Raw genomic sequence first — 51,941 nt, forward strand, 5'->3', positions numbered from 1 at the left:
CCGGGCCAATGCGCCATGGCACATGCCAACTATTTGGGGAGCGCACGCGCCATGGCGCTTAGTGCCCCGCCACTGGCCTACTTTTGCGCCGCCACGTGGCCGGTTTTGTCTCCGCCGTTGACACAGCACCATGTTCGCAGCGCTGAACAGCGTCCTGCGGGATGGAGAGGTGGACGCCAAGGTGATCAACCGCATGTCACAGCAGACAGGCGTTGACCCCGAGACGCTGCTTGAACAGGTGACGACCGTTCAGGCTGGCATGTATGACGCCGTGACAGCCAAGCTGGCCACGCTGGGGGTCCACGATGAAGACGTATTCTCAGACTTCGTCAACTCCTCCAGCGAGAACCAGCAGCGTGTGACCGAGGCCATCCGGTCCCTAATGACCAGCAACAGCACCAAGGGCTTCGAGGACTTGGCCGCAGACTATCGCGCCTCCCTCTACCGCCTCGACCCTGACGCCGTGCTGGACGCATTGGACGCTTCCGGCCTGACCTACTACCGCGCAGCCTCGGGGGTCTTGCTGGTTGACGTGCCTCGGCTTGGCCAAATGTCCTATGAGCAGGCTGTCAAAGGCGGCTTCCTCAAGGTCTCCCGCGCCTGACCCTTCCTCCCCCTGTTCAGTGGCAACCTAACGTCACCGGACAGGGGGGCATCAGGCGTCCTCGGAGGGCAGGCCCAGCGCCTTCTTCAAGGCCTTCGTGGTCACCACCAGCTTAGCCCTATCGCCCCCGTAAGCCGTGTTTCCCTCGCCCCCGAGGGTGTGCCCAAGGAGGAGGTTCTGGACCAGTTCGGGCACATCTGCGGTCACCAGCCAATCCTTCATATTGTGGCGCAAGGAATGGTTCGTGTGGCGGGGGTTCGTGGTGATCGTGCGGAGGTGCTTCATCAGGATTTGGGAGGCACCATCGCCCCCGCGCTTACCGCTGTATCGGGGAAACAAAGCCCTGCCCTCTCGGGGCAACTCAAGGGCCTCCTTGGCAGCGGCCAGAGCATCGCCCACAAGTGGCACAGAGCGGATGGACACTTGGGTCTTCAAGCGCCTGTCTTCGTTCCACTGGATGCGGAGGTGCGGCAGTTCTCCTGTCACGTCCACATCGTCAACAAGGAGGCCAGTCACCTCGGACATGCGGCATCCCGTGCCTTCCAGCATCCGCCATATCAACCCGATCTCGGGCAACCTGACAGCGCCACTGGACAGCCTCTCCCGCATGGCCTTGATCACGTCAGCAGGCAACGGGTCGCGCTTGTCGCTTTCGTTCTGCAATGCCTCTTTGCCAGTGGACCCCACGGACAGCTTCTCGAATGGGTTGGCTACCGACCCGGCAAGATCGAACTCCCGCAGCGCCAAGGAGACAACAGCTGTAACGAGGTTCAACTCCCTCTCGACCGTGGCGGGGGACAATTTGCCGCCGCCCTTCTTCTCGGACTGCAACATAAGATCACGAACCTTGCGGGCATGTTCCCGTTTGAGACCCGACAACGGCAGCTTGGTCAGATCGCCCAGCGCCTCCTCGACCCGCTTGAAAACCCTGTCCAACCGCTTCCGCCCGTCTTCATCATCCCCCAGCCGCTCCCTCAGGTAGATGTTCCGGGCATCCTGCAAGGTGTGTGCGGGGGCTGGCCTCTCTGGGTCCATGAGGGCCGCGATGGTCAATGCCTTGCCCTTCACTCCCCGCAGGCTTTCAGCGACCACCTCACGTCTGTCATAGTCGTCTTCATCATTCTCAAGACCGACGACAGCAGCAGTCATGGCATCTGCTTCCACCTTGGCAGCGAACCACGCCTCACGGGGGGATTGGGTCTCGACAGCGGACAGGCTGGCCTCGCCCTCTCTTTCCATCTTAGCGAACGCCGCCTGTGCTTTCGGGTATTCCGCAACCAGCGCCGCTTCCGTTTTGGCCTTGAAGTAGTAACGGAACCAGCCCCGCCCTACCACGTCAACGAGTCGCTTAGGGACGCGACGACGATACCGCCAGCCACCCGAGTCTGTCTTATCAACGTGTTCTAGCTTCACCGTCATGACCATCCTTGTGCCCTTTCTGTGCCCCGAAATGTGTCCTTCGGGAAGAGCCAACGGCCTTGTATCGTTGAAAAAAAGGATGATCAGCGAGTGATCTGGTGCCCCCACACGGACTCGAACCGCGGACCCACTGATTACAAATCAGTTGCTCTACCAGCTGAGCTATAGGGGCACTGGAGAGTGCGTTTAAGCAATCACGGCGCGGGTGGCAAGAGGATTTCCACCTCAGCGATTGGCGCGCGCCAGCAGTCCCACGGCGGCCAGACCTACAAGGATCACCAGAATCGCGGCGGGGGCGGCGTTGCCCAGATTCTCGAGGCTGGCCTGATCATGCACCCGCGTGGCCAGTGTGTTGTAGTTGAACGGGCGCAGCAACAGCGTCGCGGGCAACTCCTTGACGCAATCGACAAAGACCAGCAGCAGGGCCGAGGCGACAGAGCCCCGGATCAGCGGATAGTAGATCTGGCCCAACACCTGTCCCTGACTGCGCCCCAGCGACCGTGCGGCCATCGGCAGGCTGGGTGAGACACGGCCCATCGCGGCATCGGCCGCCCCTTGGGCGATGGCGAAAAAGCGCACGGTATAAGCCAGCACAAGCGCCGTGGCCGATCCGGTCAGCATCAGCCCGATGTCCACGCCCGTCACCGCCTGAACCATATCCGCGATGCGGTGATCCAGCGCCGCCAGCGGGATCAGCAAACCCACGCCCAGCACAGCCCCCGGTGCTGCATAACCGATGGTGGTCAACGGCAGCAGAAGACGCGGCAGACGGCGGCCGGACAGGCGCACGCCATAGACCATGAACACCCCTGCCAGCACTGTCAGAAGCGCCGCAGCCCCGCCCACAGTCAGCGTATTGAACAAGGCGCGTCCCAGTGCCGGATCGGCCCAACGGTCCGCATTATCCAGGGCATGGGACAAGATCACCCCCCCCGGCAACAGAAAGCCCAGCGCGAAGGGAATCAGACACAGCAGCGTCGCCACCCAAGCGACCGGCCCCCTCAACGCGGCCGGCTCGACCGGACGGTGGCGGGTCGACAGGTTGAAGAACCTGATCCGACGCCGACTGGATTTCTCCAGCCCCACCAGCAGGATCACCAACACCAGCACGACGCTCGCAATCTGCGCGGCACCTGCGGCATTGCCACTTTCCAGCCAGACGCTGAAGATACCCGTCGTCAGGGTCTGCACAGCGAAATAGTCGACGGCGCCAAAGTCGTTGACCGTTTCCATCATCACGATCGCCATCCCCGCCGCGATGGCAGGGCGTGCCAGAGGCAGACCGACACGGGCAAACCGGCCCCATGGCCCTGCACCAAGGGACCGCGCCACTTCTTCAGAGGCGCCCGATTGCTCGCGGAACGCGGCGCGGGCCAGCAGGTAGACATACGGATAAAGCGCGGCTGTCAGCACCACCACGGCAGAGCCGATCGACCTGATCTGCGGAAACCAATAGTCGCGCGACGAGCTCCACCCCATCATGCCCCGCAACCAGGTCTGCACCGGGCCGGCATATTCGAACATATCGACCAGCGCATAGGCCCCCACATAGGCCGGGATCGCCAAGGGCAACAGCAGCAGCCACTCCAGCCAGCGTGACAACGGAAAGCGGTAGCGCGTGATAAGCCAGGCCGCCCCCGTGCCGATGAACCCGGACAACAAGCCCACGCTCAGCATCAGGATCAGCGTGTTGCGCATATAGCGCGGCAATGTCGTCGAAATCAGATGCGGCCATATGTTCTCGCCAGGTGTCAGCGCGATCCAGACGACCGACAGGATCGGCAGAACCACGATAGCCGCAATCAGCAAGGCACCGAACGACCAAGGGCTGAGAAGCGATCCGCGTCGTCTGCGCCATCTCGGGCGCGGCCTGTCTGCTGCGGTGATGTCACTCATGCGGATCAGGCGTCTCCCGGTTGTGTCGCTGCCGCAGGTTCATTGCCTGAATACGGTTCAACTGTCCAGAAAAGAGCTTATAGTCGTCCCGGTACAGTACCAGCAAGACAAGAGCAGTTTACCAGATGCATATCGTTCTTCACGCCGGCGTCCATGCCACCGACGAGGACCGGCTTATCAAGTGTATTCTCAAGAACACCGAGGCATTCTCGGCGCTTGGCATCGCAGTGCCCGGACCCTCGCGCTATCGCCGACTGCTCCGGGACACGCTGAACGCAATGGCTGATGGCGAACCTGCCCTGGATGCGCGTGCCGTACTGCTGGACGCGATCCTCGAAGGTGACATGCCCGACAGGATGATCCTGTCCAATGACAGTTTCTTCGGCACACCGAAAATGGCCATCGGCAAGGGCGTGTTCTATCCGGGGGCCGAGCTTAAACTGGCACGACTGCGCAAGCTGTTTCCGAACGACAGTATCGAGTTGTGTATGGGTCTGAGAAACCCCGCGACCTTCGTGCCGGCCGTCTTTGCGCTTGCGCCCGATACAGATCTGCCGGGCTTTCTCAACGGGGCCGATCCGCTTCACCTGCGCTGGTCCGAACTGGTGACGCGGATCAGAAGCACGGTCCCCGATATCGAGATGACCGTCTGGTGCAATGAAGATACGCCGCTGATCTGGGCCTTCCTCGTGCGCGAGATGGCGGGCCTTGCCCCGAATACCAAGATCATCGGTGGTTTCGATCTTATTTCGGAAATCATGTCCGCAAAGGGGATGCAGCGTTTTCGGGCCTATCTGAAAAGCCACCCTTCGATGACAGAAATCCAGAAACGCCGCGTGATCGCTGCCTTTCTGGACAAATACGCCCTGGATGACGCGATCGAGGAAGAAGTGGACCTGCCCGGCTGGTCGCAGGACCTGATGCGGCAGATGACCGAGACCTATGAAGAGGATATCTTCAGGATCAACCGCATTTCAGGCGTGGATCTGGTGTCGCCCTGATCCGATCAATCCGCAGGCCCGGCAAGACCGGAACCGGACGGACAACGCGTCAGATCATGCCTAGCGCGGCCTTGTACATCTCAAGCACGGCTTCCTCTTCGGCAATGTCGTCCTTGTCGCGCTTGCGCAACGAGATGACCTTGCGCAGGACCTTGGTATCGTAGCCGCGTCCCTTGGCTTCGGCCATCACCTCTTTCTGCGCGTCGACGATGTCTTTCTTCTCGGCCTCCAGACGCTCGTACCGTTCGATGAAGGCGCGCAGTTCTTCTGCGGCAACGCTGTAGGTGGCGTCGGAAATGGTGTCGCTCATCGTCTCTCAAGCCTCCGTTGGGTTGCCCTTCCCTACCGCCGCCCCCCGCGCCCTGCAAGACCGATGATGCGAAAAGCCGTCGCGTTGCGGCGCGCGCGGCAATGCGCTAAGGCAGGGGCGCGCAACAGGAGCAGACGATATGCAAGGATTGATCTGGAGTGGTGCAGCCGTGTCGGTCGCGGGTCTGGCAGGGCTGATCTGGTGTATCTTCAAGGTGGCGGCCGCCAAGCGGGCGAACCTGCCGGATGAAGAGATGCGCGCCACGATCAAGCGGGTGGTGCCGATCAATCTGGGGGCCCTTTTCATGTCCGTCATCGGCCTGATGATGGTCATCATGGGCGTGTTTCTGACCTGAGAATTTCGAGGCCCGCCGCCGCGTGTCCCACGGTGGGACACTTTGTGGATCATGCCTTTTCAAAGACTTGCCAGACGCAGTTAAGAATTTCTTAACGATCCTGAACCTTTTTCAAGGAATTGAGGTCCTCGAATCCCTGTCCCTCGCGCACCAGTGCCGCGACTTGCGGATCGGGCGTGTAGAGAGCAGGGTTTTCAGGCGTGAACCGCTTGAGCGCTTGCAGGATGTCGAAAAGCCCCACCAGATCGGCAGCTTTCATTGGCCCCCCATGCCAGCGTGGAAATCCGTGGCCCTGGATCATCACTGCGTCTATATCCGATGGCCTGAGCGCGATACCCGCCCGCAGCGCGCGCGCGCCCGCATTGGCCATCGCTGCCACGGCCCGCAGGATGATCGACTCGGGAGAAAGGGGCCCTTGGGGCGGGGCCTGGGCATCCGTGGGAAGGTCCAGAATCGCTGCGACCGCAAGATCGGATTGCGCCTGCCCTTCCTGCCACAGGTAATACCCGCGTCCGGAGCCTTGTCCGGTGCGCCCCGCCATGATCAGCCTGTCCAGATCGCCCAGATGCTGCTGACCGACATCAAGTCGCGCCGTCGCAATGCGGCCTTGTGTCATGCAGGCTTCAAGTCCCACAAGGTCCATCTGCCGGAAAACGCCATGCGGGAAACCATATCCCTGCAAGGCTTTGTCGATGGCCACAGGGCTGACACCCAGACGCAGCATTCCGGCCGCGGCCTCGCGCAGGGCGGCGAGGATCACTTCGCCCATGCCGCCCCCGCCTGTTCCCGTGCGCACCGGAATCCGGCGCAACTGATCACGCAACAGGACCACAGTCCGCGCGATGGCCGCGTCGGAGGTGGATGGACCGGGGATCACCTCGGCCAGCAGGGTCAGATGAGCCGGGTGGGCCAGCCGCACCCCCAGCACTGATCCGGGTCGCGCCGTGGCCGCCGCGATTTGTGCGATCTCGTGCTGCGCGGTCGTCGTCACCAGAACGGACCCCTCCGACGCCAGCCGGTCAAGGGCCGCCATCACCTGCTGTTTGGTGGGCAATGTATCGGCCACGGCCTCGATCAACAGATCGGCGCGGGCAAGATCCGCCAACTGGGTCGTGCCGTGCCACAGCGTCATCTGTGCTGCTGCTGCGTCGGCCGTCATCTGGCCTGCGCGGACCAGACCGGCCTGCGCCCCGGCAATCCGTTCCGCAAGCGCCTTCACGGCCTCGTCGCTGCGCTCGAACTGCACCACGGGCAAACCTGCCGCCAGACAGGTCACCGCAATGTTGGCCGCGGCAACGCCACCGCCAACCACGGCCACAGAGGTGACCGCCGGTGCCTTGGCGCGCGCCAACTCGGGCATATGACCCGCGCGACGTTCGGCGACTGTCGCATGGCGCAACGCTTTCGACACATCCGAGGCCAGCAAATCCTCGAAGGCGACGGCCTCGAAATCCAGTCCGGCGTCGAACGGCAAAAGGCAGGCGGCCTCGACGCAATCCACGATCTTCGCACCTGCAATATTGGGGCTGCGCGCCACCTGATCACGCCGCGCCGCTATGGCGGTCGCATTCGCGGCGAAATCGGCCAGACCATCGCGCATGTCGCAGGTCCGTCGCAGCGCGCCGCCTGCCGCCAGATCAGCCGCAAGACCCTGCGCCACTGCAATGGCCGCCGCCTCGGCATCGTCATCCTCGGGCACCAGCCGGTCCACCAGCGGGCGCAGGAGTCGTGCCCGCAGCAAGCGATGATGTTGCGACAGCAGCATATCAAGCGCGCCCTGCGCGCCCAGAAAACGCGGGAGACGCTGGGTGGCGCCAGCCTGCGGACACAGACCCAGCATCACATCGGGAAAGCCGATACTCGCCTCGCCGGTCGCGACGCGGGCATGGGCGGCCAGTGCCAGTTCGGCCCCCGCCCCCTGCGTCATGCCATGCAGAAGAACGACGACCGGGGTCGCGCTATCCTCGATCCTGCGGCAAATATCCGCCATGAGCGGCGCAGCGAAGCCCCGATCCGCTTCACGCAGATCAAGTCCCATGGACAGGCCGCGCGTTTGCGGCGCAGCGGTTCCTGCCATTCCGGTCACGACAATCGCGGTCACTTCGGGGTCAGAGATGGCCTTGGACAGCGCCTCATCCAGATCCCGGCGCATTTCGTGCGTCAGTGTGTTCAGCGGCGGCTGCGCCAGCCTGATGATCGCCACCCCGTCCCGCTGATCCTGCCGGATTGTCCCGACCACGCCACCGCCCCCCTTGCCATCCATCCCGCACCGCCAGCCGCTCTCGGCGACAGAAGCTTGACTGACTGTGCAAAATCAAAGCGGTATCTGGCAAGCCCCGTTACACGGGCAGATTGTCGAACTGCGCCTCGGTGGCGGCATCGGTCAGGAGCGCATCCAGCGCGCGCAGGCGTTCCGGCACCTGGTATCCCTCGTGCCCAAGCCGGACACACAGGCGATGCAGATCGCCCTGCAGCTCGACACGCGCTTCGGGCGGGGTCGCCCGGATCTCGGCCTCTAGGGCCTTCATCATGAGGATCAGATCGCGTGGCAGTTGGTCAGTCATCGTTTCCTCCTGCCCGGCGCAGCACCGGGCCAGTTGTTCGGTCACGCTGCCCTGTTCAATGCGCCGCAGCGCAGGACTTGCAGAAGGGCGTGGCCGGCAGCACATCCAGTCGCTCTTCCGAAATGCGCGCCCCGCAGGTCACGCAGATCCCGTATTCACCCGCCTTGATGCGGCCCAGTGCCGCCATGATGCGCCGGATCTCGTCCAGCCCGGACTGGCCCAGACGCTCCAGCACCTGATCGCCTTCCGTCTCGATGGCCATGTCGTCCCAATCCTTGGTGTGGGGCTGTTCAAGCTCGGCCTCGATGCTGTGCAGGCGGCTGTCCAGTTCGGACAGGCGTTTCAAAAGCGTTGCGCGGCGGGTTTCAGTGGTTTTCATTATGGCGTCTCCCTAGATTGTGTTGATCCTGTCAGATCAGGGTCTGTCTGACCTTGATACAGGTCAAACCCTCTCCTGCCGTGCGGGGTTCCGTCGCGGGAGATGTGGTTGACCCTTGATACACATGCGGATGATCATATATGTTGGCCAAACGGAGGATAGACCATGACACCTGACGTCACCGCCTTTTTCGACGAGGCCACGAACACCGTTTCCTATGTGGTGAAAGACCCCGAAGGCAGCGCCTGCGCGATCATCGATTCCGTTCTGGATTTCGACTATGCCTCGGGCCGCACCGATACCAAATCGGCGGATGCGATCATCGCGCATGTCCGTGCCGCGGGGCTGGACGTGCAATGGCTGCTGGAAACCCATGTGCATGCCGACCACCTGTCCGCCGCCCCCTACATTCAGGAACGCGTCGGCGGCAAGATCGGGATCGGCGACCGGATCAAGATCGTGCAGGACACCTTCGGCAAGGTCTTCAACGAAGGGACCGAGTTCCAGCGCGATGGCAGCCAGTTCGACCGGTTGTTCGAAGAGGGCGACAGTTTCATGATCGGGCAGTTGCGCGGCGATGTCCTGCATACGCCGGGGCATACACCTGCCTGCCTGACCTATGTGATCGGCGATGCGGCCTTCGTGGGCGATACGCTGTTCATGCCCGATTTCGGCACCGCGCGCTGCGATTTTCCGGGCGGGTCGTCCGAGGTCCTGTTCAACTCGATCCAGAAGATCCTTGCCCTGCCCGACGCGACACGAATTTTCGTGTGCCATGACTACAAGGCGCCCGGTCGCGATGACTATGCCTGGGAGACCACGGTGGCCGCACAGAAAGCCGGCAACATCCATGTGGGCGCAGGCAAGAACCGCGAAGATTTCGTCAAGATGCGCGATGCCCGCGATGCGCAGCTGGCCATGCCCAAGCTGATCATCCCGTCCTTGCAGGTGAACATGCGCGCGGGTCAGATGCCGCCCGCCGATGAAAAGGGCGATGTGTTTCTGAAAGTGCCAGTCAACAAACTTTGACCTTCTCATCCGGGCGCGGCGCAAGATCGCGAGCGGAGCGTTTCCACGCAAACCAACAGGACAAGACACTATGGAACAGGACTGGATCTGGGGTCTGGTGGGCGGGTTGCTCATCGGGACCGGCAGTGCGGTGTATCTGCTGGCCAATGGCCGTATCATGGGGGCCAGTGGCATCATCGGCGGGCTGGTGGACGGCACGGGACGCAGCACGGCGGTCGAGCGCGTGGTGTTTCTGGCGGGTGTGATCCTGCTGCCGATCCTGCTCTATCCGCTTTATGGACATGTCGACACCCATGTCTCGACCAATCCGCTGGTGATCGTCGCGGCCGGATTGCTGGTTGGTGCGGGCACGCGTCTGGCGAATGGCTGCACCTCGGGTCACGGCGTTTGCGGCATCTCGCGGTTCAGCCTGCGGGGGATCGTCGCGACCGTCTTCTACATTCTGGCGGGCGGTCTGACGGTCGTGTTCTTCCGTCATCTTCTGGGGGTCATCTGATGCGGCTGCTTTTTGCATTCATCGCAGGCGGATTGTTCGGCGCGGGGTTGTTCGTGTCAGGCATGACCGACACATCCAAGGTGCAGGGCTGGCTTGACGTTTTTGGCGACTGGGACCCGACACTGGCCTTCGTGATGGGGGGGGCGATCATCCCGATGGCCATCGCGTGGCGCTTGGTGCCGGGGCGCAAACCCTTGGTGGGCGGCGACTTTCCAGAACCGCAGGAACCGCGCGTCAGCCGGAACCTTGTGCTTGGATCGACCATGTTCGGCGCAGGCTGGGGACTGGCGGGGCTTTGCCCCGGCCCGGCCATCGCATCCCTGTCCTATGGCGGGGTCTGGCACTGGGTCTTTGCCGCCGCCATGCTGGCGGGCATGGCACTGACGCCCATGCTGCGCGTCAGGCTGGACAGGATGGTTCCAGCGGAATAAGCAGAGCCATGGATATTCGTCAGATCACGCCCCGCTACGCCGTCTCGCCGCAGATCGACCCCGAGGATATCGTGGCGATCAAGGCGGCAGGCTTTACCACCGTCATCTGCAACCGCCCGGATGAGGAAGTCCCCCCGTCGCACCGCGCCGATCAGGTCGCCGAGGTTGCACGCGCGGCCGGTCTGACCTTTCACGTCCTGCCCCTGACCCATCAGACAATGACGCCCGAGAATGTCGCGCGTCAGCGCAGTCTTATCGAGGGTTCGGAGGGGCCGGTGCTGGCCTATTGCGCTTCGGGCACGCGCTGCTCGGTGGTGTGGTCGCTGGGTCAGGCCGGTCATCTGCCGGTGGATCAGATCATGCAGGCCACGGCCAATGCAGGCTATGATCTGGCAGGTCTGCGCCCGCAACTGACCGCGCTGGAATCGCAAGGCGGGGTCTGACGCCGCGCGCCTGTCGGCGCTTGGCGCGGGTCACGCCGCATCCGGCCCGATATCCAGCCCAAAGCGCGACAGATCGTCAAGATCATCCGTGATCCGCATCTCGCCCAGCGCAGCAAATGACCCGGCACTGACTTCGTCCGGCGCCGGACCATCGGTGCCGTGCCCGAAAACAGTCAAGGGATCGTCCTGCGTTGCGGGTTGAACTTTAGGGCGCAGCCGTTCGGGCATGATGGCCGCCCCCCCGGCCCGCCCATCGGCAGGCGCGCTGTCCGCTGCGGATTGTGTTTCGGTGGACTGCGGCGCCTGCATCCCCCCCGGCATGTTCAGGCAAATGGCCCGCAACCCGTCTATCTTGCCAAGCCGCCCTGTCGCCACCCGCCGCCGACCGACACCTTCCAGCGCAATCTCGCGCAGCGCCTCGGCCGGAAGTGGCAAGACATCGCCCACAACGAGCTTCCCGATTTCTGACAGTGGCAAAGAGACCCGGCACAGCACCGCGTCCAGTCGCACGGGTGCATCCATGACCCGCGTTTGCAGTTGCCTGCCGGACACCTCGCGATCTGCGGCGCGGCGATGCTGTTCCGGATCCTCCCGCCACGGCAGGACAAGGATCACTTCGCCCTGACGCGCGCCACCTGCGATGTCCAGATCCACCCGGAAGACATGATAGTCCGGCGCGTCCAGCGTCAGACCCAGACTGCGCCGATCATCAATCATCGCGCCAAAGCGAAAGCCACAGGCCCAGTAGCGGTCTGCATGATCGGACAGATCCTGCGTCATGCGTTGCAGGATACCGTCCACCAGCGGTGCCGCCAGCGCGGCATCCGTGCGGGTCAAGGGCCTGTCGCGTGGCGGCCGTGGAAGCACCTGCCCCACGGTCTGCATTTCGATCAACGCCGAAAGCGTGGCCGAATCCAGTGTCATGACGCCCACCGCCCCGTCCGGCCCGTCCAGCAACAGCAGCAGCAACCCATCCGGAATCAGCGCCAAAAGCCCCGGATGATCAACCCGAGAGCGCGCCACAGCCTGCACCGAGAGGACCAGCGAAAAGACGTCATTCGCGGTCTTTTCCGTCGCAAGACGCAAGGCGCGCGCAGGCGACATGGCCCGCGCCTCCTGCTCGTCGCGCGCCATGCGCGCCTTGCGGCGCAAAACTGCGTTTGATGCTGTTCCGACCATGTTCTCCGCCACCGCTTCTGCGGGTTCCGTGGTCCTTTTCTACCTGCGGGAAGGTTACGATTGTCTGAACTCCGGCGGGCAAGTTGCGCCTTATCGCGCGGCCATGCGTTGAGCAGCAGGCAGGCTGACGCGGAATGCGGCACCGCCCTGTCCGGGCAGGTAGCCCAGCGTGCCGCCCAACCGGCCCATGATCTCGCGGCAGATGGCCAGACCCAGCCCGGCCCCGCCTGCCTGCCGATCGGCCACGCGATAGAATTTTTCGAACACCATGCCCTGCGCCTGCGGTGGGATGCCCGATCCGTTGTCAATGAAATCCACGATCACGCGTCCACCCCGACGGCTGACGTCAATCGTCAGTTCCGGCCGGTCGGCATCGCAGTATTTCTGTGCATTGGCGATCAGGTTGATGAAGACCTGCGCCAGCCGGTCGTGATCTGTGGTCAGCATGATCTCGGCCGCCGGGCCTGACCGCCGCACCCGCATCGCGTGCATGTCGGTTCCGGACGCCGCGATGGCGTGGCTGATCACATCCGACAACAGACCGTCGCGAATGTTCAGATTGACCTGACCATTCTCCAGCACGCTCAGATCCAGCAGATCGTCGAGAAGCCGCGTCAGGCGGATCGCCTCGGCATGGATGATCGACGCGTAGCGGGTCAGGTCCTTGGGTTCCAACCCCTCGGCATCGCGCAAGATCTCGGAAAACGCCCGGATCGAGGTCATCGGCGTGCGCAACTCGTGGCTGATCTGGCTGAGGAAGGCGTCCTTCTGCACCGAAAGCTGGGTCAGCTTGTCATTGGCGGCGCGCAATTGGCGTGCCGTGCGGGTCAGCTCATTGGACTTCGCCTCCAACTGGCTGGAATATTCCATCATCTGCGCGGTTTCGTCCGCCACGGCCAGCAGATCCTCGACCGATACGGTGGCCGCGCCCATGATCTGCGCCACCATTGCATGCGCCGTGGCGCCACCGACGGCCCCTGACAGCTCCCGCTCCAGCCGGGCCAGAAAATCGGGAGTGGGTTCGGGCAGATAGCCCGCCAGACCTTGCCGCGCGGCCTCGGCCTGAAAGAAGCTTTGCACCTGTTCGGGTCCCAGAATCCGCTGCGCCATGATCATCAGATCCTCGGACTGGGCAATTCCACCCGACCAGCTTTGCGGATTATCGGAATGGTCGAAGATGTTGACGAATTGCGCACCTTGCAGCCGCTCCAGCGGAGAGGGAAAGCTGACGAGGGAAACCAGCACGAAAACCGTCACATTCAGCAAAAGCGACCACATGCCCGCATGCAGCAACGGGTCGATCCCCTCGATCCCGAACAGGGCATGCGGCCGCAGCCAGGACAGCCCCCAGGGGCCCTGTTCCATCACCGCCTGTGACAGCACACCGCCGCCGAAGCCCGGCAAGAGCAGGCACCATGTCCAGATGGCGAACCCGACGACCAGCCCGGCAAAGGCCCCGTTGCGGGTGGCGCCGCGCCAGAAGATCCCGCCCATCATCGCCGGAAGAAGCTGTGCCAGCCCGGCAAAGGACACCAACCCGATGGCTGCCAGCGCGGCACCACCGCCCGAGACCTTGTAATAGAGATAGCCCAGCGCCAGCACGACGCCGATGGAGAGCCGCCGCGCGAGGATCACCACATGGCGCACATCGGACGGGCCGCTGGCCCCGCCCTGGGTCAGACGCAGGAAGATCGGCATAACTATATGGTTCGACACCATCGTGGACAGCGCGATGGCCGCCACGATCACCATCGACGTGGCCGAGGAGAAGCCGCCCAGAAACGACAGCATCGCCAGACCCTCCTGCCCTTGGGTCAGGGGAACGGTCAGCACGAACTGGTCCGGGTTCGATCCTGCGGGCATCACCTCCAGCCCGATCACGGCGATGGGCACGACAAACAGGCTCATCAGCATCAGGTAGGTCGGAAAGGCCCAGGCGGCGGTGCGCAGGTGGCGCTCGTCCTCGTTCTCGACGACCAGAACCTGAAACATGCGTGGCAGAGTCAGGAAGGCGGCGGCCGACAGGAAGGTCAGCCCGACCCAACGCCCGCCATCCATCTGCCACTGTCCGATCTCGGAGGCGTCGATCCGCTCCATCATCGGGCCGACCCCACCCGCCAGCCCCCAGACCACGAAGACACCGACGGCAATCAACGCGAACAGCTTGACCACGGCCTCGACCGCGATGGCCATGACGACGCCGTGATGACGTTCGTTGGCGTCAAGGTTGCGCGTTCCGAACAGAATGGTGAACAGCGCCAGCCCCACCGCGACCCACAGCGCCGTATCATAACCCGCAATCAGCGATACACCATCGGGATCACTGATAGCAAAGCTTGAGAAAGACAGTGTAACTGATTGCAACTGAAGCGAAATATAGGGCGTGATTCCGATCACCGCCAGCACGGTCACGCAGACCGCAAGCAGCCCGGACTTGCCATAGCGCGACGAAATCAGATCCGCGACCGAGGTGATGCGTTGCGTGCGCCCGATCCGCACCATCTTGCGCAGGGCCCACCACCAGCCGACCATCACCAGCGTGGGACCAAGGTAGATCGTGACGAATTCCAGCCCCGACCGCGCGGCATAGCCGACCGCCCCGTAAAAGGTCCAGGCTGTGCAATAGATCGACAGTGACAGCGTATAGATCCAGGGCGAGCGCAGCCAGTTGCCCCGCCCCTTCAGCGCCGCCCGTTCCGCCATGAAAGCCACGCCGAACAGCAGCGCCACATAGGCAAGGCACACCGCGATGAGGATATTGAGCGTTGCCATGCCCGTCCCCTAGACGTCCTTGCCGCCCTGCGTTTCCGCCTTGCCGTCCAGCATCAGGGACAGGAACAGCGCGGCCAGCGCGAGCAGGACCCAGACCCCGAAGATATAGAGGATCGCGTTTGACGTTGCGACCGCCTCCACGTCTGCGGGCGCGGACGGCCCGCCCCCCTGTGGCCAGAGCAGCGGCACCAGCCAGAGCAGCACGCCCAGAAGGGGCAAAAGCCGCGCCGCGTCCATCAGCCGCCGCTGGCGATAGCTGCGCCTTTCCAGAAACAGCGGGCTGCCGCGCTCTTTCATTCCGCCACCAGCGCGTTCAGAGCCTCGATCACATCGGCGTTCGAGAACGGCTTGGTCATGAAACGGCTGGCACCTGCCTTTTCGGCCAGTTCACGGTCCCGCGCCTGCCCCCGGGCTGTCAGCATCAGGATCGGCAGGTCTTGCGTCTCGGGCTGGGCGCGCAGATCGGTCAGGATGTCATAGCCGCTGCGCCCCGGCAGCATCACGTCCAGGATCACCAGATCCGGGGCGCGGGCCCGCACCACCGCGACCGCGTCGTGGCCATTGGAATGGGTATCAACCTGCCAGCCATCGCGGGACAGGATGAAGCTGATGGCCTCGATGATGTTGGGCTCATCCTCGATGATCAGAACATGTTTCGCCATGCCACTTTCCCCTCCCCTGGAATGTAGCGGATCGGTCCTGACGGGTCGGGATTTCGCGCAGCCCCGACACCACGGGCCTTGGCCGACTATCGTCGGTGCAGGGCGACGTGTCAAAACCCATCTGTCAGGATCGACGGCTCGCGACGGCCCGCGCAGTCGCGGGCCGGACAGATGCGGCAACTGACGCCCACCTCACGTGGCAGATCGGGACCCGAGGTCATCTCCTGCCCTGCGGAATCGCGCGACAGAGGCAGGATCATCATATGCGCCTCGAACAGGGGATCGGCGTTGTAGTCCGGCTGCCCCACCGGCTGGGCTATGGCGAAGGCCCTGAACATGCGCCCGTGCCGTCCGCTTTGACGCAATGTCTGGCGAATCGGCGTCATCGGACGGCTGAGCGCCGCGAAAAGCGGCCAGCGCGGACAGGCGGCCCCAAAGCGCGGCAAGGCAAATCCTTCAAGCGGACGGCGCAGCAACAAGGTGCCCGACGCATCGCAACTGACCAGACCGACCGGAGTCCGGTTTGCCCCATCCAGTTCTTCGGCCGGTGGCAGGCTGGCCAGACGCCGCATCACCGTGGCGGGATCGACGCCCAGCCGCACCGACAGATGCAAAGGATCCAATCCTTCCTCGGTCGTCTGCGCCTCGTCACGCACCTGCTGCAACCGCACGAGCGGCAGCCGCTCTGCATCCGCGCGGTAACGCTCCAGATAGAGCCGGGCCTGTGCGCGGGCCGAGGCCGATTGCAGCGCCTCATCCTCGTCGATGATCGCGGCCATCATCCGGTCCGGCAGCGCGCCCTCCCCTTCGAGCTCGGCGAAATGATGCCCGCGCCGGGTCAGGAACCGCTCCATCTCGTCCTGCGGCGAACTCAGGGCCGCATCAGCCTTGCCCGCCCCGTCCAGATAGGCGACCAATGCCTGCGCCGATCGCGCCAGACGGCCTGCATCCTCGTTGATATTGCGATGGAAACGGTCCCGCCACTCGGGCTCGATCTCGCGCGGATCGACAAGGATGGCCGCAGTCGACCGGATCGCGGTCACGCTGGACAATACCTCGTGCATCGAGGCGGCAAGATAGGGGTCATGGGTCAAGCGGTCGGCCAGTTGCTCGACCGTGCGCTCGAGCGCCAGAACGCGGCGGTGCCGCTCGGCCAGAACGCCGGCCCAGCCGGGAAAGCGCGCCGCCAGATCCTCGATCCCCTCGGTCTCGGGCTTTGCGTGGGGCACGGCACTTGCCGCCTCGCGCAGGGTGGCGATCAACGCGGCCTCGGCCCCTTCGGTCAGGGCGGAAGGTTCGACACCAAGGGAGGCGGACAGGTCCAGCAGCAGCTTGCCCCCGATCCTGCGGCGATTGTGTTCGATCAGGTTCAGATAGGAGGCTGAAATACCTGCCTGCTTGGCCAGATCCGCCTGCCGCAGACCCAACGCAATGCGCCGCTCGCGGATACGTCCTCCGGTCAACTGCCGTTGCGGCATCCTGCGTCACCCCTGCTGTCGGTATGGGTTCTGGATCCTGTCAGCTTGATGAAACAAGCCATAGGAATCGCATCATATTTACACGATTTTCAACATGCGTGAAGCAGGAGTTACAGATAGGTGACGCCGCCCTCACCCGCCAACATCTCGCGCAGGGCGGTCTTGAGGACCTTGCCGTAATTGTTCTTCGGCAGTTCAGCCAGCACGGCATAGGCCTTGGGCCGTTTGAACCGGGCAATCCGGTCAAGGCAATGCGCATCCAGTGACGCGGCCTCAAGGGCCGCACCGCCACGCGGCACGACAAAGGCCACCACCACCTCGCCCCATTCGGGATCGCGCCGCCCCACGACCGAGACTTCATGCACATCCGCGTGGGTCAACAGCGCCTCTTCCACCTCGCGCGGGTAGATGTTGGTCCCGCCCGAGATGATCATGTCCTTGCTGCGGTCGTGCAGCGTCAGATAGCCGAGCGCATCCAGCGCGCCCATGTCGCCCGTGCGCAGCCAGCCATTCTGGATCGTCTTGGCCGTGGCCGCAGGGTTCTGCCAATAGCCGGGCATCACGGTCGTCCCTTTCACCATGATCTCCCCCACTTCTCCCGGTGGCAGGGGGTGGCCGTCATCGTCACCGACCCGGACCTCGACCACAGCCTGCGCGCGACCGACCGAACCCAGACGCGCGCGCCAGTCGGGATGGCTGCGGTCGGTCACATCGGCGCGCGACAGGGCGGTGATGCTCATGGGGCATTCACCCTGCCCGTAGATCTGCACGAAAACCGGCCCGAAAACCGCCACGGCCTCGACGATATCGGCCACATACATCGGCCCACCACCATAGACGATGGTGCGCAGCCCCTGCCCGGTCAGGCCATGCGCCTGTGCATGGGCCGTCATCCGCTTGATCATCGTGGGGGCGGCAAACATGTGCACCCGGCCATGATGCGCGGCCAGATCAAGGATCTCTCCCTCGTCAAACCCCGCCGAGATAGGGCAGACATGCCGCGCGCCCATCAGCACATGCACCAGCGCATAAAGCCCGGCCCCGTGACTCAGGGGGGCTGCATAAAGCGCGGCATCGTCGGAGGTGACCACATCCACATCCGCCAGATAGGACAGGCACATGGCCGACAGCATCCCATGCGTGATCATCACCCCCTTGGGCCGTCCCGTTGTGCCCGATGTATAGAACAGCCAGGCCAGATCAGCCGCCTCGCGCGGAGAGATCCCGGCGATCGCCTTGTGCGAGGTCACCTGCGAAAGCCCGGCATGATCCGCGCGGATCACGCGCGCGCCCCCCCCCTCCTGCGGCAAGGCTTGCTCCAGATCCTCTGCCAATCCGGCCGAAGCAAAAGCCAGCGACGCGCCCGCATCGCCCATGATCCACGCCGCCTCGCGCCCATGAAGCTTGGCATTGACCGGCACCGCGACGGCCCCGGCCATCCAGATTCCATAGAGAAGCACCAGAAACGAGGGAGTGTTCTTCATGAACAGTGCCACCCGGTCACCGGGCCGAACACCCTGCGCGGCAAGCCATCCCGCCACGGCGGCGGCCTGCGCATGGAACTGCGCATAATCCGCCACCACATCGCGCCCCAGATACAAGGCCGGACGCGCGCCGTTGATCTGCGCCTGCCGGTGCAACCAGTTGGAAATATTCATACGGCCCTCCCCTGACAGCCGCAGAAAAGCACCACGGCGCGTTCCGTGCAATCGGGCAGATCACGCACAGACGGCATCGGCGGGTTCGACCTCGGCCGCAGGGCTTGCGAATTGGCCGCTTTTCCCTGACGGCACGATGACCTATAAGCGGGGCAGAATGGCGCAGGGTTGGCCGCTGGCCACCCCGGACAGCCCTGTCGGAACCGGTCGAGGATAGTATGACAAAAAAGAACCATGACAGCGACGTTGCCTTCATTCAGGCCCTTGCCGAACTGCTGCGCGAGAATGACCTGACCGAGCTTGAGGTCATGCGCGAATATGGCGAGGATGACAGCCTGAACGTGCGCGTCAGCCGCGCCGCCCCCAACGTGACCTATGCCGCTCCGGCCCCGGTCCAATATGCGGCAGCCCCGGCACCTGCCGCAGCGCCGACCTCCGCTGCGGCCCCGGCCACGCAAGACCCCGCCTCGCTGCCCGGTGCCGTGACCTCGCCCATGGTCGGAACGGTGTATATGCAGGCCGAACCCGGTTCCCCCGCCTTCGTGACCGTCGGCGCACAGGTGAACGAGGGCGATACCCTGCTGATCATCGAGGCGATGAAGACCATGAACCATATCCCGGCGCCGAAATCCGGCACCGTCAAGCGCATCCTCGTCGAGGACGGCGCCGCCGTGGAATATGGCGCACCCTTGATGATCATCGAATAAGGCGCAGGCAATGTTCGATAAAATCCTGATTGCCAACCGCGGCGAGATCGCCCTGCGCGTGATCCGTGCCGCGCGGGAAATGGGCATCAAATCCGTGGCCGTCCATTCCACCGCAGATGCCGATGCGATGCATGTCCGCATGGCCGACGAGGCCGTCTGCATCGGGCCGCCGCCCTCCACCGACAGCTATCTGTCGATCCCCGCGATCATTTCCGCCTGCGAGATCACGGGCGCGCAGGCGATCCATCCGGGTTACGGTTTTCTGTCCGAGAACGCGAATTTCGTGCAGATCGTGGAAGATCACGGCATAACCTTCATCGGTCCCACCGCCGAACATATCCGCATGATGGGCGACAAGATCACCGCGAAGGACACGATGAAGGCGCTGGGTGTGCCCTGTGTGCCCGGCTCGGATGGTGGCGTGCCAACGCTGGATGATGCCAAGCGCATCGGTGCCGAGATTGGCTATCCGGTGATCGTCAAGGCGACCGCAGGTGGCGGCGGGCGCGGCATGAAAGTGGCCTTGACCGCTGCAGAGATGGAAAGCGCCTTCATGACGGCGCGGTCCGAATCCAAGGCCGCATTCGGCAATGACGAAGTCTATATCGAGAAATACCTGACCACGCCGCGCCATATCGAGATTCAGGTGTTCGGCGATGGCAAAGGTCGCGCCGTGCATCTGGGCGAGCGTGACTGCTCGCTCCAGCGGCGCCACCAGAAGGTGTTCGAAGAAGCCCCCGGCCCTGTCATCACCCCCGAAGAACGCGCCCGCATCGGCAAGGTCTGCGCGGATGCGGTGGCCAAGATCAACTATATCGGCGCGGGCACCATCGAATTCCTTTACGAGAAGGGCGAGTTCTATTTCATCGAGATGAACACACGCCTTCAGGTGGAACATCCCGTGACCGAAGCCATCTTCGGTGTGGATCTTGTCCGCGAGCAGATCCGCGTGGCCGAGGGCTTGCCCATGTCCTTCACGCAAGAGGACCTGACGATCAACGGCCATGCCATCGAGGTGCGGATCAATGCCGAGAAGCTGCCGAATTTCGCGCCCTGCCCGGGCCGGATCACGCAGTATCATGCACCGGGAGGCCTTGGCGTGCGGATCGATTCCGCGCTCTATGACGGCTACCGCATCCCGCCCTATTACGACAGCCTGATCGGCAAGCTGATCGTGCATGGACGTGACCGCCCCGAGGCACTGGCCCGGCTGGCGCGCGCTTTGGGCGAGCTGATCGTGGACGGCGTGGATACGACCATCCCTCTCTTCCACGCGCTGTTGCAGGAAGAGGATGTGCAGACCGGCAATTACAACATCCACTGGCTGGAACATTGGCTGAAGACACACCTTCCGGCCTGAGGGTGGAACCTCGCATCGAACACCGGGCCCGTGCATGACGGACCCGGTCATCACGCCCGAGCTGCTGCTCAACGCCTATGCGGCGGGCATCTTCCCGATGGCCGAGTCGCGGGACGACCCGGATGTGTTCTGGGTCGATCCACGCCGTCGCGGCATCTTTCCCCTGAACGGTTTCCACCTGTCGCGCAGTCTGGCCCGCCGGATGCGCCGCTGGCCCCACACTGTCCGCGTGAACAGCGCCTTCGCGGCCGTTGTGGATGGATGCGCCGACCGGGACGAGACATGGATCAACGCCGAGATCCGGAGCCTCTATCTGGATCTGCACCGCATGGGCCATGCCCATTCACTTGAAGTGTGGGAGGGCGAAGCGCTGGTCGGCGGTGTCTATGGTGTGACGCTGGGGGCGGCCTTCTTCGGGGAAAGCATGTTCTCGCGCCGCACCGATGCGTCCAAGATCGCGCTTGTCTATCTGGTGGATCGTCTGCGCTGCGGGGGGTTCCGGTTGTTCGACGCGCAATTCCTGACGCCGCATCTGGCATCCCTTGGCGCGGTCGAGGTGACGCGGGCCGAATATCACCGGCAACTGGAAGCGGCCTTGTCAGGCCGGGGCGATTTCAATGCGCCTGCCCTGCCTGCCACGCCTCAAGACGTGGTGCAGCGGATCACCCAGACATCATAGCGCGGATGGTCCAGCGCGTTCAGCGCCGGGGCCGAGGCGATCATCCAGCCGCGAAACAGCGGCTCTTGCGATCCCTCGTGGCGCAGCGTGAGAAAGGCAAAGGCATCTCCGGCCGGGTTGCCGACCGGGTAACGACATTCGCCGAGTTCGACCTGCATCCGCCATGCAACACCGCCCGTGCCATTGGGCAGGTCGAGGTCCATCACCTCGCCGTTGATCTTGTCCAGGACGCGCAGCACCGCCCCGGACCCGGTAGCCGTCTGCGTATTCTGCGCTTGCAGCGGCAGCGCCATCAACAGCCCAAGCGCAAGCGTTGCGAGGCGCAGGCTCATTCCGCCCCGCTTTCGCCCGAGACGAATTTCATCAGCAGCGACACAAGACTGACCGCGCCCTGCGTATCGATGATCTCATCACCGGGGTTCAGGTTGAAGGGCGAACCGCCGGGCACCAGTTCCACGAAATTGCCCCCCAGCAGACCTTCCGAGGCGATCACGATGGCGCTGTCATCCGGCAGGGCGATCCCGTCCAGCACGGTGATCGTCGTATCGGCACGGAACGTCTCGGGGTTCAAGCTGACCCCGGTGACGGTGCCTACCTTGACACCGGCCAGCCGCACATCGGTGCCCACGCTGACGCCCTCCAGCGACCGGAACGAGGCCGTCAGCGGATAGCCGGTCGTCGGCGCGGACAGGCCCGTGACCTGACCCGCATAGATCAGAAATCCTGCCGCCACGGCCAGCACAGCAGCCCCAACCGCCACTTCGGTCTTGGTCTCGGACATCGGTTGCTCCTCAGCCGCGCGTCATTCCGGGGTCCAGGCCTCGTAATCCTGACGCGCCGCCGGTTCCGCGCGCCGGATCGAGCCTGCGGGCGCATAGGCCAAAGGCGTGCCGGTCAGGTTTTCCTGATGCGGCTTCTCCCAGGATTTATGGGCCAGGGGTCTGTCCTTGGGCGTCTCCTTGAAGGTATGGTGCAGCCAGCCATGCCAATCCGGGCTGATCCGGCTGGCCTCGACCTCGCCGTTGAAGATCACCCAGCGCCGCTTGCCATCCTTGGTCGTGAAGAAAGCGTTGCCCTGCGCGTCCTCACCCACCTTGACGCCGCGACGCCATGTGTAAAGCTGCGTATTCAGGGTCTGGCCGTTCCACCAGGTCACCGCGCGCAAGAGCGTGTTCAGAATGCCCATCAAAGCCTCCGCTATTCGTTGTCCCTGCTATGCCCCAAGCGCGCGCCAAGGTCCAGTCACAAGCGCGCGGATTGGCAAAGCGCCGCGCCCCAGCCCCGCGTCAAGAAAACGGGCCGCGCCATTGCCTGGCACGGCCCCTGTTTCTTCTTGCTTCAAATATCCATTCCGTCCGCGCCACCGGGCGCAAGCGGATCAGGCAGAGGCGCCTTCCTTCTTGGCTTCGGCATAGATCATCAGGGGCTGTGCCGCCGAAATCGCCGCTTCCTCATTCACCAGAACCTCATCGACATTGGCCATGCCGGGCAGGTCGAACATCGTGTTGAGCAGGATATCCTCGAGGATAGACCGCAACCCGCGTGCGCCTGTCTTGCGCTCGATGGCGCGCTTGGCGATGGCGGTCAGCGCGTCTTCGGTGAAGGTCAGCTTGACGTTTTCCAGTTCGAACAGGCGCTGATACTGCTTGACCAGAGCGTTCTTGGGCTGGGTCAGGATCGTGACCAGCGCATCCTCGTCCAGATCTTCCAGCGTGGCGATCACGGGCAGACGGCCCACGAATTCCGGGATCAGGCCGAACTTCAGCAGATCCTCGGGTTCCAGATCCTTGAAGGTTTCGCCGACGCGGCGGGTGTCGGGGTCCTTGACGTCCGCACCAAAGCCCATCGCGCTGCCCTTGCCGCGCTGCGCGATGATCCGGTCCAGTCCGGCGAAAGCGCCGCCGCAGATGAACAGGATGTTGGTCGTGTCCACCTGCAGGAATTCCTGCTGCGGATGCTTGCGCCCCCCCTGTGGCGGGACGGAGGCGACGGTGCCTTCCATCAGCTTGAGCAACGCCTGCTGCACGCCCTCGCCCGACACATCGCGGGTGATCGAGGGGTTTTCGGATTTGCGTGTGATCTTGTCGACCTCGTCGATATAGACGATGCCGCGCTGCGCGCGCTCGACATTGTATTCCGATGATTGCAGCAGTTTGAGGATGATGTTCTCGACGTCCTCGCCGACATACCCCGCCTCGGTCAGCGTGGTCGCATCGGCCATGGTGAAGGGCACATCCAGAATCCGCGCCAGCGTCTGCGCCAGCAGCGTTTTGCCGCAACCGGTCGGGCCGATCAGCAGGATATTGGACTTCGACAGTTCGATGTCGCTGGTCTTGGAGGAGTGGTTGAGCCGCTTGTAATGGTTATGCACCGCCACAGAGAGGACCTTCTTCGCCTTCTGCTGGCCGATGACATAGTCATCCAGCACCGCGCAGATGTCCTTGGGCGTCGGCACGCCGTCCGTGGCCTTCAACCCTGCGCTTTTCGTCTCTTCGCGGATGATGTCCATGCAAAGTTCGACGCACTCATCACAGATGAAGACGGTGGGACCCGCGATCAGCTTGCGCACCTCATGCTGGCTTTTTCCGCAAAAGCTGCAGTAGAGGGTGTTCTTGCTGTCGCCGCTGGAATTCGTCGCCATTTCGTCCCTTTCAGGCCATATCCTTTGGTGGTTCGACCGATCCAGCCGACCTGTGCGTTCTGGAGGCCAAGCTTAGGCCAGCCCCCGAAGCACCACAATGCGAAAATTGCCCCACCCGGCGACGGGCGGGACAACAAACTGTTATGCCTTGGCTTCTTCGGCCTTGCCACGGCTTTCCACGATCTCGTCGATCAGACCCCATTCCTTGGCGTCTTCGGCGGACATGAAATTGTCCCGCTCCAGCGCAGCCTCGACCTTTTTCAAGGGCTGGCCGGTGTGCTTGACATAGATCTCGTTCAGCCGGTTCTTCAGCTTCTGCGTCTCGGCCGCGTGGATCATGATGTCCGTCGCCTGCCCCTGATAGCCGCCCGAGGGCTGGTGCACCATCACGCGGCTGTTGGGCAGCGAGAAGCGCATTCCCTTTTCGCCCGCCGTCAGCAGCAGCGACCCCATCGAGGCCGCCTGCCCCACGACAAGCGTCGAGACCTTGGGCTTGATGTATTGCATCGTGTCATAGATCGACAGCCCGCTTGTCACCACGCCGCCGGGGCTGTTGATATACATGCTGATCTCCTTGGACGGGTTCTCCGCCTCAAGATGCAAGAGCTGTGCCACGATCAGACTGGACATGCCGTCATGCACGGGGCCGGACAGGAAAATGATCCGCTCCTTCAGCAGACGCGAGAAGATGTCATAGGCGCGCTCGCCCCGGCTGGTCTGTTCGACCACCATCGGGACAAGGGTGTTCATGTAAGTGTCGATAGGGTCTCTCATATCGGCCTGCCTGCTGCTGCTGTTGTTCATCCATAGTCTTCAGGTGTTACCGGAGTCTTAGTCTTGCGCCCACCGGGCTGCAAGGGGCGCATGGGATTTATCCCGGTGCGGCGGGCAATCCGGCCCGCCTTTCGTCGGCAATTGAAGCGTTGTCCGACCACGCTAGATGCCTGCCGACAGGCGCGCGGCACAACGGAAAGAACAAGGGACATGACCCACGGCAGAGCTCAGGACTTCACCCCAACCCGCACCGCCGGGCTAGAGCGTTTGTCGCAGTTCATCCCCCGTGCGGGCAGTGCCTATGCGCGGATGCGCAACCATGATCTTGGTGCGGGTCAGCACGCCCATGTCTCGACCCTCTCGCCGTGGATCAGGCACCGCCTTGTGACGGAGGCCGAGGTGCTGGACGCGGTCCTGGCCCGCCATTCGCTGTCGGCGGCCGAGAAATTCGTGCAGGAGGTCTACTGGCGCACCTATTGGAAAGGCTGGCTGGAACAGCGCCCCGCCGTGTGGGAGATGTATCAGCAGGGCCTGCGCGCGGCGCTGGATCAGGTTCAGACCCAGTCCGGCCTGCGCAGCACCTGGGCCGATGCCTGCACCGGGCAGACCGGCATCGACGCCTTCGATCACTGGGCGCAGGAACTGGTGCAGACCGGCTATCTGCACAACCATGCGCGGATGTGGTTCGCCTCGATCTGGATTTTCACCCTGCGCCTGCCATGGGAACTGGGGGCGGATTTTTTCCTGCGCCACCTGCTGGACGGTGATCCCGCCTCGAACACGCTCAGCTGGCGCTGGGTGGCGGGGTTGCAGACCAGGGGCAAGACCTATCTGGCACGGGCGGACAATATCGAAACCTATACCGGAGGGCGCTTCCGTCCCAAGGGGCTGGCGGGCGTGGCCGTGCCTCTTGAGGGGCCAGAGGTGCCGCGGGTGCCGCTTCCAGCACCCCGGATGCCTGACCTGACGGAACCCTGCGCGCTCTTGCTGCATGACGATGACCTCAGCCCCGCCTATCTGTTCGATCACGGGCTTGCCCCCGTCGCCACCGCTTGTCTGGTCACCACACGCGGCCGCAGCCCGCTGCATGTGGCCCCCCATCTGGAGGAGTTTGTGCAGGGTGCAATGGCTGATGTGACGACCCGTTGGGCCGACCGGCTTGGTCCCCTGACCCCCGCCTTGTCCGGGGTCGGGGCTTTGGCCGACTGGGCCCGTGCAACCGGTGCGCGGCAGGTTGTGACACCCTATGCCCCCGTCGGCCCCAACGCGACGACCCTGCGCGCGCTGGAGGCGGCTCTGGCCCCGGACGGCATCCGCCTTGTCCGCCTGCAACGCCGCTATGACAGCGCCGCATGGCCCCAAGCCACGGCGGGATTCTTCAAGTTCAAGGAAAAGATCCCCACGCTGGTGGCGGGGCTGAAGGGGATCGGGGTGGTGTGACGCGCGGGCGGCCTCAGCCCGCCGGGCTGGTGGTAGCCTTGGCCGCGGCCACCCGGTCGGCCAATTCTGTATCACGCACAACAGACAAGGCGTTGAATCCCTCGAACTGCGCCATGGTGCGGCTGGTGTCGCTGGCCGGGGTAGAGGCATCGCCGCGCGCCATCTTGACATCATTCCAGAACTGGAGGCTCTGGGTCATGTAGTGATTGACCCGCATCACATCCGTGTCCGTGATCGTGCGTGACGAACAGGCGCCCCTGATCTTGTGGATAAACAATGCGTTATTTCCTATGGCCGAAGTCCGCACGACCCATTTCGTGGCCTTGTGCGGCCCAAGCGCGGCATGGCGCAGCGTCAGCGCCTGACGCAGGCTGGCGGGATGACGCTCCTGCCCCGGACAGCCAAACTGCGACCAGCGGGCATAGATGACATCAAAGCCGTCGAACCGTGCCAAGGCAGCGGGCAGCGTGGCATCTTCGGCCGAGAACCAGAATTCATCGGCATCGGCCACCATCAACCATTGAAAACGACGCCTGATCCGCTCGCGCCGAAACGTCTGGCGGTAGTGAAAGCCTTGTCGATGCGGCTCGGGCCGGTGCAGCAGGGTGATCCGGTCGCGATAGGCCGAGTTCTCAATCCGCGCCACCGTGTCATCGGTGCTGCCATTGTCGATGATGAACAGATGATCGGCCCCCTGCCAGATGTAATGGTCAATCCATTCATCCACATTCAGCCCCTCGTTCTTCATGATAGCCAGCACGGCCAATGTGGCCCTGCTGTCGGGGAACATCCGCCGCCGCACATGCCGCGCGCCGCGCCGCAACCGGCTGGCCAGTGGTTTGAGGCGTCCTACGAGTCCCATCTTCCCCTCTCGTTCATGCGCACCGGGCCCTTGCGGCCCCGCTATAGAGCCCGCAACCTTGGGCAGCAAGAACCAAGCCCCAAATGCAAACCGCCCCCCGTTCGTGCGGGGGGCGGTCCGTTGGATCAGCGGCTCTGATCAGCCGAACATGTCGCTGGTGATACCCGCATACCAGCCAAGGCTTTCCTCGTAGGTCTGCTGACGCAGGGCCGCGTCCTCGCCGGTCTGGCTGATGAAGCTGGACACGCTTGCGATCTTCTCGTCCGTCGCCTCATAGGCCGCACCGACCTTGACGCCATCGTCCGGCGCGATCAGCGACCAGCAGGTATTCGAGAACTTGGCCGGGAAGACCGAGGAGCCCAGCAATTCACCCCGGATCGCCATCGCGGCGACCTTGGCCTGACTGTTGGCCGAATAGCCCGATTTCGGCATGTCGCCCTGATTGGTGGCATCACCCAGCACATAGACATTGCCGTCGATACGGCTTTGCATCGTATGGCCGGTCACAGGTGCCCAGTTGCCCTCGGTCACGCCCGCGATCTCGCAGATGCGGCCGGCTTTCTGGCCGGGGATCACGTTGCAGACATCGACCTTCTCGGCATTGCCGTCGATCACGACCTCCATCGTATCGGCGCGGACCTCGACCTTGTCGCCGCCGAAATCGGGTCCGATCCGCTCGATCATGCCGCCGTAATGTTTCTGCCAGCCTTCCTCGAACAGGGCCTGCTTGGAGAACTGCTCCTTGGGGTCCACCAGCAGGATCTTGGCGGTCGGGTTCACCTGCGTCAGCAGATGCGCGACCATGCTGATCCGCTCATAGGGGCCGGGGGGGCAGCGGAAGGGGTTGGGCGGGGCCACCATGGCGAAACGCCCGCCTTCCGGCATCGCCTCGATCTGCGCTTTCAGCAGCTCGGACTGCGAGCCGGCCTTGTAGGCGTGGGGCATCTTGTGCTGGACGGACACATCCCAGCCGGGCACCGAGCCATCCACGAAATCAATACCGGGGCTGAGCACCAGCCGGTCATAGGGCAGCACCGCGCCACCCGCCAGCGTGACGGTCTTGGCGTCGCGGTCGACACCCACAGCCCAGTCATGCACGACGTTGATCCCGTATTCCGCAGCCAGCTTGCCATAGGAATGGCCGATGCTGGCGATGTCGCGGAACCCCCCGATATAGAGGTTCGAGAAGAAGCAGGTGTAGTAATGCCGCGTGGGTTCGACCAGCGTCACGTCGATCTGGCCCTGACTGTCCTTGGCCAGATAGCGCGCGACCGTGGCCCCGCCTGCCCCGCCGCCGATCACGACCACGCGGGCCCGGCCCTGCGACCAGACCATCGGGGCCTGCAAGGCAGCCGCCGCCGCCACGCCGGTGCCGATGAAAGCTCTTCTGTTCAGTTTCATGTGATGTTCCTCCCTGAGAACAAGCGGATCATTCCAGACCCTCAAAATATGCAGCCAGAGCCGCAATCTCTTCATCCGACAGCCGCCCCGCCATCATCTGCATCACGGGATGCGGGCGGATCTGCCGCTTGTAGGCATGCATGGCGATCACGAAATCCTCGGCCGGCCATCCGACGATGCCGGGGATTCCCTCATTGGAACCGCTGCGCTGGTGGCAGGTCAGACATTCACTGGACAGGTATTCGCCATAGGCCCTGTCGCCCACGATCGCCAATGTCTCGGGCGACAGTTCGACCTCGCGCGCGCGGGCGGTCGGCTGACTTTCCGGTATATTGGCGGGGCTGGCGGAAAAGTCGCGCAAATAGGCCAGAAGGTCCGCGCGGTCCTTTTCGTCCTTCATCCCGCGATAGGCCATGCGCGTATCACTGACCAGCGCCTTGGGGTTTTCGATATAGGCGTCCAGCGTGTCGAAACTCCAGACCAGCCCGTCCGCCCCCATCCGCGCCAGACCCTTGGAATAGCGATAGTCATCGCCGACACTGCCCGCCTTGCGCCCGAAAATCCCGTTGAGATGCGGGCCGATACGGTTCTCGGCGTCAGGCCCGACCTGATGGCAGGAACTGCAATCGCGAAACAACGCCTCGCCCCGCTTGGCATCGCCCAGAAGCTCGGCCTGTGCAGCCCCGGCAAGGGCACAGGTTCCTGCAAGAAAAATGGCCGCTGCCACCTTTGAGATCATCGTATCACCCTGTTCGATCACACTTTCAGGAAAGCCTGAAAACGCTTTGAAAACAACCGGGAATTCATGTCAGGACTGCTGTCCCAGACAGGAAAGACCGGACGATCCGGATCTGATGACAAGGAAGGAACGCGTGAGGTATCAGCCACTTGCGCGACAGAACGGCTGTTCTGGCGCAGGCCGTTCATCCACGCGGGTCTGCCTCCTCCGAAACCAGCCCCACGTCATTTGCCACGCCCCTCAACGTGGTGCGAACCAGGCCGACGCATCGGCCTGGTTCTGGTCCTGGATCACTGCGAGAACGACTTGAGGTATTCGTTGATCGCGGCGATTTCGTCGTCTTTCTTCAGACCGGCGAAAGACATTTTCGTGCCCTTCACATAGTCGCGTGGCTTGGCGAGGAATTCAGCCATCGTCTCGGGGGTCCAGACTGTGCCCGAAGCTCCCATCTCGGCCATGGTCTTGGAGTAGTTGAAGCCTTCGACAGCACCAAGCGTCCGTCCCATCACACCGTTCAGATGCGGGCCGGTCTTGTTCTCTGCGCCCTCACCCACCTGATGGCAGGCGGCGCATTTCTTGAAGACTTTCTCGCCAGCCGCGACCAGTTCCACGTCCAGCGCGCCAGACGCCGGTGCGGCAGACTCGGCCTCGGCGGGTGCGGCCTCCTGGGTTGCGGGGGATGCGGCGGTTTCTTCCGTAGCCGGTGCCGCCTCTTCCGCGGCCTCGGCCGCTTCTGCCGCAGCTTCGGCTGCCTCTTCGGCCTGGAAAGCCTCACGCGCTGCGCTCTGATCCGGCGTTACGTCCAGAACGGTGGCGCGCATGGTGATTTCAACGCTTTCCTTGCAGTTCTCCATGCAGGGTTCCTGCGAGAAGACCGGCAGCTCAACCGTGTCACGATCGTCCACGAAGAAGCCGTCCACATTGGGCAGGGTCACTTCGGTGAAGTTCTCGTTCGACAGGACGAAGTCATCATCGACCAGATCGTTGGAATACAGGATATAGGCCGTGATGGCATAGACCTCGTCCGGGGACAGGCTCTGCGCGTTGCCAAACGGCATGGAGCGGTGGACATAGTCCCAGACGGTCGAGACATAGGGCCAGTAGGAGCCCACCGTTTTCAGTGGATCATCCCGGTCCAGCGTCCCCATGCCCCCGGCCAATTTGGGCCAGTTGTCCACGCCTTCGGCAAAGACCCCGTGGCAGACCGCGCAATAATCCTGAAACAGGTCATCTCCGTCAGACACATTGCCCGACCCCGCCGGCAGGCCGACGCCATCCGGCCGCACGTCCAGATCCCAGGCGGCAACCTCTTCGGGCAGCGCAACGCGGCCGATCCCCAAAGGACCATCACTGGTCGAGGTGCTGGCAATCGCGGGACGCAGCATGAAGCCCATGTCAAGGCTGGCCGGTGCCTCACCCAGCACCCGCGCCGCGTCGGGCATCGGTGTGACGTTGCGATCGGCAAAGTTGTAGGCAGCGGTCAGCATGGCCACGCCACCAAGGGCCAAACCACCGTAAAGATTAAGAGATTTCGACATTTTCAGCCTCCCCGCTTGGTTTCACCCACCAGGTCTGGATACAGTTGTTGTGATAGACCGAGTTCAGCCCGCGGATGTCGCGCAGTTGGGTCTTGGTTGGCTGGACATAGCCGGTCTCGTCATGGGCGCGGGCCTGCAACAGCATTTCCTCGCCGTCCCAATTGTGATCGAAGTAGAAGCGCGTCAACGCCATCGGCTGACCGGGGGCAGCAAGCCGCGCCTGCTGCCATGTCTTGCCGCCATCTGTGGTGACATCGACGCGGGTGATCGCACCGCGCCCTGACCAGGCCAGCCCGGTGATGACCAGCGGCCCCTTGCCATGACGGATCGGTGCCTGCGGGCTGGGGCTGGTAATGACGGATTTCGCATCCATCACCCATGTCCACTTGCGCGAGGTGCCATCGGCCATCGTGTCGGTGTATTTCGATGTCTCCTCGCGGCTTTCCACGGGGGCATCGGCCACTTCGATGCGACGCAGCCACTTGACCCACATGTTGCCTTCCCAACCGGGAACGACCAGACGGGCGGGATAGCCGTGCTCCATCCGCAGCGCCTCGCCATTGGCCTTGAAGGCCACCAGCACGTCATCCAGCGCCTTGTCCATCGGGATCGAGCGCCCGTTGGACGAGGCATCGGCCCCTTCCACATAGACCCATTTGTCGGACAGATCGCCCGCGGCATCCAGACCGGCCTCGGCCAGCAGGGTGCGCAGCGGCACGCCGGTATATTCCATGTTGTGGATCATGCCATGGGTGAATTGCGCGCCGTTCAGCTGCGCGCCGGCCCATTCCATGCCGGTATTGGCGGCGCATTCGCAGAAATAGACATGCTGCTCGCGCGGGAACCGCTCCAGATCCTCGTAGGTGAAGACCAGCGGACGGTCCACCAGACCGTTGATCATCAGCCGGTAGTCTTTCTTGGACAGTTCGATCGCGCCCGAATGGTGCCGCTCGAACGCGCATCCCTGCGGTGTGATCGTGCCGTCCAGCGCGTGGATCGGCGTGAAGTTGATCGAGCTGATCACATCCGCCGTCAGCCATTCCACGTTGCGCCGCACCACATCGGATTCGAATTTGATCGGCAGGCCATAGGGCGTGGCGTCCACCCCCTCGCCCAGACCGCTGGCCCAGGGCTGCACTTCGGTGATCAGCGGATCGGGTCCTGCGGCCCGCGCCGCCGTGGCTCCGGCCACCGCGCCACCCGCTGCCAGCGCACCCCGGAGGAACGCGCGCCGCGAGGATTTCATGTCATTGGAGCTGGCTGTCATTTGTCCTTGCCTCCTTTTCAGATTATCAAATTCATTTTTGTGAATTTGATAGAGTCAAAATGGTCCCTTGTCCACAGGGGTCTGCCGCCCCTATGGCGCGGCGATGGAGATCAGGCCCCCACCACCTGCACACTTGTGTTCGGGGCGACCTTCACGGTGCCCTGCTTGCGGATGTAGTCCTCGACCACATCCCAGATCTGCGGTCCTTCCGTGCCCTCGTTCACCGAGGCCCAGCCGGCCACCACATAGGTTTTCGCGGGGTCAATCGCCTCGCCCGTCTTGAGCAGGGTCATGTCGCTGATCCGCTGCCCCATCGGCTTGGACACGTCGATCCGATACCCAAGACCGCCCACGCGGACCATATCGCCGCCCTGCTGGTAATAGGGATCGGGGTTGAACAGGTTGTCGCCCACGTCTTCCAGGATCACGTTCAGGAATTCGCCTGTCATTTCTGTGCGATACGCCTGACCATAGGTCATTGAGGTGACGTTGTGGATATCCTCGCGGGTGATGTTCTGCCCCGGCAGGATTGACGGGCCCCAGCGCACGCCGGGGGACATGGCAATGTCTGCCTCCCGCTCGGTCATGAGGGCGTCGCAGATCAGATCGTCCCATGTGCCGTTGAAATTGCCGCGCCGATAGAGCAACGAGTCCGCCTGCCCGATCACTTCGGTCAATTGATCCATGAAGGGGGCGCGCTGTTCGTCAATCACGGCGGCCACCTCGGCATCCGGGGTGATCACGTCCGAGAAGATCGGGATCAGCTTGTGGCGGAAGCCCATCATCCGGCCATCGCGCACGTCCAGATCGACGCGGGACACGAATTTGCCGTTGGACCCGGAGGCGATCAGGATCGTCTCGCCCACCAGCACCGGTTCGGGCAGTGCATCATGGGTATGCCCGGTCAGGATCACGTCGATGCCTGTCACGCGGCTTGCCATCTGCTTGTCCACGTCAAAGCCGTTATGGCTGAGGCAGACGACCAGTTCCGCTCCGGCGGCGCGCACCTCATCCACCACCTCTTGCATGCGCTGATCGCGGATGCCGAAGCTGTATTCGGGGAACATCCAGCCGGGGTTGGCGATGGGCATATAGGGAAAGGCCTGCCCGATCACGGCGATCTTGACGCCGCCGCGTTCAAACATTTCGTAGGGTTTGAAATCCTCGGACGGCTCGTCCCATTCGGCGTCGAAGATATTGGCGCCAAGGGCGGCGAAGGGCAGACCTTCGACCAGTTCGCGCACGCGTTCGGTGCCCAGCGTGAATTCCCAGTGGAAGGTCATCGCGTCTGGCTTGAGCGCGTTCATCACATTGACCACGTCCTGCCCCTGCGTGTGATAGCAGGTATAGGAGCCGTGCCATGTATCGCCGCCATCCAGCAGCAGCGCATCCGGACGCTCGGCCCGGATCGCGTTCACGACCGTTGCCACACGGTCCATGCCACCCATGCGGCCATAGGTTTTCGCCAGCGCGGTAAAGTCATTGTAGGTCAAGGCATAGGCGGACGGCGAGCCATCCTCGATCCCGTAAAGTTTGCGGAAATCCGCGCCGGTGATATGCGGCACATGCCCCTTGTTCTGCCCGACGCCAAGGTTCACCTCGGGTTCGCGGAAATAGATCGGCTTCAACTGGGCATGAATGTCGGTGATGTGGATCAGCGAGACATTGCCAAAGGTCTCGAACTGCAAAAGCTGATCCTGCGTCAGGGCCTGCTGGGCTGCCAGACGGGACCAGTTGCCGAAACCCGATGCGCCCACCAGCGCGGATGCGGCCATTCCGACCTGAAGAAAATCACGGCGAGAGATCATGGGACCCAGGCTCCGATAGTTTGAGTGTTTCCATACCACTGGGGGACAGGCCAGTGGTCCGGCCTTGACGGCCCGTTCATAAGTTCAGGTGCAAGCAGAAGGGCCAGGGGGCGGACAGGCCGCCCCCGGCATTTCGTCAGTTCCGGACCGAGGGCCCCTCGACCGACAGGCCATTGCCGCGGCTGGCCACATACAACTCCAGCGCCACGAATTCGGGGCTGCCCGCGTCGAATGTGTGGCCGCGCGTGTCGCGGATGCAGCCGCGGAAGCGGTCATGCGTCTGGTTCAGCTTGGCGTTCTTGAGACGATAGGTCGGAAAGCCGTTGATCTGGCCCTGGCTCAGGTGATCCGCGCGGATCATGTTGCCATAGTTGTCCTCGTGGCAATTGGCACAGGACAGTTCCAGTTGACCGTAACGGGTGTAGTAGATTTCCTTGCCCGCTTCCCATGTCGCCTGCACGGGGCCGTCGATCGCCACATCCACCGGCATGCCGCGTGACTGCACGGAAATCAGCGCTTCCATGTTCGTCATCTGGTTGCTGGTGTATTTGTAAGGCTCGGCCTTCATGTTGGTCTCGCGGCAGTCGTTGATCTGCATCGCAAGGGTGCGCACTTCCTGCGCCGCCTCGTTCCACTTGGGGTAAACCGCGCGGACGCCCTTCATGCTTTCTTCCACGTCACCGTGGCAGGACGCGCAGGATTTGCCGGCCTCGCCCTCGACCTTGTTCCACTGGTCAAGACCCAGATCGGCAAAGATCATGCCGGGATTGTCGAAATCATCCATCTGCAATTGCTGCGTCTCATCCTCGCGGAAGCGCCAGCCGGAATAGATGGTGTCCAGCACATCGGACAGATGCGCCGGAGCCGCGGTCTCGGTGACCGACTCGATCTCGCCGTTGATCACCAGCGAATCCTCGTCAGGATCTGCCAGCGTCATGGCCGGAACCGAAAGAAGCAGCGCGGCCACAGCCGTCATTGCCTTGAATTTCATGTAATGCCCTCCCTTTTGGCTGCCCGAGGCGCGGTTCCTTGATCGACCGCGCCCCAGGATCTCGCTGATGCGCCCGGTTCAGGCGATGGTCACGGACTTGACGTCCTCGTAGACCGAGCCGTCATCGTCATACCAAGTGAATTTCAGATCACCGGCTTCGGGGATCACGGCCTCGAACTCGAAATACGGGTTGGTCGAGATCGCCGGCTCCATCTTGACGTCGATCACGGACTTGCCGTTGAACTCGCAGGTGAAGCGGTTGATGATCGAGCGCGGGATGGCGGTGCCGTCAGCGTTCTTGCGCTGGCCGGATTCCATCTGGTGGCTGATCAGGGTCTTCAGAACGACCGCCTCGCCGGCTGCTGCCGAGCTGGGGGCCTTGACGCGGGGTTTTACGCCTTCTGCCATTTTGTCTCTCCTAAATCTCTCTATGCGTTTGCGGATGCGGGCCCGTCAGGGCCTGCGACCATGACGCGGATCAGCCGCCGCAGCCGCCGATGGTGACCTTCACGTTCGAGCTGGCGCGAGCAAAGCTGCCATCAGCCATCTTGGCGATCGCGATCACGTCCTGCGTGCCGGCAAGACGGATGCGGGTCGATGCGGCATGCGCACCGGCCAGTTCACCGAAGTTGAAGGTCGCCACACCCGGAGTCGGGTTGCCTGCGGCCAGAACCATGATCGCCACAGCCCCTTCCGACTCGACCGATATCGGAACGGTGTTGCCGTTCTCGGCGATTTCCGGCGCGGTCAGGGTGACCCCGCTGTCCGCCATGGTTGCACCGCCGGTGAACTCGGCGATGACATCGTCTACGGCTGCATTGACGCGGAAGGGCAGCACGGTCAGTGCCACGGCTCCCATGCCAAGCGCCAGGGTATCGCGTCTTGTGAAGTCCATGTCTGTTATCTCCTTATATCCAGCGCGCCCCGATCACTCGTCTTTCAGAGTCATCAGGAACGCCACCACATCTTCGATCTGCTGCGCGGACAGGATCGGCTCGACCTTTTCCGCGGCCTTGCCCGTGTATCCGTCACCGGGACGGGTAAATCCGTCGACCTTGTAGAAGGCAGGCATGATGGTGCCTTCATACATCAGCTTTGCGTTCGCCACGATCCCGCGCAGTTCCGCTTCGTTCCAGCGGCTGCCCACGCCGTCCAGCATCGGACCGACATTGCCGGGGAACGCCGCGCTCAGCGATGTCACCTCGTGGCAGGCCACGCAATTGCCGATGGCGCGACTGGTAAAGACCTTGGCCCCCTCCTCGGGGTTGCCCGGAGTTCCCGTCAGAGAGGCCTCGATGGCCCCATCGGTAAAGACCACATCGGCCGGTGCCACGGGCTCGGCCGCAAACGCGCCGGTTGCCACAAGCGACGCCGCCAGTGTCAGTGTTGAAAGCTTCATGTTCCCTCCCTTAGCTACCAGGTCTTCTGGCTTAGTTAGCTTTGTATACCGTAGTCCACGCCGCAGGTTTTGTGCAACAACAAATTCATAAAAACGAATTTACTTATCTGACCAAAACCGCAGGGCAGGCCACCGCAGCGCCCTGCCCGCACATTGGGTTTGCTACTGACCGATCATCCGGGCCAGGTATTTCTGGAAGGGCTCGTCCCCTTCATACCCTTTTTCAACAACCCAGCGAAACATGGACAAAGTCGTCATTTTTCCAAACGCGCCCGGCATTTGGGCGACCGCCGCCTGGGGTGCGGTCACGCCGTCGGGCACCTCTTCGGGAAAGAACATCAGGGTCGGCGTGAACAGCAGCCCCCATTTGCGCGCCATTTCTTTCTCGGGCAGGGTCTGGCCATCGAAATCCGTCACCTCGACATCGCCGAACATGTTCATCTGGATGATGAAGTAGTTCTCGCGGATATACGAATCGACCTCCGAATCGGGAAAGACCTCCTCATGCATCTGCTTGCAGTAGATGCAGCCACGCTGCTCGAAGATGATCGCCAGACGCTTGCCTTCGGCATTGGCCTCGGCCAGATCCTCGCGCAGGTCCTTGAAGGTGTCCCGCATCCATGTGGCCTTGTGCAGCCCGTCATCGCCCATCTCGGCCGCCGCCAGAGGCATGACCGCGACAGCCAGCGCCGTCGCCGCCGCTGCGATAGTGGACATCATCCGTTTCATTCCATCCTCCCTCGAATTGCGCCCTAGCCGAGCGACATGAACCCCGGAAACCAGCGAATCATCGCATCCGCGATCAGGTTGACCGCATTCGTAGCGATCAGGATCGCAAAGATGATCAGCATGACGCCCATCACCTTTTCCACATGTCCCAGATAGCGGCGGTTGCGCTGCATCCAGCCCAGAAAGGGCTTGGCAAACAGCGCCGCCACCACGAAAGGCGCGGTCATCGCCAGACCGTAAACCAGCAACAGGCTGCCGCCCTGCCAGATATCGCCCATCCCGCTGGCCACCATCAGGATCGCCGCCAGCGCAGGACCGACACAGGGGGTCCAGCCAAAGCCGAAGGCCAGCCCCATCACATAGGCCCCGATCACGGTCGTCGGCTCCGCCTTGCTCTCGATCCGCGCCTCCCGATACAGCAGCCCGATCCGGATCACGCCCAGAAAATGCAGCCCGAATACCAGCAGCACCGCAGCCGCGACATAGGACAGCGGTTGACGCCACTGGGCGAAGGTCTGGCCCAGGGCCGTGGCCCCCATGCCCAAGAGCACGAAGATCGTGCTGACCCCCAGCGCGAAGAACACCGCCGAGATCACCAACCGCTTCTGCGCGCCGGGGGCGATATCCCCGTCTTCGCGCAATTCGGACATGGAAATTCCCGCCATGTAGCACAGGTAGAAGGGAACCATTGGCAGGATGCAGGGGGTGAAAAAGGACAACAGCCCCGCCAGAGCCGCCCCTGCATAGGAAATGTCCAGCATGCGCGGGACTCCTTGATCTATTCACATATTCAGATTACGTTTTGTATACTGATGTCGTCAATCTCCGCGCAGGTCAATTGCCTTGCTGACACTGCGCCCTTGTTTCCGGGTTTACTCATGCGTTCCGTCGCGACCCTTCTGCGTCCCTTGGCCTGTGCGGCCGCCCTGCTGGCCGTCAGCCTGCCGGCGGCGGCGACCGAGCTTGTGATGGTGGACCGCGAAGGCTGCGGCTATTGCCTGGCCTGGAAGAAAGAGATCGGCCCCGCCTATCCCAATACCGACCTTGGCCAGTTCGCCCCCCTGCGCGTGGTGAACATCCGCGACGGCGCGCCCGATGGCGTCAGCTTCGACCGGCCGGTGATCTTCACACCCACCTTCATCCTGATCGAAGATGGCGCGGAACTGGCGCGGATCGAAGGTTATCCGGGCGAAGATTTTTTCTGGGGCCTGCTGGAAAAGATGCTAAAGGAGACTACCGATTTCGTCGGGTCCAGTTGATATCCGCAGCCTCGCCGGCGCCTTCAAAGGGTTTGGCCGCCGGGCCGAGCCGGAACGATCCGTGCCCGACACACCGGTCATTGCCCGCGCAGAACGGGCATGCGCAACCGAAACTAGGCAAGGAACCAGGCAGGTGCCCCTTCCGGTCTTTACCAGCAGCATCTCGGATGCCGAGATGGATCAGTTCGTCGAGAATGCGACGACTGCCAGCAATTTTCTCAAGGCGATCAGCCACGAAGGCCGGTTGCTGATCCTGTGCCATCTGGTCTCGGGCGAGAAATCCGTGACCGAATTGGAAGACCTTCTCTCGGCCCGTCAGGCCGCCGTCAGTCAGCAATTGTCGCGCCTGCGCCTTGAAGGTCTGGTGATCCCCCGCCGCGATGGCAAGGCGATCTATTACCGATTGGCCGACGACCGCCCCAAGCGTATACTTGAAGTTGTCTACGAGCTTTTCTGCGCCGATGACGCGCGGGACCAACGCTAGGCAGACAGAAGAACGGCACCGGATCGGGGAGGATCAGGCATGTTCGAAGGCATCAGCGACAGCGCCCTGGTGGCATTGATCGGCATGGGCAGCGGGCTTCTGCTGGGGCTGGCCGCGCGGCTGGGCCGCTTCTGCACCATGGGCGCGATCGAGGACTTGCTTTACGGCCAGAATGACACGCGGATGCGGATGTGGGTTCTGGCCATTGGCCTGTCGGTGATGGGCACTTTCGGCCTGATGGCCACGGGTCTGCTGGAACCGGAACGCTCCTTCTATCTCTCGATCCGCTGGATGCCGCTGGTGTCGATCATCGGCGGGCTGATGTTCGGGTATGGCATGGCCTTGGCGGGCAATTGCGGTTTCGGCTCCATCGCGCGACTGGGCGGCGGCGACATGCGCGCCTTCGTGATCGTGCTGGTGATGGGGCTGTCCGCCTATTTCGTGATGTCAGGCCCGCTGGCCCCGCTGCGCGCCGCGCTGATCAACCAGCAGGACGTGGTCACCGGAGAGATGCCCCCCGGCCTCGCGCATCTTGTGGCAGACCTCACAGGCGGATCGGTGCCGCTGATCGGGATGGTGATCGGCGCGTTGATCGTGCTGGGCACCCTGTCCTCGCGCCGCTTCCTGACCAATACGGGCGCGATCTTCTGGGCTGCCGTGGTGGCCTTGGGGATCGTTTCGGGCTGGGCGGGCAGCTATTGGGTCGCCACGACAGGGTTCACCGATATGCCTGTCGTCTCGCACAGCTTTTCAGCCCCCGTGGGGGAAAGCCTGCTTTACGCCATGACCGGCTCGGCCCGCGCGCCCTCCTTCGCGGTGGGATCGGTGGCGGGCGTGATCCTTGGCGCCTTCATCGGCTCGCTTTTCAAAGGCCATTTCCGCTGGGAAGCCTGCGAGGACCCGCGCGAACTGCGCCGCCAGATCAGCGGGGCGGCCCTGATGGGCGTGGGCGCGGTGCTGGCACTGGGATGCACGATCGGTCAGGGTATTTCGGCCTTTTCGGTGCTGGCCTTCTCGGCCCCTGTGGTCTTTCTGTCGATCCTCGCCGGGGCCGCCTTCGGGCTACGCCAGTTGATCGAAGGGTTCCAGCCTGCGGAATGATCATAACCGCCGCGTCTGGCCCCAGCCAAAGGATATGAGTATTTTCGGCAAGATGAATTGCAGGCCCGACGCCCTTTCATCTTGCTGAAAATACTCAAATTCCCCATCGATGACCTGCGACAGGGTCGAAAACGAAAAGGGGGCACGCGCCCCCCTTTCCCATCATCGCAGATCCGTCAGATCACACCTTTTCCTGCGTGTACTTCTTCAACTCGGCCCGCGCGACCTGACGGCGATGCACGGCGTCCGGCCCATCCGCCAGACGCAGGGTCCGCACATGGGTCCATTTATGCGCCAGCGGCGTATCCTGGCTGACGCCCTGCCCGCCGAACATCTGCACCGCCTCGTCGATCACCTTCAGCGCGACACGCGGCGCGATCACCTTGATCTGGCTGATCCAGGGCGCCGCGGCGCGTTTGTCGCCCTGATCCATGTACCACGCCGCCTTGAGACACAGCAGGCGCGCCATTTCGATCTCCATCCGGCATTCGGCGATGATGTCGTAATTCGCGCCCAACTGCGCCAGCTTCTTGCCGAAAGCCTCGCGCGCCAGGGACCGTTTGCACATCAGCTCCAGCGCCGATTCCGCCTGCCCTATCGCGCGCATGCAGTGATGGATGCGGCCCGGTCCCAGACGGCCCTGGCTGATCTCGAAGCCGCGCCCCTCGCCCAGAAGCAACGCATCGGCGGGCACGCGCACATCTGTAAAGCGGATGTGCATATGCCCATGCGGCGCGTCGTCATTGCCGTAAACTTCCATCGGACGCAATATTTCTATGCCCTTCGTGCCCGTGGGCACAACAATCATCGAATGACGCGCATGTTTGGGAAGGTCGTCCCCGCCGGTCTTGACCATCACGATATAGACCTTGCAGCGCGGATCACCGGCCCCTGAGGCCCACCATTTCTGCCCGTTCAGCACATAATGATCGCCGTCGCGCACGCAGGACATCGACACATTCGTGGCGTCAGAACTGGCCACATCCGGCTCTGTCATCAGATAGGCCGAACGGATCCTGCCTTCCAGCAGGGGGGCCAGCCATTCTTCCTTCATGGCGGCGGTGCCGTAACGTTCGAACACTTCCATGTTGCCCGTGTCGGGGGCCGAACAGTTGAACACCTCCGCTCCCAGCGGGGTCTTGCCCATCTCTTCGGCGAAATAGGCATATTCCACGGTGGTCAGGCCGAAGCCCTTCTCGCTGTCGGTCAGCCAGAAATTCCACAAACCCTGCGCCTTGGCCTTGGCTTTCAACCCCTCCAGGATCTCGGTCTGGCGGGCGGTATATTGCCAGCGGTCTTCCTTGGCGATCTCGGCGTGATATTCATCCTCCAGCGGCATGACGTCATCACGGATCATCGCGGCCACGCGATCCAAGAGCTTGCGGTTCTCGGGGCGCATCCCGAAATTCATGTCCATGCCAATTTCCTCCCTGCGAAAAACAATTCCACGCGGATAACACCACGTCGGCGGCTGGATGGGAAGCGGGCAAAACGTCAACGGACGCCGCGTCGCGAGGGAACGGAATCGGGGGCGCGGGGTTATACCGCTGGACATGTGGCCTCATCGGCAGGAGACAAGACGACGTGACATCACTTCCCCTGATGGCCCCCGGCGAGACCTGCTGGAAAATCGCGGATACCGGACGCTTTTCCCTTATCGTGGATGCGGCGGATTACTTCGTGGCCGCCCGCGACGCCATGCTCAAGGCGCAACGTTCGATCATGCTGATCGGATGGGATTTCGACGCGCGCATCGACCTGCGCGGCGGCACGGACGATGGCCCGCAGCAATTGGGCGATTTCATCCTCTGGCTGGCGGATCGCACACCCTCGCTCGAGATCCGGCTGCTGCGCTGGGATATCGGCGCGCTGAACGCCGTCTTCCGGGGGCGGACCCTGCTGTGGATCCTGCGCTGGAAGCGGCACCCGCGGATCACCCTGCGGCTGGACAGCGCCCATCCGATGGCGTCGTCGCATCATCAGAAGATCGTCGTGATCGACGACTGCATGGCCTTTTGCGGCGGGATCGACATGACCGAGAACCGATGGGACATCCGCGCGCATCGGGATGTGGAACCCACGCGCGAACACCCGTCCGGGCAGGATCATGGTCCCTGGCATGATTCGACAAGCGCCTTTGACGGCGCCGCTGCACGCCTCATGGGCGATCTGGCACGGCACCGCTGGAAGGTGGCCACCGGCGAGGAATTGCCCCCCTGCTCTGCCGCACATGACTGCTGGCCCGACGGTCTGGAGCCGGATTTCCGCGACACCCGCCTTGCCGTCATGCGCACCGTGCCCGCCTATGGCGACGATCCCGGCTGCCACGAGATCGAGTCGGCCTATCTGGCCCTGATCGCTTCGGCCAAACATGTGATCTATGCCGAAAGCCAGTATTTCGCCTCGCGCCGGATCGCTGCGGCCATCGCGCAACGCTTGGTCGAGGATGACGGCCCCGAAGTGGTGATCATCAATCCGCACGCCGCCGAAGGGTGGCTGGAACCGATCGTGATGGATACGGCGCGCGCCCGCCTTGTCGATGCCCTGCGCCGGATCGACAGGCATGGACGCTTTCGCCTCTATCATCCCGTGACCGAGGCCGAAGCCCATATCTATGTGCATTCCAAGATCATGATCGTCGACGACATCCACCTGCGCGTCGGGTCGTCGAATTTCAACAACCGGTCCATGCGGATGGATACTGAATGCGACGTGATCCTGACGGCGCGTGATGCGGCCGAGAGCAGCCACATCACGGCCCTGCGCAACGATCTGGTCGCGGAACATCTTGGGGTTTCGTCCGAGGACGTGGCCACCAGCCTTGGACAGACCGGTTCGCTGATCCGAACCATCGACACGCTGCGCGGCGCCGGGCGCAGCCTTGTCCCCTATGCCATGCCCGACACCTCGGACATCGAAAACTGGCTGGCCGAAAACGAGATCCTTGACCCGAACGGTCCGGACGACATGTTCGAACCGCTGGATAAACGAGGCTTGTTCAAGGGATGGGGCGGCCTGCGGCGCAAATTGCACCTGCGCCAATAGCCGTCCCTCAAAGGGACAGGCCCCGCCATGCAACGACAATCTGTCGGAAAATTGGTGCGGTCGAGAAGACTCGATTTTCGATTTCTTCCACCGCATGAATTTTTAATGTTTATTTACAGTGCCTTACAAGACTAAAATAACGAAATAAGAAAGCTATGTGCAAAGCTTGTGCAAAGTCTGTGCATACATTTACCCCCCACGCTAGCATTGATCTGCACCGCGATCTTTCATGGTATGGCTAACGTGAGTCACTCCAGACCTCACAGTGCCTGCACCCTTTGCGGCAATCTGACCCTGCCGCAAACCCGCCACGTGCTCTATCTGGTTGGCTAGGATGGGTGTTCTTTCTGTTAGACATCTGGCACAATGAGACGAAAACAACAGGCGGAGAGACCAATTTCTATGGTCGTGGACAAATCAAGACTTGCGGCGACCACCCGCCTTTTCTCGTCAGCGGTATTTCACCAGTTGGCAAAAAAAGGAAAATCCCCGCTTTTCGCTCGCTTGGTGCGGGAGATTGGCCGAGAGCGATTTTCGGATACCTTCTCTGTCTCAGACGTCTTCAACTCAGCCTTCAAAGCAATCGACACGCCCGGCAGTCGCGACGAATATATTTACAAGTCTGCTATTGCTGAAAAAATCCTCCTTGGCCGACACAGTCTGCGCAGTGCGTCCATGCTGACCGAGGTTCGAGTGGAGGGAAACAAGGCAGATGTTGTTGTACTCAATGGCACGTCCACGGTCTATGAAATCAAGTCTGAGCGCGACAGCCTGTCCCGACTTCCTTGCCAACTTGAGGCATATCGGCGGGCTTTTGCGTCTGTTAATGTGATCACCTCCGAAGCACATGCGGAGAGAGTAATCAGCATTGCCCCGGAGGATGTAGGGATTTTAGTCCTGAACCGCCGAGGGCAGATTTCCGAGATTCAAGCGGCCAAAGATCGCCCGGAGAGAGTACAGCCGGCGTCACTCTTCGACGTGTTGCGGATACAAGAAGCATGTCGAGTGCTTGATAGTCTCGGGGTAGACGTGCCTCAAGTCCCCAATACCGAAAGGTTCAGAGTCGTTCGCGAGCTGTTTGTAGATCAAGACCCTGCTGCTCTACATTATGAAGCAGTTGCGGTTCTGAGAAAATCCCGCAGCCAGTTCGGGCTGAGAGATTTTTTGGCCAATCTACCTTCTTCCTTGCAAGCTGCGGCGCTTTCCACTCCTATAAGGCGAAGTGATCAACCCCGACTTATTGCAGCGGTTGAGACATCGATATTGGAAGCTGAGCACTGGGCATAGTGGCAATGTATTATCCTTACTTTCGTGGAAAACAGTATGAACTGATCACAATCCGGGAGAACGCCGATCTAATGGCGAGGGCGCATTTCATCCCGATCATCGAGCCTGTCAAAGAAGTCCTCAATGGTCTTGGCCGCGCGTTAACGGCTGTTGGAGAGGCTGGCGGCACTGCAATTGTAATCGTTAACCCTCACCATGGTGATTATGCGGATGATGGAGAGCGGATAATCAACTTCTTGCGCAATGGTCCTATTGAAGAGGTTGATCTTTCTCCCGCTGTTCTTCTCAAGGAAGAGTGCACTGTAGACGAAGCGGTTCGGCTCTGCCTTGAGTTCGAAAACGATGCCGTAACCTTGGTTCATGCTGGATTTGCCAACGGTGCTGCTTTGGCTGATGCGCTGGGGGCTAGGGTCAATGATCTTCGACATGTGTTTTTAGAAGACAGTTGCGGTCGGTTGTATCGGCGACATTTTCAGAGTGTCGAAAGGGTCCTGCTGAGAGATGGTTTTGAACGCAGGCGCAACCGAGATCATCCTCCAGTTGAATTTTTTTCTGACTTACACGTGACATTTGCCGAAGAGGGAATGAGCGGTTTCGGAGACTTTCTAACCGTGGGTGATGATTTCTCCGAGTCTGGCGGGCCTGCCTATGCAATCGCTATCCATCTTACGTACATCGATCCATCGCAGGACGATGCGATGTTCGTTCGACACTTCTTATCTGTGCGCCAAGATACGCCAACTGACCCGGCTGGCAAGTTTGCGGAAGCATTGGCTGCAATGATTGAAGTCCTTGAACGTGATGACTGCCCAATACTGAACACAAATGCGGTTCAGGAATTTCGGCGACTTCACGCGGACCGCCACTATCCGGGATTGGGATACGTCAAGAAGCTTGCAATGCAGCATCATATCGAGACGCTTGCCGCCTATTTCGGGGATTAGTTCATGCTCTGTTGTGCCAATTGCTTTGGCGACGTGGGGCTTCGTGACATTCTCCCCTCGCTTGCTTTAATTAAAGGGAAGTGTAGCTATTGCGGCTCGGAAGGGATGGACCTTGTTGAACCGGCCAAGTTGTTCGATCTGTTTTCTACTGTGACCAACATCTATGAAGAGTCCGAGGATGGGCAAGAGTTAGTCCAATGGTTTCGCGATGATTGGGCGATGTTTCAGCATCAGCGTATGGATGATTTTCGAGCCAAGGATTTACTCGCCGAAATACTGAACAATGCGGAAGCTCTAAGAAAGAAATATCGACCTTCTGACAGGTTTAAGAGCAACCGCTTGGAGCGATGGGAACAACTGTCGGAAGAGCTTCGCAGCCGGAATCGATATTTTCCCGAGGTTGAAGTCGACTTCGAACGCCTCGGGGAACTACTCAAGTTTCTACGCGCCCCAGACTTTTCCGACAAATGGTATCGCGCGCGAATAAACGCGGGCAGCGCTCCCTATTCCATCGAGAACATGGGTGCCCCGCCCATTGGTGTCACGTCGCATGGCCGCGCGAACCCACCGGGCATCCCATATCTTTATGTTGGCTCGACACCAGAGACTTCAATCGCGGAAATTCGTCCGCATACCGGCGAAACTGCGACAGTGGCGGAATTCGAGATTGCCGCGGAAAACATGGCTTTAGTTGACCTCAGAGCACCAAAACATCTGATTTCGCCGTTCTCCCTCGGTGATGAAGACAAGATTGGCGCGCTGCGCGGAGACATTGACTTCCTAGAACGGCTAGGAAACGAACTGACCCGCCCAGTTAGGCCACAAGCCGCGGCGGTTGAGTATGTTCCTAGTCAATACCTTTGCGAATTCATTAAGCGTTCCGGGTGGGACGGTGTATTGTATTCAAGCTCGGTTAGCGACGGCGTGAACCTTGCGGTGTTTGATCCGGCCAAGGCCGCAGCGAAAGGCGTAGCCATCTGGCGCGTCGACAAGGTCACAGTAGTGGTAGCTCAAGAAAACTGACAGTGCGAGACTATTGCAATTACAGATGTGGCCCAAACAGCGGCCGTCAATCGTCGGGATCAACTAACCCATTCTCTTCAGCATTTGCACAGGTTCACCCAGCCTTATTAATGGCTCAGTGGCGAGTCGCAGATATCTGCTAGGGCATTGCAACAAAATTTCGATTTCTGGCGAAATTTTCTAAAGTGGAATCGTGATCACTTCAGGGGGGATTACTCGGCGGCTGGGTCCCTGCCGGTGCGAAATCGTACACAGGACGAGAAGGCTTTCCATGAAGGTGGATACTAACAAGCAAGGCTATACGCGTGTAGCGTGCAACAACGTGACACGAAAAGTTGTCATATGTGCTGACTGGTGCTGTCGCGCCTCTGAGCAAGGGACGCATCCCCCGTGACGGGTCCCATACGGCTTTTTTTAACTGACTATTTAAAGTTTGATCTGATGGAGATGGGCAAAAGGCCCGCTGACGTGGGGACGACGCAAGTTTCACAGTCATGTTATGACTCCTGAGCCAGTATCAGCACCTACAAGCGCACTTGGCGGCGCAGCCCACCCAGTTCAGGCGACTCGGGCAGAAAGCCTGTCAGCCGCGTTTTTAATGCTCATAGCGGCCCATTTCTTACCCCTTGGAGTCGACACACCAGCGGCGTTCAGAGCGTCCGCGATCTTCTGAAACGACGCGCCAGATTCCCTCATGGGAAGAACGATAGAGGCGACACGTTCCGCAGCCGCGTCAGCGGCTTTCTTCGCTACCTCGTTCCGCTTCATGGTCTTGTCGCGAAGGCCTCCAAGCTGAACGCCACGCGCTTTGGCGGCTGCGAGGGCTTGCTTGGTGCGAAGGCTAATGAAGTTGCGCTCTTGCTCTGCCAAGGCCGCATAGATGTGAAGCTGGAACGCGTCAGCGTTTGGCATGCTGGCAACCCTTATTTTCAAGGCGTTATCTTCCATAAGCGTGGAAACGAAGCTGACCCGGCGGGATAGTCTGTCCAGCTTCGACACCAAAAGCTCTGCGCAATGCTTTTTCGCCAGTTCTACGGCCTTTGCGAGTTCAGAGCGGTGCACGTCAGCGCCGCTCTGAACGTCCGCGAAGGTTCCCAGAATCTTAAACGGTACGTCTGAAAAGTTTTCGAGGAAGAGGGCAATATCGCGGTCCTGAGCTTCAAGACCCAGCCCAGATTCGCCTTGCGACTTTGAGCTCACCCGCCGGTAGATGACATACTTCTTGACCATATCCGCATTCCTTAAAAAACGTCGTCGTTCGTTGTGGTTTATATATGGCATGAAAAATAATGTTTTTCGATACATTTCAATTACTTCTTTGAAAAAAAAGCATTCTGCGCCTGAGTTTCTGACTATTTTTGTCAGTTATTAATGACTCAGCAGCACTTACATATTTTAGGAAGTTGCAGGCGCTGCGGCGCATGGCGACTGAGACGGTCTTTTGCGGCTTGAGGCGCTATGCCAAAGCAGATCAAATGTGTGCTATCCGGTAGGTTGTGATGGAGACTAAGAACGGAGTTGTCAGGACGATGAGTGAAACAGACCGAAGACTGAAAGACTACTTAAACACTAATCAAGCCGCACGCGAACGGATGTGCTTGGAAATTCTCTCTGTTCAGGAGGGATATTCCGACGTGTCGCCACGCCTTCCTAAAGGGGGACCGGACGGATCGCGGGATATTCAATCATTTTACAGAGACGATCTGTGTTTCGGGGCGGTAGGGTTCGTGAATGATGCGGGCGACGGAAACGAACACAGGAAACAAATAAAAAAGAAATTTAAAGAAGATCTAAAAAATGCGTTGAGCGAAAAAAAAGATGGGACGCCGCCTCCCAAAGCCTTCGTCTTTCTCACGAATGTTGGGCTTACTCCGGGCATCATTTCTGAATTAAAAGAACATGCACGAGGTAAGGGTATTTCATACTGCGACATTTTTGACCGAGAGATATTAAGGGTTGCCCTTGATTCAAACCGTGGATATGCAATTAGGCATCGGTACCTTGACATTTCGTTGAGCGATGCAGAACAGAAAGAGTTTTTTACTGCTTGGGGGGATAAGATCAACTCTATTATTGGCTCAGGTTTGAAGGACCTCCACAAAACAACAAAAAGAATCCAATTTCTGATGGAAGCGCAGTTCACGCTTGATCATCTTGCGACCGTCGTGAGGTTAGACTCGAACATCTGGGAAGCTTGTGAAGGTGAGTTTTTCTTTCAAACGATGCTGTCTCTGCGCGTTCACTCAGATGGCCTACTTGGAATTACCTTTGGCGGCGGGACTAAAAAAATTCAAGAGACGCTTGCAGAGTGGCAGGCGCGAGGAAAGAAGCATACAAAGAACAGCGAATTCGGCTTTGGATTTAGCTGGTTGATTCCTAACACTCCTCATCACGCCCGTTATGTGAGAGACGTTAATAATCTGGAGCACCCCAAAAATATCAACGGAGAAGAAAAACTTGACTACGTCCGGACTTCCGGATCATCCGGAATTCTGGAAGTTGATCAAAAAGCCCTTTACTTTAAAACGCTTTCGGAACCATTCATCGAACGGTACCAGCCCACCTGCAAACTACAGGAACTAGACGGTTGCATGTTGCTATTCGAAAGCAGTCGGGAGATAGCAGAGCACATCGAAGAAATAGCAATCATAGCAGGAGGGTACGAGCTTCTGACAATTAAGAAAGGCGATTTTGAGCTGCAGCCGGGGTCCTTCGAGCGCCTCAAACTACCAAAGGAGGCTAAGCAAGAGCCCGATAGCCATGATTGGGTCACGGTCAGGCCATCCGGGTTTCCGTCCTGTTTTTCAATAGACCTTATGGGGCGTACACCGCGCCGTTACGATTGGTGACAACGCGGACGGGCCGGAAAAAGTAGATTAACTTGAACCAATTGAGGTAACCAATGTTTAGAAACGTATGCATTTTGTCAACCATGGCATCCAAGGCGGCGGGCAGCAGCCGCTAAGCCTGTCATAGAGAGCGAATTCTTTGAATTTTGCAGCGGATTTCCCGGTTTTGCAGCCCTTAGCACTGATGCTGGTGAGTCGGTCACCCTGCAGCTTTCCGACCACAAAAAAGTATCAACTCTCATTTTCACTTTTCCTAACCGTGCTTCCGTTTACTGCCAGTCCTTCGACAGTCGGGGAGTGCACGGCGGGGACGCTTTTTTTCGAAGCGTTCCGTGGCGTCCGTACCGGTGAACGGACGTTGGACTTGTAAGCCTAATCGTCCGAGATCAAGCGCGAAGGTGCAGATGAAAAATCCGCGGCAATATCCTGCATCAATGAGCACCAAAAAGTGGCGCATTCGCTGCAAGCGTAGACAAAAGACGGAATCAAGATTTCCGGACTGATGGCTTTGGAAGATACGGCGAACACCCTGAGGTAGTTTCGAGGCCGCTCTTCACCACCATTGGGCTGCATGCAGGTGCACGAGTTGAGACGGAATTTAGGGCGGACTACCGCATGATCTTTAAAGGAGCGTTCGAGAATTGGCTCAAGAGCATGGCGCGCGGAGAGCTGCCTTACAGCGCGGTTCGACGGTGCTGCTGTGGCGGAAGTAATTGATGCTGCGTCTGAAGCCTTCTATCCGCGCCTATTTAGCATACTAAAACGCGGGGAATACCGTGAAGCCCTTGAACGAATGTTTCCCCTCGCGAAACCCTCAGGCATTGCTGAGGCAAAACCAATGGATGTCTAATAGCGGGCAGGTTGGCTGACAGGCCCCGAATGCCGGTAGATCACGCGAAAGAGGCTGTGGCGGATTTGGATTAGCGTAGTCTTAGTCCGAACCGTCCAGCTTGGTGTGCTGGTGTTCCGTCCTGTTCCAACGCTGTTCCAGCATGATTTTACCCTAAGTCCATGTTTTTATTTAATTGTTCCAGTTTTCCAGTCGTTCCAGAGAAAATAGTAGGAACAAGGTAATAGACTTTTTTTGCGGACGCCCTCCGCGCCTTTAGTGGCGCGCGGTGAATAAACCTCTGATGATTTCTGAAAATCGCCGGAACATAAGAACGGCGGGAACATCAATTAAATTCAAACGCTTAAAGGTTAGTACTTTGGAACACACGTTGGAACATGGAACAACATCCAAAGACTAACGGACTCACGAACCGAAAAGGGCGGCTGACGCCGCCCCTATCTAATGTTACTCCATTACTGAACCACCAAGGCAGAAACCTATACGGTCCCGCCAGTAAACCTGTCAGGCCTCGCTGGCTTCGCCGGTCAGGTGGTTCCCTTCGGTTTCCGGAGCACCCTTACCCAGTGCCGCCAACATCTCGGAGTGGACGGGCAGTTCATAAGCCTGCCGGTTCGGCGCTGCCTCTTCCCATTCATCAACGTCATGGTCCTGCGCGCGGTGATACCAACACTTGCACCGGGCCTTCTTCGCCTGCAGCGTCTGACCAAACAGCCTTTCAAACACGCGTTCCGGGTCCGTCTCGCCAGCCTGACGGCTGTCCCCATACTTTTCGACAAAGGCTCTCAGCATATACTTCGGAATCCGGGTTTGTCCTTCAGTCAGATCGAACCTGAAAGTCTCTGAACCTTCCTTGTAGATGAATTCGCCGTCTTCGATCATCCGCGTGAAGGCCCGGTGTACAGGGCGCATCGTTTCGCGTTCCATGTCCGTACGGTCGGACGTGACAGGCGCGGTGAAAACGTCACTCCACTGCATTTCAGCGTCAGCCGGGTCATAGGTCATCAGTTCATGACACAGTGCGCCTATACCATCATCGTCGATCTGTTCCCGAAGTGCCTTGAAGTAATCGAGGTCACCCTTGCGAGCGTTCGAGACGTGCAAAACGCAATACCTGCGTTCCGACCCATTGCCTTCAATGTGCATCGCGTCGGGGTGGTTGCTATCGAAAATGTAACGCATGAATGACGGCATTTCGATGGGCTGGATATTTTTCACCTCCACCGTGGTTTCTTCGGCGTCAATCTTGTGCTTGAGCTGGTTCACTGTCTCGCGGTTTCCGGAGAACACAGCTTCTTCCGACACACCTACGATATTCAGCGCATGGCGCTGCCCGGCCCAGCGGCCTACCACATCATCCTTGCTTCCGAAGGTGGTCCCGTAGGGATGCACCAGCGCCCGCACAAGCCGTCCAAAAGTGCCCTTACCGGAACCACCTTCGCCCCAGATGACCAGCGACGTCTTGGGCTTCTCGCCGGGACGCTGCACCATGTGCGCCATCCAATGCCAAACCCACTTGAACACCTCCGCGTCGCCGTCGCAGATGATGTCCCGGATGAAATCCTTGAGTTTGGTACAGTCACCGGGTTCCGGCTGCACCGTGAAGCCCCGGAAGAGATTATAGACGTTCGGCCCAATGCTAGCAGGCGGCGGCGCAAATGCCGTGTCTGACCACCGGCGCGCGCGATTGAAAAACACCGGGACCGGGTTGATTTCCTTTTCAACCTCATTGCCCTTTGCATCGGTGGTGGTAATGGCCACCTTGCGGTTAGCGTACCAGTTTGACAGGGCGGTGGTGTTCCACACTTCAAGCTTCGGCTTTTCACCGGGTACAAGAACGCGCAAGAACCGCCCTTCGCCGCCGATGTTCACGTACTTGAATCCCCGGTCGAGATTGGCAAGGGCTTCGTCAAGGTCATCGCCAAGCGGCGCTGCCATGTCGAAAGGTTTGCCTTCCTGCTTCGACCGCTCTTCGGCGATATGCTCGCGCGCCTTTTCGATCCGCTCGTACAGGTATTCGTCGGTGCCGTACTTGCTGCGATCCCTGTCGGGGTCGCGTTCCGCCTCGTAAATCCGGGCACGCAGTGT

General features: G+C 61.1%; 51 protein-coding genes and 1 tRNA gene. 19 read left to right on the forward strand and 33 right to left on the reverse strand.

What is annotated here, in order from left to right:
- Window positions 1–130: 130 nt before the first annotated feature.
- Window positions 131–604 (forward strand): hypothetical protein, encoded by a 474-nt coding sequence (locus PVW27_RS17365; RefSeq protein WP_274559952.1) that lies wholly within the window; start codon window positions 131–133, stop codon window positions 602–604.
- Window positions 605–655: 51 nt separating this feature from the next.
- Here the strand turns inward: PVW27_RS17365 and PVW27_RS17370 are convergent, their stop codons facing one another.
- The 3 genes from PVW27_RS17370 to PVW27_RS17380 all read right to left on the reverse strand — a co-directional run bounded on the left by PVW27_RS17370 (window position 656) and on the right by PVW27_RS17380 (window position 3,919).
- Window positions 656–2,029 (reverse strand): tyrosine-type recombinase/integrase, encoded by a 1,374-nt coding sequence (locus PVW27_RS17370; RefSeq protein WP_274559953.1) that lies wholly within the window; start codon window positions 2,027–2,029, stop codon window positions 656–658.
- A 90-nt stretch (window positions 2,030–2,119) separates the two neighbouring features.
- Window positions 2,120–2,195: transfer RNA gene (locus PVW27_RS17375), tRNA-Thr, on the reverse strand.
- 53 nt (window positions 2,196–2,248) lie between these two features.
- Window positions 2,249–3,919, reverse strand: coding sequence for an ABC transporter permease (locus PVW27_RS17380; RefSeq protein ID WP_274559954.1), 1,671 nt, complete (start codon window positions 3,917–3,919; stop codon window positions 2,249–2,251).
- A 125-nt stretch (window positions 3,920–4,044) separates the two neighbouring features.
- Between PVW27_RS17380 and PVW27_RS17385 the strand changes: the two genes are divergently transcribed.
- Window positions 4,045–4,920 (forward strand): hypothetical protein, encoded by an 876-nt coding sequence (locus tag PVW27_RS17385; protein ID WP_274559955.1) that lies wholly within the window; start codon window positions 4,045–4,047, stop codon window positions 4,918–4,920.
- A 49-nt stretch (window positions 4,921–4,969) separates the two neighbouring features.
- Here PVW27_RS17385 and PVW27_RS17390 read toward each other — a convergent pair whose 3' ends face one another.
- Window positions 4,970–5,230 carry a DUF2312 domain-containing protein gene (locus PVW27_RS17390; protein WP_274559956.1) on the reverse strand — a complete coding sequence of 87 codons (261 nt, stop codon included), beginning with the start codon at window positions 5,228–5,230 and terminating at the stop codon, window positions 4,970–4,972.
- Window positions 5,231–5,369: 139 nt separating this feature from the next.
- On the opposite strand from PVW27_RS17390, the gene PVW27_RS17395 reads away from it, so the two are divergent.
- Window positions 5,370–5,585 carry a hypothetical protein gene (locus tag PVW27_RS17395; protein ID WP_274559957.1) on the forward strand — a complete coding sequence of 72 codons (216 nt, stop codon included), beginning with the start codon at window positions 5,370–5,372 and terminating at the stop codon, window positions 5,583–5,585.
- A 91-nt stretch (window positions 5,586–5,676) separates the two neighbouring features.
- Here the strand turns inward: PVW27_RS17395 and PVW27_RS17400 are convergent, their stop codons facing one another.
- The 3 genes from PVW27_RS17400 to PVW27_RS17410 all read right to left on the reverse strand — a co-directional run bounded on the left by PVW27_RS17400 (window position 5,677) and on the right by PVW27_RS17410 (window position 8,528).
- Window positions 5,677–7,824 (reverse strand): 3-hydroxyacyl-CoA dehydrogenase NAD-binding domain-containing protein, encoded by a 2,148-nt coding sequence (locus PVW27_RS17400; RefSeq protein ID WP_274559958.1) that lies wholly within the window; start codon window positions 7,822–7,824, stop codon window positions 5,677–5,679.
- Between the two features lie 100 nt (window positions 7,825–7,924).
- A complete protein-coding gene (locus tag PVW27_RS17405) occupies window positions 7,925–8,149 on the reverse strand; it encodes a hypothetical protein (protein WP_274559959.1) in 225 nt (74 codons plus the stop codon).
- 55 nt (window positions 8,150–8,204) lie between these two features.
- The gene (locus PVW27_RS17410) at window positions 8,205–8,528 is read right to left on the reverse strand and encodes a TraR/DksA family transcriptional regulator (protein ID WP_274559960.1); all 324 of its coding nucleotides are present in this window, start codon (window positions 8,526–8,528) and stop codon (window positions 8,205–8,207) included.
- Between the two features lie 165 nt (window positions 8,529–8,693).
- Here PVW27_RS17410 and PVW27_RS17415 point away from each other — a divergent pair, with 165 nt between their 5' ends.
- The 4 genes from PVW27_RS17415 to PVW27_RS17430 all read left to right on the forward strand — a co-directional run bounded on the left by PVW27_RS17415 (window position 8,694) and on the right by PVW27_RS17430 (window position 10,927).
- Window positions 8,694–9,557: an MBL fold metallo-hydrolase gene (locus PVW27_RS17415; RefSeq protein WP_274559961.1), complete on the forward strand. Its 864-nt coding sequence runs from the start codon at window positions 8,694–8,696 to the stop codon at window positions 9,555–9,557.
- A gap of 70 nt (window positions 9,558–9,627) precedes the next feature.
- Window positions 9,628–10,053: a YeeE/YedE family protein gene (locus PVW27_RS17420; protein WP_274559962.1), complete on the forward strand. Its 426-nt coding sequence runs from the start codon at window positions 9,628–9,630 to the stop codon at window positions 10,051–10,053.
- Complete coding sequence (locus PVW27_RS17425; RefSeq protein WP_274559963.1) at window positions 10,053–10,484, forward strand: DUF6691 family protein; 432 nt, start codon at window positions 10,053–10,055, stop codon at window positions 10,482–10,484. Before PVW27_RS17420 ends, PVW27_RS17425 begins: the two co-directional genes overlap by 1 nt.
- Before the next feature lie 8 nt (window positions 10,485–10,492).
- Complete coding sequence (locus PVW27_RS17430; protein ID WP_274559964.1) at window positions 10,493–10,927, forward strand: TIGR01244 family sulfur transferase; 435 nt, start codon at window positions 10,493–10,495, stop codon at window positions 10,925–10,927.
- 30 nt (window positions 10,928–10,957) lie between these two features.
- Here PVW27_RS17430 and PVW27_RS17435 read toward each other — a convergent pair whose 3' ends face one another.
- The 6 genes from PVW27_RS17435 to PVW27_RS17460 all read right to left on the reverse strand — a co-directional run bounded on the left by PVW27_RS17435 (window position 10,958) and on the right by PVW27_RS17460 (window position 18,676).
- Complete coding sequence (locus PVW27_RS17435; RefSeq protein WP_274559965.1) at window positions 10,958–12,061, reverse strand: FliM/FliN family flagellar motor switch protein; 1,104 nt, start codon at window positions 12,059–12,061, stop codon at window positions 10,958–10,960.
- Between the two features lie 135 nt (window positions 12,062–12,196).
- On the reverse strand, window positions 12,197–14,878 hold the full coding sequence (locus PVW27_RS17440) for a sensor histidine kinase (RefSeq protein ID WP_274559966.1): 2,682 nt from the start codon (window positions 14,876–14,878) through the stop codon (window positions 12,197–12,199).
- A gap of 9 nt (window positions 14,879–14,887) precedes the next feature.
- Window positions 14,888–15,175, reverse strand: a complete 288-nt coding sequence (locus PVW27_RS17445; RefSeq protein WP_274559967.1) for a hypothetical protein — start codon at window positions 15,173–15,175, stop codon at window positions 14,888–14,890.
- Window positions 15,172–15,540, reverse strand: coding sequence for a response regulator transcription factor (locus PVW27_RS17450; protein WP_274559968.1), 369 nt, complete (start codon window positions 15,538–15,540; stop codon window positions 15,172–15,174). Before PVW27_RS17450 ends, PVW27_RS17445 begins: the two co-directional genes overlap by 4 nt.
- 110 nt (window positions 15,541–15,650) lie before the next feature.
- Window positions 15,651–17,018, reverse strand: a complete 1,368-nt coding sequence (locus PVW27_RS17455) for a short-chain fatty acyl-CoA regulator family protein (RefSeq protein ID WP_274559969.1) — start codon at window positions 17,016–17,018, stop codon at window positions 15,651–15,653.
- Between the two features lie 110 nt (window positions 17,019–17,128).
- On the reverse strand, window positions 17,129–18,676 hold the full coding sequence (locus tag PVW27_RS17460; protein ID WP_274559970.1) for an AMP-binding protein: 1,548 nt from the start codon (window positions 18,674–18,676) through the stop codon (window positions 17,129–17,131).
- A gap of 218 nt (window positions 18,677–18,894) precedes the next feature.
- Between PVW27_RS17460 and accB the strand changes: the two genes are divergently transcribed.
- The 3 genes from accB to aat are packed head-to-tail and all read left to right on the forward strand — an operon-like array spanning window position 18,895 to window position 21,422.
- On the forward strand, window positions 18,895–19,383 hold the full coding sequence (gene accB / locus PVW27_RS17465; RefSeq protein ID WP_274559971.1) for an acetyl-CoA carboxylase biotin carboxyl carrier protein: 489 nt from the start codon (window positions 18,895–18,897) through the stop codon (window positions 19,381–19,383).
- Window positions 19,384–19,393: 10 nt separating this feature from the next.
- On the forward strand, window positions 19,394–20,743 hold the full coding sequence (gene accC, locus PVW27_RS17470) for an acetyl-CoA carboxylase biotin carboxylase subunit (RefSeq protein WP_274559972.1): 1,350 nt from the start codon (window positions 19,394–19,396) through the stop codon (window positions 20,741–20,743).
- Between the two features lie 34 nt (window positions 20,744–20,777).
- Complete coding sequence (gene aat, locus PVW27_RS17475; protein WP_274559973.1) at window positions 20,778–21,422, forward strand: leucyl/phenylalanyl-tRNA--protein transferase; 645 nt, start codon at window positions 20,778–20,780, stop codon at window positions 21,420–21,422.
- Here the strand turns inward: aat and PVW27_RS17480 are convergent.
- The 5 genes from PVW27_RS17480 to PVW27_RS17500 form a co-directional block, all read right to left on the reverse strand.
- On the reverse strand, window positions 21,386–21,754 hold the full coding sequence (locus PVW27_RS17480) for a DUF2155 domain-containing protein (protein ID WP_274559974.1): 369 nt from the start codon (window positions 21,752–21,754) through the stop codon (window positions 21,386–21,388). The genes aat and PVW27_RS17480 overlap by 37 nt on opposite strands.
- The gene (gene mlaD / locus PVW27_RS17485; RefSeq protein ID WP_274559975.1) at window positions 21,751–22,203 is read right to left on the reverse strand and encodes an outer membrane lipid asymmetry maintenance protein MlaD; all 453 of its coding nucleotides are present in this window, start codon (window positions 22,201–22,203) and stop codon (window positions 21,751–21,753) included. Before mlaD ends, PVW27_RS17480 begins: the two co-directional genes overlap by 4 nt.
- A 21-nt stretch (window positions 22,204–22,224) precedes the next feature.
- Complete coding sequence (locus PVW27_RS17490; protein WP_274559976.1) at window positions 22,225–22,608, reverse strand: NADH:ubiquinone oxidoreductase subunit NDUFA12; 384 nt, start codon at window positions 22,606–22,608, stop codon at window positions 22,225–22,227.
- A 192-nt stretch (window positions 22,609–22,800) separates the two neighbouring features.
- Window positions 22,801–24,063, reverse strand: coding sequence for an ATP-dependent Clp protease ATP-binding subunit ClpX (gene clpX / locus PVW27_RS17495; RefSeq protein ID WP_274559977.1), 1,263 nt, complete (start codon window positions 24,061–24,063; stop codon window positions 22,801–22,803).
- Window positions 24,064–24,204: 141 nt separating this feature from the next.
- Window positions 24,205–24,837: an ATP-dependent Clp protease proteolytic subunit gene (locus tag PVW27_RS17500; RefSeq protein WP_274559978.1), complete on the reverse strand. Its 633-nt coding sequence runs from the start codon at window positions 24,835–24,837 to the stop codon at window positions 24,205–24,207.
- A 210-nt stretch (window positions 24,838–25,047) separates the two neighbouring features.
- On the opposite strand from PVW27_RS17500, the gene PVW27_RS17505 reads away from it, so the two are divergent.
- Entirely contained in the window at window positions 25,048–26,277 is a 1,230-nt protein-coding gene (locus tag PVW27_RS17505; RefSeq protein ID WP_274559979.1) for an FAD-binding domain-containing protein, read from the forward strand.
- 13 nt (window positions 26,278–26,290) lie between these two features.
- On the opposite strand, the gene PVW27_RS17510 is transcribed toward PVW27_RS17505, so the two are convergent.
- The 12 genes from PVW27_RS17510 to PVW27_RS17565 all read right to left on the reverse strand — a co-directional run bounded on the left by PVW27_RS17510 (window position 26,291) and on the right by PVW27_RS17565 (window position 37,772).
- Entirely contained in the window at window positions 26,291–27,139 is an 849-nt protein-coding gene (locus PVW27_RS17510; RefSeq protein WP_274559980.1) for a glycosyltransferase family 2 protein, read from the reverse strand.
- Window positions 27,140–27,277: 138 nt separating this feature from the next.
- Window positions 27,278–28,540 (reverse strand): NAD(P)/FAD-dependent oxidoreductase, encoded by a 1,263-nt coding sequence (locus PVW27_RS17515; protein ID WP_274559981.1) that lies wholly within the window; start codon window positions 28,538–28,540, stop codon window positions 27,278–27,280.
- A 28-nt stretch (window positions 28,541–28,568) separates the two neighbouring features.
- Window positions 28,569–29,279, reverse strand: coding sequence for a c-type cytochrome (locus PVW27_RS17520; RefSeq protein ID WP_274559982.1), 711 nt, complete (start codon window positions 29,277–29,279; stop codon window positions 28,569–28,571).
- Window positions 29,280–29,569: 290 nt separating this feature from the next.
- Window positions 29,570–30,817 carry a c-type cytochrome gene (locus tag PVW27_RS17525; RefSeq protein ID WP_274559983.1) on the reverse strand — a complete coding sequence of 416 codons (1,248 nt, stop codon included), beginning with the start codon at window positions 30,815–30,817 and terminating at the stop codon, window positions 29,570–29,572.
- On the reverse strand, window positions 30,801–32,084 hold the full coding sequence (gene soxC, locus PVW27_RS17530) for a sulfite dehydrogenase (protein WP_274559984.1): 1,284 nt from the start codon (window positions 32,082–32,084) through the stop codon (window positions 30,801–30,803). Before soxC ends, PVW27_RS17525 begins: the two co-directional genes overlap by 17 nt.
- Before the next feature lie 110 nt (window positions 32,085–32,194).
- Window positions 32,195–33,892: a thiosulfohydrolase SoxB gene (soxB, locus tag PVW27_RS17535; protein WP_274559985.1), complete on the reverse strand. Its 1,698-nt coding sequence runs from the start codon at window positions 33,890–33,892 to the stop codon at window positions 32,195–32,197.
- A 136-nt stretch (window positions 33,893–34,028) separates the two neighbouring features.
- A complete protein-coding gene (gene soxA, locus PVW27_RS17540; protein WP_274559986.1) occupies window positions 34,029–34,883 on the reverse strand; it encodes a sulfur oxidation c-type cytochrome SoxA in 855 nt (284 codons plus the stop codon).
- Between the two features lie 78 nt (window positions 34,884–34,961).
- Window positions 34,962–35,291 (reverse strand): thiosulfate oxidation carrier complex protein SoxZ, encoded by a 330-nt coding sequence (soxZ, locus tag PVW27_RS17545; protein ID WP_274559987.1) that lies wholly within the window; start codon window positions 35,289–35,291, stop codon window positions 34,962–34,964.
- 70 nt (window positions 35,292–35,361) lie between these two features.
- Complete coding sequence (gene soxY, locus PVW27_RS17550) at window positions 35,362–35,778, reverse strand: thiosulfate oxidation carrier protein SoxY (protein ID WP_274559988.1); 417 nt, start codon at window positions 35,776–35,778, stop codon at window positions 35,362–35,364.
- A gap of 33 nt (window positions 35,779–35,811) precedes the next feature.
- Window positions 35,812–36,282: a sulfur oxidation c-type cytochrome SoxX gene (gene soxX / locus PVW27_RS17555; protein ID WP_274559989.1), complete on the reverse strand. Its 471-nt coding sequence runs from the start codon at window positions 36,280–36,282 to the stop codon at window positions 35,812–35,814.
- 162 nt (window positions 36,283–36,444) lie between these two features.
- Window positions 36,445–37,011, reverse strand: a complete 567-nt coding sequence (locus tag PVW27_RS17560; protein WP_274559990.1) for a SoxW family protein — start codon at window positions 37,009–37,011, stop codon at window positions 36,445–36,447.
- A 23-nt stretch (window positions 37,012–37,034) separates the two neighbouring features.
- Entirely contained in the window at window positions 37,035–37,772 is a 738-nt protein-coding gene (locus tag PVW27_RS17565; RefSeq protein ID WP_274559991.1) for a cytochrome c biogenesis CcdA family protein, read from the reverse strand.
- Between the two features lie 117 nt (window positions 37,773–37,889).
- Here PVW27_RS17565 and PVW27_RS17570 point away from each other — a divergent pair, with 117 nt between their 5' ends.
- The 3 genes from PVW27_RS17570 to PVW27_RS17580 all read left to right on the forward strand — a co-directional run bounded on the left by PVW27_RS17570 (window position 37,890) and on the right by PVW27_RS17580 (window position 39,855).
- Window positions 37,890–38,270 carry a thioredoxin family protein gene (locus tag PVW27_RS17570; protein WP_274559992.1) on the forward strand — a complete coding sequence of 127 codons (381 nt, stop codon included), beginning with the start codon at window positions 37,890–37,892 and terminating at the stop codon, window positions 38,268–38,270.
- Window positions 38,271–38,445: 175 nt separating this feature from the next.
- Window positions 38,446–38,754 (forward strand): ArsR/SmtB family transcription factor, encoded by a 309-nt coding sequence (locus PVW27_RS17575; RefSeq protein WP_274560005.1) that lies wholly within the window; start codon window positions 38,446–38,448, stop codon window positions 38,752–38,754.
- A gap of 39 nt (window positions 38,755–38,793) precedes the next feature.
- Complete coding sequence (locus PVW27_RS17580) at window positions 38,794–39,855, forward strand: YeeE/YedE family protein (protein ID WP_274559993.1); 1,062 nt, start codon at window positions 38,794–38,796, stop codon at window positions 39,853–39,855.
- A 181-nt stretch (window positions 39,856–40,036) separates the two neighbouring features.
- On the opposite strand, the gene PVW27_RS17585 is transcribed toward PVW27_RS17580, so the two are convergent.
- Window positions 40,037–41,272 (reverse strand): acyl-CoA dehydrogenase family protein, encoded by a 1,236-nt coding sequence (locus PVW27_RS17585; protein ID WP_274559994.1) that lies wholly within the window; start codon window positions 41,270–41,272, stop codon window positions 40,037–40,039.
- A 167-nt stretch (window positions 41,273–41,439) separates the two neighbouring features.
- Here PVW27_RS17585 and PVW27_RS17590 point away from each other — a divergent pair, with 167 nt between their 5' ends.
- From PVW27_RS17590 to PVW27_RS17605, 4 genes are all read left to right on the forward strand, one after another.
- Window positions 41,440–42,900, forward strand: a complete 1,461-nt coding sequence (locus PVW27_RS17590; RefSeq protein WP_274559995.1) for a phospholipase D-like domain-containing protein — start codon at window positions 41,440–41,442, stop codon at window positions 42,898–42,900.
- A gap of 402 nt (window positions 42,901–43,302) precedes the next feature.
- On the forward strand, window positions 43,303–44,187 hold the full coding sequence (locus tag PVW27_RS17595; protein WP_274559996.1) for a sce7726 family protein: 885 nt from the start codon (window positions 43,303–43,305) through the stop codon (window positions 44,185–44,187).
- A 5-nt stretch (window positions 44,188–44,192) separates the two neighbouring features.
- The gene (locus PVW27_RS17600) at window positions 44,193–45,131 is read left to right on the forward strand and encodes a sce7725 family protein (protein WP_274559997.1); all 939 of its coding nucleotides are present in this window, start codon (window positions 44,193–44,195) and stop codon (window positions 45,129–45,131) included.
- 105 nt (window positions 45,132–45,236) lie between these two features.
- The gene (locus tag PVW27_RS17605) at window positions 45,237–46,154 is read left to right on the forward strand and encodes an RES family NAD+ phosphorylase (RefSeq protein WP_274559999.1); all 918 of its coding nucleotides are present in this window, start codon (window positions 45,237–45,239) and stop codon (window positions 46,152–46,154) included.
- A 558-nt stretch (window positions 46,155–46,712) separates the two neighbouring features.
- Here the strand turns inward: PVW27_RS17605 and PVW27_RS17610 are convergent.
- Entirely contained in the window at window positions 46,713–47,459 is a 747-nt protein-coding gene (locus PVW27_RS17610; RefSeq protein WP_338019965.1) for a recombinase family protein, read from the reverse strand.
- A 224-nt stretch (window positions 47,460–47,683) separates the two neighbouring features.
- Here PVW27_RS17610 and PVW27_RS17615 point away from each other — a divergent pair, with 224 nt between their 5' ends.
- Window positions 47,684–49,003: a hypothetical protein gene (locus PVW27_RS17615; protein WP_274560001.1), complete on the forward strand. Its 1,320-nt coding sequence runs from the start codon at window positions 47,684–47,686 to the stop codon at window positions 49,001–49,003.
- 1,354 nt (window positions 49,004–50,357) lie between these two features.
- Here PVW27_RS17615 and PVW27_RS17620 read toward each other — a convergent pair.
- Window positions 50,358–51,941: primase-helicase family protein (locus tag PVW27_RS17620; RefSeq protein WP_274560003.1), on the reverse strand; the 1,584-nt coding region annotated here is incomplete at its 5' end.

The sequence above is a fragment of the Seohaeicola sp. 4SK31 genome (genome assembly GCF_028802875.1).
Taxonomy (GTDB): Bacteria; Pseudomonadota; Alphaproteobacteria; order Rhodobacterales; family Rhodobacteraceae; genus Seohaeicola.

What these genes read in the sequence shown, in the direction of transcription:
- PVW27_RS17615 (WP_274560001.1), top strand. Translation starts at nt 47,684, where the DNA reads ATGAGTGAAACAGACCGAAGACTGAAAGACTACTTAAACACTAATCAA.
- PVW27_RS17430 (WP_274559964.1), top strand. Translation starts at nt 10,493, where the DNA reads ATGGATATTCGTCAGATCACGCCCCGCTACGCCGTCTCGCCGCAGATC.
- accB (WP_274559971.1), top strand. Translation starts at nt 18,895, where the DNA reads ATGACAAAAAAGAACCATGACAGCGACGTTGCCTTCATTCAGGCCCTT.
- PVW27_RS17525 (WP_274559983.1), bottom strand. Translation starts at nt 30,817, where the DNA reads ATGTCGAAATCTCTTAATCTTTACGGTGGTTTGGCCCTTGGTGGCGTG.
- PVW27_RS17605 (WP_274559999.1), top strand. Translation starts at nt 45,237, where the DNA reads ATGGACCTTGTTGAACCGGCCAAGTTGTTCGATCTGTTTTCTACTGTG.
- soxX (WP_274559989.1), bottom strand. Translation starts at nt 36,282, where the DNA reads ATGAAGCTTTCAACACTGACACTGGCGGCGTCGCTTGTGGCAACCGGC.
- PVW27_RS17380 (WP_274559954.1), bottom strand. Translation starts at nt 3,919, where the DNA reads ATGAGTGACATCACCGCAGCAGACAGGCCGCGCCCGAGATGGCGCAGA.
- PVW27_RS17565 (WP_274559991.1), bottom strand. Translation starts at nt 37,772, where the DNA reads ATGCTGGACATTTCCTATGCAGGGGCGGCTCTGGCGGGGCTGTTGTCC.
- PVW27_RS17395 (WP_274559957.1), top strand. Translation starts at nt 5,370, where the DNA reads ATGCAAGGATTGATCTGGAGTGGTGCAGCCGTGTCGGTCGCGGGTCTG.
- PVW27_RS17425 (WP_274559963.1), top strand. Translation starts at nt 10,053, where the DNA reads ATGCGGCTGCTTTTTGCATTCATCGCAGGCGGATTGTTCGGCGCGGGG.
- PVW27_RS17480 (WP_274559974.1), bottom strand. Translation starts at nt 21,754, where the DNA reads ATGAGCCTGCGCCTCGCAACGCTTGCGCTTGGGCTGTTGATGGCGCTG.
- PVW27_RS17505 (WP_274559979.1), top strand. Translation starts at nt 25,048, where the DNA reads ATGACCCACGGCAGAGCTCAGGACTTCACCCCAACCCGCACCGCCGGG.
- PVW27_RS17610 (WP_338019965.1), bottom strand. Translation starts at nt 47,459, where the DNA reads ATGTATCGAAAAACATTATTTTTCATGCCATATATAAACCACAACGAA.
- PVW27_RS17450 (WP_274559968.1), bottom strand. Translation starts at nt 15,540, where the DNA reads ATGGCGAAACATGTTCTGATCATCGAGGATGAGCCCAACATCATCGAG.
- PVW27_RS17500 (WP_274559978.1), bottom strand. Translation starts at nt 24,837, where the DNA reads ATGAGAGACCCTATCGACACTTACATGAACACCCTTGTCCCGATGGTG.
- soxC (WP_274559984.1), bottom strand. Translation starts at nt 32,084, where the DNA reads ATGACAGCCAGCTCCAATGACATGAAATCCTCGCGGCGCGCGTTCCTC.
- soxY (WP_274559988.1), bottom strand. Translation starts at nt 35,778, where the DNA reads ATGGACTTCACAAGACGCGATACCCTGGCGCTTGGCATGGGAGCCGTG.
- PVW27_RS17510 (WP_274559980.1), bottom strand. Translation starts at nt 27,139, where the DNA reads ATGGGACTCGTAGGACGCCTCAAACCACTGGCCAGCCGGTTGCGGCGC.
- soxB (WP_274559985.1), bottom strand. Translation starts at nt 33,892, where the DNA reads ATGATCTCTCGCCGTGATTTTCTTCAGGTCGGAATGGCCGCATCCGCG.
- PVW27_RS17455 (WP_274559969.1), bottom strand. Translation starts at nt 17,018, where the DNA reads ATGCCGCAACGGCAGTTGACCGGAGGACGTATCCGCGAGCGGCGCATT.
- clpX (WP_274559977.1), bottom strand. Translation starts at nt 24,063, where the DNA reads ATGGCGACGAATTCCAGCGGCGACAGCAAGAACACCCTCTACTGCAGC.
- PVW27_RS17595 (WP_274559996.1), top strand. Translation starts at nt 43,303, where the DNA reads ATGGTCGTGGACAAATCAAGACTTGCGGCGACCACCCGCCTTTTCTCG.
- PVW27_RS17435 (WP_274559965.1), bottom strand. Translation starts at nt 12,061, where the DNA reads ATGGCGCGCGACGAGCAGGAGGCGCGGGCCATGTCGCCTGCGCGCGCC.
- PVW27_RS17570 (WP_274559992.1), top strand. Translation starts at nt 37,890, where the DNA reads ATGCGTTCCGTCGCGACCCTTCTGCGTCCCTTGGCCTGTGCGGCCGCC.
- PVW27_RS17370 (WP_274559953.1), bottom strand. Translation starts at nt 2,029, where the DNA reads ATGGTCATGACGGTGAAGCTAGAACACGTTGATAAGACAGACTCGGGT.
- PVW27_RS17405 (WP_274559959.1), bottom strand. Translation starts at nt 8,149, where the DNA reads ATGACTGACCAACTGCCACGCGATCTGATCCTCATGATGAAGGCCCTA.
- PVW27_RS17420 (WP_274559962.1), top strand. Translation starts at nt 9,628, where the DNA reads ATGGAACAGGACTGGATCTGGGGTCTGGTGGGCGGGTTGCTCATCGGG.
- PVW27_RS17440 (WP_274559966.1), bottom strand. Translation starts at nt 14,878, where the DNA reads ATGGCAACGCTCAATATCCTCATCGCGGTGTGCCTTGCCTATGTGGCG.
- PVW27_RS17515 (WP_274559981.1), bottom strand. Translation starts at nt 28,540, where the DNA reads ATGAAACTGAACAGAAGAGCTTTCATCGGCACCGGCGTGGCGGCGGCG.
- PVW27_RS17575 (WP_274560005.1), top strand. Translation starts at nt 38,446, where the DNA reads ATGGATCAGTTCGTCGAGAATGCGACGACTGCCAGCAATTTTCTCAAG.
- PVW27_RS17445 (WP_274559967.1), bottom strand. Translation starts at nt 15,175, where the DNA reads ATGAAAGAGCGCGGCAGCCCGCTGTTTCTGGAAAGGCGCAGCTATCGC.
- mlaD (WP_274559975.1), bottom strand. Translation starts at nt 22,203, where the DNA reads ATGTCCGAGACCAAGACCGAAGTGGCGGTTGGGGCTGCTGTGCTGGCC.
- accC (WP_274559972.1), top strand. Translation starts at nt 19,394, where the DNA reads ATGTTCGATAAAATCCTGATTGCCAACCGCGGCGAGATCGCCCTGCGC.
- PVW27_RS17520 (WP_274559982.1), bottom strand. Translation starts at nt 29,279, where the DNA reads ATGATCTCAAAGGTGGCAGCGGCCATTTTTCTTGCAGGAACCTGTGCC.
- PVW27_RS17410 (WP_274559960.1), bottom strand. Translation starts at nt 8,528, where the DNA reads ATGAAAACCACTGAAACCCGCCGCGCAACGCTTTTGAAACGCCTGTCC.
- PVW27_RS17390 (WP_274559956.1), bottom strand. Translation starts at nt 5,230, where the DNA reads ATGAGCGACACCATTTCCGACGCCACCTACAGCGTTGCCGCAGAAGAA.
- PVW27_RS17460 (WP_274559970.1), bottom strand. Translation starts at nt 18,676, where the DNA reads ATGAATATTTCCAACTGGTTGCACCGGCAGGCGCAGATCAACGGCGCG.
- PVW27_RS17385 (WP_274559955.1), top strand. Translation starts at nt 4,045, where the DNA reads ATGCATATCGTTCTTCACGCCGGCGTCCATGCCACCGACGAGGACCGG.
- PVW27_RS17600 (WP_274559997.1), top strand. Translation starts at nt 44,193, where the DNA reads ATGTATTATCCTTACTTTCGTGGAAAACAGTATGAACTGATCACAATC.
- PVW27_RS17585 (WP_274559994.1), bottom strand. Translation starts at nt 41,272, where the DNA reads ATGGACATGAATTTCGGGATGCGCCCCGAGAACCGCAAGCTCTTGGAT.
- PVW27_RS17490 (WP_274559976.1), bottom strand. Translation starts at nt 22,608, where the DNA reads ATGGGCATTCTGAACACGCTCTTGCGCGCGGTGACCTGGTGGAACGGC.
- PVW27_RS17365 (WP_274559952.1), top strand. Translation starts at nt 131, where the DNA reads ATGTTCGCAGCGCTGAACAGCGTCCTGCGGGATGGAGAGGTGGACGCC.
- aat (WP_274559973.1), top strand. Translation starts at nt 20,778, where the DNA reads ATGACGGACCCGGTCATCACGCCCGAGCTGCTGCTCAACGCCTATGCG.
- soxZ (WP_274559987.1), bottom strand. Translation starts at nt 35,291, where the DNA reads ATGGCAGAAGGCGTAAAACCCCGCGTCAAGGCCCCCAGCTCGGCAGCA.
- PVW27_RS17415 (WP_274559961.1), top strand. Translation starts at nt 8,694, where the DNA reads ATGACACCTGACGTCACCGCCTTTTTCGACGAGGCCACGAACACCGTT.
- PVW27_RS17560 (WP_274559990.1), bottom strand. Translation starts at nt 37,011, where the DNA reads ATGAAACGGATGATGTCCACTATCGCAGCGGCGGCGACGGCGCTGGCT.
- PVW27_RS17580 (WP_274559993.1), top strand. Translation starts at nt 38,794, where the DNA reads ATGTTCGAAGGCATCAGCGACAGCGCCCTGGTGGCATTGATCGGCATG.
- soxA (WP_274559986.1), bottom strand. Translation starts at nt 34,883, where the DNA reads ATGAAATTCAAGGCAATGACGGCTGTGGCCGCGCTGCTTCTTTCGGTT.